General features: G+C 68.7%; 57 protein-coding genes (2 of these 57 cut by a window edge). 20 read left to right on the forward strand and 37 right to left on the reverse strand.

Annotated features, from left to right (window positions below; translation table 11 throughout):
• Together AC1RTO_RS16060 and AC1RTO_RS16065 are read left to right on the forward strand one after the other, a co-directional pair.
• Positions 1-249, forward strand: partial view of an aldose 1-epimerase family protein gene (locus tag AC1RTO_RS16060; protein ID WP_493161801.1) — the 3' portion only. Its footprint begins 627 nt before the window's first position; the window shows 249 of its 876 coding nt (coding positions 628-876); the start codon falls outside the window, past its left edge; its stop codon occupies positions 247-249.
• Positions 250-367: 118 nt separating this feature from the next.
• Entirely contained in the window at positions 368-1,894 is a 1,527-nt protein-coding gene (locus AC1RTO_RS16065) for a peptide chain release factor 3 (RefSeq protein WP_493161802.1), read from the forward strand.
• A gap of 129 nt (positions 1,895-2,023) precedes the next feature.
• On the opposite strand, the gene AC1RTO_RS16070 is transcribed toward AC1RTO_RS16065, so the two are convergent.
• Entirely contained in the window at positions 2,024-3,310 is a 1,287-nt protein-coding gene (locus tag AC1RTO_RS16070; RefSeq protein ID WP_493161803.1) for a spinster family MFS transporter, read from the reverse strand.
• A 54-nt stretch (positions 3,311-3,364) separates the two neighbouring features.
• Positions 3,365-5,770 carry a TonB-dependent receptor gene (locus AC1RTO_RS16075; RefSeq protein ID WP_493161804.1) on the reverse strand — a complete coding sequence of 802 codons (2,406 nt, stop codon included), beginning with the start codon at positions 5,768-5,770 and terminating at the stop codon, positions 3,365-3,367.
• Between the two features lie 113 nt (positions 5,771-5,883).
• On the opposite strand from AC1RTO_RS16075, the gene AC1RTO_RS16080 reads away from it, so the two are divergent.
• Complete coding sequence (locus AC1RTO_RS16080; RefSeq protein ID WP_493161805.1) at positions 5,884-6,531, forward strand: TetR/AcrR family transcriptional regulator; 648 nt, start codon at positions 5,884-5,886, stop codon at positions 6,529-6,531.
• A gap of 7 nt (positions 6,532-6,538) precedes the next feature.
• Here AC1RTO_RS16080 and AC1RTO_RS16085 read toward each other — a convergent pair whose 3' ends face one another.
• The 6 genes from AC1RTO_RS16085 to AC1RTO_RS16110 all read right to left on the reverse strand — a co-directional run bounded on the left by AC1RTO_RS16085 (position 6,539) and on the right by AC1RTO_RS16110 (position 10,406).
• A complete protein-coding gene (locus AC1RTO_RS16085) occupies positions 6,539-6,886 on the reverse strand; it encodes a MerR family transcriptional regulator (RefSeq protein WP_493161806.1) in 348 nt (115 codons plus the stop codon).
• Positions 6,887-6,891: 5 nt separating this feature from the next.
• On the reverse strand, positions 6,892-7,191 hold the full coding sequence (locus AC1RTO_RS16090; RefSeq protein WP_293873795.1) for an integration host factor subunit alpha: 300 nt from the start codon (positions 7,189-7,191) through the stop codon (positions 6,892-6,894).
• Between the two features lie 123 nt (positions 7,192-7,314).
• Positions 7,315-8,283: a beta-ketoacyl-ACP synthase III gene (locus tag AC1RTO_RS16095; RefSeq protein ID WP_493161807.1), complete on the reverse strand. Its 969-nt coding sequence runs from the start codon at positions 8,281-8,283 to the stop codon at positions 7,315-7,317.
• Positions 8,280-9,311, reverse strand: coding sequence for a phosphate acyltransferase PlsX (gene plsX, locus AC1RTO_RS16100; protein WP_493161808.1), 1,032 nt, complete (start codon positions 9,309-9,311; stop codon positions 8,280-8,282). Before plsX ends, AC1RTO_RS16095 begins: the two co-directional genes overlap by 4 nt.
• 33 nt (positions 9,312-9,344) lie before the next feature.
• Positions 9,345-9,524, reverse strand: coding sequence for a 50S ribosomal protein L32 (rpmF, locus tag AC1RTO_RS16105; protein WP_254289098.1), 180 nt, complete (start codon positions 9,522-9,524; stop codon positions 9,345-9,347).
• A 222-nt stretch (positions 9,525-9,746) separates the two neighbouring features.
• Complete coding sequence (locus AC1RTO_RS16110; RefSeq protein ID WP_493161809.1) at positions 9,747-10,406, reverse strand: MBL fold metallo-hydrolase; 660 nt, start codon at positions 10,404-10,406, stop codon at positions 9,747-9,749.
• Between the two features lie 56 nt (positions 10,407-10,462).
• Here AC1RTO_RS16110 and pabB point away from each other — a divergent pair, with 56 nt between their 5' ends.
• The 4 genes from pabB to msrA all read left to right on the forward strand — a co-directional run bounded on the left by pabB (position 10,463) and on the right by msrA (position 14,525).
• On the forward strand, positions 10,463-12,280 hold the full coding sequence (gene pabB / locus AC1RTO_RS16115) for an aminodeoxychorismate synthase component I (protein ID WP_493161810.1): 1,818 nt from the start codon (positions 10,463-10,465) through the stop codon (positions 12,278-12,280).
• A 35-nt stretch (positions 12,281-12,315) separates the two neighbouring features.
• On the forward strand, positions 12,316-13,515 hold the full coding sequence (locus tag AC1RTO_RS16120; RefSeq protein ID WP_493161811.1) for a pyridoxal phosphate-dependent aminotransferase: 1,200 nt from the start codon (positions 12,316-12,318) through the stop codon (positions 13,513-13,515).
• A 172-nt stretch (positions 13,516-13,687) separates the two neighbouring features.
• Positions 13,688-13,834 carry a hypothetical protein gene (locus tag AC1RTO_RS16125; RefSeq protein ID WP_493161812.1) on the forward strand — a complete coding sequence of 49 codons (147 nt, stop codon included), beginning with the start codon at positions 13,688-13,690 and terminating at the stop codon, positions 13,832-13,834.
• A 37-nt stretch (positions 13,835-13,871) separates the two neighbouring features.
• Positions 13,872-14,525: a peptide-methionine (S)-S-oxide reductase MsrA gene (gene msrA, locus AC1RTO_RS16130; protein ID WP_493161813.1), complete on the forward strand. Its 654-nt coding sequence runs from the start codon at positions 13,872-13,874 to the stop codon at positions 14,523-14,525.
• Between the two features lie 137 nt (positions 14,526-14,662).
• On the opposite strand, the gene pdeM is transcribed toward msrA, so the two are convergent.
• Positions 14,663-15,325, reverse strand: a complete 663-nt coding sequence (gene pdeM / locus AC1RTO_RS16135) for a ligase-associated DNA damage response endonuclease PdeM (RefSeq protein ID WP_493161814.1) — start codon at positions 15,323-15,325, stop codon at positions 14,663-14,665.
• A gap of 138 nt (positions 15,326-15,463) precedes the next feature.
• Here pdeM and AC1RTO_RS16140 point away from each other — a divergent pair, with 138 nt between their 5' ends.
• Positions 15,464-17,398 (forward strand): potassium transporter Kup, encoded by a 1,935-nt coding sequence (locus tag AC1RTO_RS16140; RefSeq protein WP_493161815.1) that lies wholly within the window; start codon positions 15,464-15,466, stop codon positions 17,396-17,398.
• A gap of 49 nt (positions 17,399-17,447) precedes the next feature.
• Here the strand turns inward: AC1RTO_RS16140 and AC1RTO_RS16145 are convergent, their stop codons facing one another.
• Complete coding sequence (locus AC1RTO_RS16145) at positions 17,448-19,856, reverse strand: ligase-associated DNA damage response DEXH box helicase (RefSeq protein ID WP_493161816.1); 2,409 nt, start codon at positions 19,854-19,856, stop codon at positions 17,448-17,450.
• 131 nt (positions 19,857-19,987) lie between these two features.
• On the opposite strand from AC1RTO_RS16145, the gene AC1RTO_RS16150 reads away from it, so the two are divergent.
• Entirely contained in the window at positions 19,988-20,986 is a 999-nt protein-coding gene (locus AC1RTO_RS16150; RefSeq protein WP_493161817.1) for a ligase-associated DNA damage response exonuclease, read from the forward strand.
• Between the two features lie 178 nt (positions 20,987-21,164).
• On the opposite strand, the gene AC1RTO_RS16155 is transcribed toward AC1RTO_RS16150, so the two are convergent.
• From AC1RTO_RS16155 to AC1RTO_RS16180, 6 genes are all read right to left on the reverse strand, one after another.
• The gene (locus AC1RTO_RS16155) at positions 21,165-21,998 is read right to left on the reverse strand and encodes an endonuclease/exonuclease/phosphatase family protein (RefSeq protein ID WP_493161818.1); all 834 of its coding nucleotides are present in this window, start codon (positions 21,996-21,998) and stop codon (positions 21,165-21,167) included.
• Positions 21,995-23,473 (reverse strand): RNA polymerase factor sigma-54, encoded by a 1,479-nt coding sequence (gene rpoN / locus AC1RTO_RS16160; protein WP_493161819.1) that lies wholly within the window; start codon positions 23,471-23,473, stop codon positions 21,995-21,997. Before rpoN ends, AC1RTO_RS16155 begins: the two co-directional genes overlap by 4 nt.
• Positions 23,474-23,673: 200 nt before the next feature.
• A complete protein-coding gene (lptB, locus tag AC1RTO_RS16165) occupies positions 23,674-24,453 on the reverse strand; it encodes an LPS export ABC transporter ATP-binding protein (RefSeq protein WP_293873681.1) in 780 nt (259 codons plus the stop codon).
• Between the two features lie 246 nt (positions 24,454-24,699).
• Positions 24,700-25,230: an LptA/OstA family protein gene (locus AC1RTO_RS16170; protein WP_493161820.1), complete on the reverse strand. Its 531-nt coding sequence runs from the start codon at positions 25,228-25,230 to the stop codon at positions 24,700-24,702.
• A gap of 6 nt (positions 25,231-25,236) precedes the next feature.
• Entirely contained in the window at positions 25,237-25,878 is a 642-nt protein-coding gene (gene lptC, locus AC1RTO_RS16175; RefSeq protein WP_493161821.1) for an LPS export ABC transporter periplasmic protein LptC, read from the reverse strand.
• Between the two features lie 9 nt (positions 25,879-25,887).
• The gene (locus AC1RTO_RS16180) at positions 25,888-26,508 is read right to left on the reverse strand and encodes a ribonuclease D (RefSeq protein ID WP_493161822.1); all 621 of its coding nucleotides are present in this window, start codon (positions 26,506-26,508) and stop codon (positions 25,888-25,890) included.
• Positions 26,509-26,778: 270 nt separating this feature from the next.
• Here AC1RTO_RS16180 and AC1RTO_RS16185 point away from each other — a divergent pair, with 270 nt between their 5' ends.
• A complete protein-coding gene (locus tag AC1RTO_RS16185; RefSeq protein ID WP_493161823.1) occupies positions 26,779-27,624 on the forward strand; it encodes a cold-shock protein in 846 nt (281 codons plus the stop codon).
• 452 nt (positions 27,625-28,076) lie between these two features.
• The gene (locus AC1RTO_RS16190) at positions 28,077-28,931 is read left to right on the forward strand and encodes a glutaminyl-peptide cyclotransferase (RefSeq protein ID WP_493161824.1); all 855 of its coding nucleotides are present in this window, start codon (positions 28,077-28,079) and stop codon (positions 28,929-28,931) included.
• Positions 28,932-28,981: 50 nt separating this feature from the next.
• Here AC1RTO_RS16190 and AC1RTO_RS16195 read toward each other — a convergent pair whose 3' ends face one another.
• Positions 28,982-30,598 (reverse strand): cisplatin damage response ATP-dependent DNA ligase, encoded by a 1,617-nt coding sequence (locus tag AC1RTO_RS16195; protein WP_493161825.1) that lies wholly within the window; start codon positions 30,596-30,598, stop codon positions 28,982-28,984.
• A gap of 68 nt (positions 30,599-30,666) precedes the next feature.
• Here AC1RTO_RS16195 and AC1RTO_RS16200 point away from each other — a divergent pair, with 68 nt between their 5' ends.
• Positions 30,667-31,467 (forward strand): metallophosphoesterase, encoded by an 801-nt coding sequence (locus tag AC1RTO_RS16200; RefSeq protein WP_493161826.1) that lies wholly within the window; start codon positions 30,667-30,669, stop codon positions 31,465-31,467.
• A gap of 22 nt (positions 31,468-31,489) precedes the next feature.
• Here AC1RTO_RS16200 and AC1RTO_RS16205 read toward each other — a convergent pair whose 3' ends face one another.
• The 4 genes from AC1RTO_RS16205 to AC1RTO_RS16220 all read right to left on the reverse strand — a co-directional run bounded on the left by AC1RTO_RS16205 (position 31,490) and on the right by AC1RTO_RS16220 (position 33,240).
• Positions 31,490-31,675, reverse strand: a complete 186-nt coding sequence (locus AC1RTO_RS16205) for a DUF1328 family protein (RefSeq protein WP_293873700.1) — start codon at positions 31,673-31,675, stop codon at positions 31,490-31,492.
• A 59-nt stretch (positions 31,676-31,734) separates the two neighbouring features.
• A complete protein-coding gene (locus AC1RTO_RS16210; RefSeq protein WP_493161827.1) occupies positions 31,735-32,226 on the reverse strand; it encodes a Dps family protein in 492 nt (163 codons plus the stop codon).
• A 110-nt stretch (positions 32,227-32,336) separates the two neighbouring features.
• Positions 32,337-32,903, reverse strand: coding sequence for a TMEM165/GDT1 family protein (locus AC1RTO_RS16215; RefSeq protein ID WP_493161828.1), 567 nt, complete (start codon positions 32,901-32,903; stop codon positions 32,337-32,339).
• A gap of 1 nt (position 32,904) precedes the next feature.
• Entirely contained in the window at positions 32,905-33,240 is a 336-nt protein-coding gene (locus AC1RTO_RS16220; protein WP_493161829.1) for a hypothetical protein, read from the reverse strand.
• A gap of 176 nt (positions 33,241-33,416) precedes the next feature.
• Between AC1RTO_RS16220 and rpmG the strand changes: the two genes are divergently transcribed.
• A complete protein-coding gene (rpmG, locus tag AC1RTO_RS16225) occupies positions 33,417-33,584 on the forward strand; it encodes a 50S ribosomal protein L33 (RefSeq protein WP_254289072.1) in 168 nt (55 codons plus the stop codon).
• Between the two features lie 304 nt (positions 33,585-33,888).
• On the opposite strand, the gene AC1RTO_RS16230 is transcribed toward rpmG, so the two are convergent.
• Positions 33,889-34,251 (reverse strand): response regulator, encoded by a 363-nt coding sequence (locus AC1RTO_RS16230; protein WP_493161830.1) that lies wholly within the window; start codon positions 34,249-34,251, stop codon positions 33,889-33,891.
• Positions 34,252-34,287: 36 nt separating this feature from the next.
• On the opposite strand from AC1RTO_RS16230, the gene AC1RTO_RS16235 reads away from it, so the two are divergent.
• The 4 genes from AC1RTO_RS16235 to AC1RTO_RS16250 all read left to right on the forward strand — a co-directional run bounded on the left by AC1RTO_RS16235 (position 34,288) and on the right by AC1RTO_RS16250 (position 36,925).
• Positions 34,288-34,563, forward strand: a complete 276-nt coding sequence (locus tag AC1RTO_RS16235; protein WP_493161831.1) for a DUF3572 domain-containing protein — start codon at positions 34,288-34,290, stop codon at positions 34,561-34,563.
• A complete protein-coding gene (locus AC1RTO_RS16240; protein ID WP_493161832.1) occupies positions 34,560-35,183 on the forward strand; it encodes an HAD family hydrolase in 624 nt (207 codons plus the stop codon). The genes AC1RTO_RS16235 and AC1RTO_RS16240 overlap by 4 nt, the downstream gene beginning before the upstream one ends.
• Before the next feature lie 67 nt (positions 35,184-35,250).
• Positions 35,251-35,715 carry a RidA family protein gene (locus AC1RTO_RS16245; protein WP_493161833.1) on the forward strand — a complete coding sequence of 155 codons (465 nt, stop codon included), beginning with the start codon at positions 35,251-35,253 and terminating at the stop codon, positions 35,713-35,715.
• Positions 35,716-35,782: 67 nt separating this feature from the next.
• The gene (locus tag AC1RTO_RS16250) at positions 35,783-36,925 is read left to right on the forward strand and encodes a GNAT family N-acetyltransferase (RefSeq protein WP_493161834.1); all 1,143 of its coding nucleotides are present in this window, start codon (positions 35,783-35,785) and stop codon (positions 36,923-36,925) included.
• Here the strand turns inward: AC1RTO_RS16250 and AC1RTO_RS16255 are convergent.
• From AC1RTO_RS16255 to AC1RTO_RS16265, 3 genes are read right to left on the reverse strand one after another with little or no spacing between them, the layout of a single operon-like run.
• Positions 36,906-38,537, reverse strand: a complete 1,632-nt coding sequence (locus tag AC1RTO_RS16255; protein WP_493161835.1) for a hypothetical protein — start codon at positions 38,535-38,537, stop codon at positions 36,906-36,908. The two genes, AC1RTO_RS16250 and AC1RTO_RS16255, sit on opposite strands and share 20 nt — an antisense overlap.
• A 9-nt stretch (positions 38,538-38,546) precedes the next feature.
• Entirely contained in the window at positions 38,547-38,912 is a 366-nt protein-coding gene (locus AC1RTO_RS16260; RefSeq protein ID WP_493161836.1) for a hypothetical protein, read from the reverse strand.
• 27 nt (positions 38,913-38,939) lie between these two features.
• Positions 38,940-40,157, reverse strand: coding sequence for an argininosuccinate synthase (locus AC1RTO_RS16265; RefSeq protein WP_493161837.1), 1,218 nt, complete (start codon positions 40,155-40,157; stop codon positions 38,940-38,942).
• A gap of 133 nt (positions 40,158-40,290) precedes the next feature.
• Between AC1RTO_RS16265 and AC1RTO_RS16270 the strand changes: the two genes are divergently transcribed.
• Positions 40,291-40,701, forward strand: a complete 411-nt coding sequence (locus AC1RTO_RS16270) for an EF-hand domain-containing protein (protein ID WP_493161838.1) — start codon at positions 40,291-40,293, stop codon at positions 40,699-40,701.
• 328 nt (positions 40,702-41,029) lie between these two features.
• Here AC1RTO_RS16270 and AC1RTO_RS16275 read toward each other — a convergent pair whose 3' ends face one another.
• The 9 genes from AC1RTO_RS16275 to AC1RTO_RS16315 all read right to left on the reverse strand — a co-directional run bounded on the left by AC1RTO_RS16275 (position 41,030) and on the right by AC1RTO_RS16315 (position 49,673).
• Positions 41,030-43,861, reverse strand: coding sequence for a M16 family metallopeptidase (locus tag AC1RTO_RS16275; protein WP_493161839.1), 2,832 nt, complete (start codon positions 43,859-43,861; stop codon positions 41,030-41,032).
• 336 nt (positions 43,862-44,197) lie between these two features.
• Positions 44,198-44,386, reverse strand: a complete 189-nt coding sequence (locus tag AC1RTO_RS16280; RefSeq protein ID WP_493161840.1) for a hypothetical protein — start codon at positions 44,384-44,386, stop codon at positions 44,198-44,200.
• 2 nt (positions 44,387-44,388) lie between these two features.
• Entirely contained in the window at positions 44,389-45,525 is a 1,137-nt protein-coding gene (gene tgt, locus AC1RTO_RS16285) for a tRNA guanosine(34) transglycosylase Tgt (RefSeq protein ID WP_493161841.1), read from the reverse strand.
• A 61-nt stretch (positions 45,526-45,586) separates the two neighbouring features.
• On the reverse strand, positions 45,587-46,042 hold the full coding sequence (locus AC1RTO_RS16290) for an EF-hand domain-containing protein (protein ID WP_493161842.1): 456 nt from the start codon (positions 46,040-46,042) through the stop codon (positions 45,587-45,589).
• A 2-nt stretch (positions 46,043-46,044) separates the two neighbouring features.
• A complete protein-coding gene (gene queA, locus AC1RTO_RS16295) occupies positions 46,045-47,076 on the reverse strand; it encodes a tRNA preQ1(34) S-adenosylmethionine ribosyltransferase-isomerase QueA (protein ID WP_493161843.1) in 1,032 nt (343 codons plus the stop codon).
• A complete protein-coding gene (locus tag AC1RTO_RS16300; RefSeq protein ID WP_493161844.1) occupies positions 47,073-47,798 on the reverse strand; it encodes a peptidylprolyl isomerase in 726 nt (241 codons plus the stop codon). Before AC1RTO_RS16300 ends, queA begins: the two co-directional genes overlap by 4 nt.
• A 211-nt stretch (positions 47,799-48,009) precedes the next feature.
• Positions 48,010-48,516: a pantetheine-phosphate adenylyltransferase gene (gene coaD / locus AC1RTO_RS16305; RefSeq protein ID WP_293873727.1), complete on the reverse strand. Its 507-nt coding sequence runs from the start codon at positions 48,514-48,516 to the stop codon at positions 48,010-48,012.
• Positions 48,517-48,526: 10 nt separating this feature from the next.
• Entirely contained in the window at positions 48,527-49,429 is a 903-nt protein-coding gene (locus AC1RTO_RS16310; protein WP_493161845.1) for a polyprenyl synthetase family protein, read from the reverse strand.
• 4 nt (positions 49,430-49,433) lie between these two features.
• Positions 49,434-49,673: an exodeoxyribonuclease VII small subunit gene (locus tag AC1RTO_RS16315; protein ID WP_293873731.1), complete on the reverse strand. Its 240-nt coding sequence runs from the start codon at positions 49,671-49,673 to the stop codon at positions 49,434-49,436.
• A 76-nt stretch (positions 49,674-49,749) separates the two neighbouring features.
• Here AC1RTO_RS16315 and AC1RTO_RS16320 point away from each other — a divergent pair, with 76 nt between their 5' ends.
• A complete protein-coding gene (locus AC1RTO_RS16320) occupies positions 49,750-51,108 on the forward strand; it encodes an NAD-dependent succinate-semialdehyde dehydrogenase (protein WP_493161875.1) in 1,359 nt (452 codons plus the stop codon).
• A gap of 248 nt (positions 51,109-51,356) precedes the next feature.
• Here the strand turns inward: AC1RTO_RS16320 and AC1RTO_RS16325 are convergent, their stop codons facing one another.
• On the reverse strand, positions 51,357-51,551 hold the full coding sequence (locus tag AC1RTO_RS16325) for a hypothetical protein (RefSeq protein WP_493161846.1): 195 nt from the start codon (positions 51,549-51,551) through the stop codon (positions 51,357-51,359).
• Between the two features lie 64 nt (positions 51,552-51,615).
• Entirely contained in the window at positions 51,616-53,286 is a 1,671-nt protein-coding gene (locus AC1RTO_RS16330) for a GGDEF domain-containing protein (protein ID WP_493161847.1), read from the reverse strand.
• 71 nt (positions 53,287-53,357) lie between these two features.
• On the opposite strand from AC1RTO_RS16330, the gene AC1RTO_RS16335 reads away from it, so the two are divergent.
• Positions 53,358-53,765 (forward strand): NUDIX domain-containing protein, encoded by a 408-nt coding sequence (locus AC1RTO_RS16335; protein ID WP_493161848.1) that lies wholly within the window; start codon positions 53,358-53,360, stop codon positions 53,763-53,765.
• Between the two features lie 169 nt (positions 53,766-53,934).
• Here the strand turns inward: AC1RTO_RS16335 and clpA are convergent, their stop codons facing one another.
• Positions 53,935-55,009 carry the 3' end of an ATP-dependent Clp protease ATP-binding subunit ClpA gene (gene clpA / locus AC1RTO_RS16340; protein WP_493161849.1) on the reverse strand. It continues 1,241 nt past the right edge of the window, so only the last 1,075 of its 2,316 coding nucleotides appear in the window; the start codon falls outside the window, past its right edge — the gene reads right to left on this strand; it ends in the stop codon at positions 53,935-53,937.

Here is a 55,009-nt window from a genome sequence, read left to right on the forward strand (position 1 = left end):
GACGCCATCCGCTCCGACGCCGTCGTCTATGGCGCCCCCGACGGCCCGCGGCTGCGTATCGCCTTTCCCGACACGCCGATGCTCGGCATCTGGACCAAGCCGGGCGCGGCCTATGTCTGCGTCGAGCCATGGCACGGCATCGCCGATCCCGAGGGCTATCGCGGCGCGTATCGCGACAAGCCCGGCGTGTTCGAGGTCCCCGCCGGCGGCGAGAAGCGCATCGGGATGCGCGTCACGCTGGAAGGGTAAGGCGCGGCGCGCGGCGCGCGCAACACGCCCCTGTCCTATCTGCCGCCAATCTGGCAAAGCGCCGCCATCCCTCATCGCGCCTGCCGTCGCAGGCCGCGCCATCCAGAGATCTGCCGCCGTGTCTTCCCCCCGCCGCACCTTCGCGATCATTTCCCACCCCGACGCCGGCAAGACCACGCTGACGGAAAAGCTGCTCTATTTCGGCGGCGCGATCCATCTCGCCGGCGAGGTGAAGGCGCGCGGGGCGAACCGGCGCGCGCGGTCGGACTGGATGAAGATCGAGCAGCAGCGCGGCATCTCGGTGACGTCGTCGGTGATGACGTTCGAACGCGACGGCATCACCTTCAACCTGCTCGACACGCCGGGCCACGAGGATTTCAGCGAGGACACCTATCGCACCCTCACCGCGGTCGATTCCGCGGTCATGGTGATCGACGCCGCAAAGGGCATCGAGCCGCAGACGCGCAAATTGTTCGAGGTGTGCCGCCTGCGCAGCGTGCCGATCATCACCTTCGTCAACAAGGTCGATCGCGAAGGCCGCCCGGTGTTCGAGTTGCTCGACGAGATCGCCGACATGCTCGCGCTCGACGTCTGTCCGATGAGCTGGCCGGTCGGCATGGGCGGCGAGTTCGAGGGTGTGCTTGACCTCGTCACCAACCGCATCAGCCGCCCCGAGGGCGACAGCCGCGCTTTCCTTGGCAAGACCGAGGAGGCGCCGGTGCTGTCGGAACGCTGGAGCGAGGAGATCGAGCTGGCGCAGGCCGGCTATGCCGCCTTTGATGCCGAGGCGTATCGCAACGGCGACCTGACCCCGGTCTATTTCGGCTCCGCGCTCAAGGATTTCGGTGTCGCCGAGCTGATCGGCGCGCTCGCCGAACATGCGCCGCCGCCGCGCGCACAGCCCGCCGAACCCGCCCCGGTCAGCCCCGACAACGACGAGGTCACCGGCTTCGTGTTCAAGGTGCAGGCGAACATGGACCCCAACCACCGCGACCGCATCGCCTTCATGCGGCTGTGCTCGGGCACGTTCAAGCGCGGCATGAAGCTGACCCCGTCGGGCAGCGGCAAGCCGATCGCGGTCCATTCGCCGATCCTGTTCTTCGCGCAGAACCGCGAAGTCGCCGACGAAGCCTTCCCGGGCGACATCATCGGCATCCCCAACCACGGCACGCTGCGCGTCGGCGACACGCTGTCGGAGCGTGCCGACGTCCGCTTCACCGGCCTGCCCAATTTCGCCCCCGAAATTCTGCGCCGCGTCCAGCTCAAGGACCCGACCAAGACCAAGCAGCTGCGCAAGGCATTGGACGACATGGCCGAGGAGGGGGTGACGCAGGTCTTCTATCCGGAAATCGGATCGAACTGGATCATCGGCGTCGTCGGCCAGCTCCAGCTCGAGGTGCTGCTGAGCCGGCTGGACGCGGAGTACAAGGTCGCCGCCGGCCTCGAACCCGCCCCCTTCGAAACCGCGCGCTGGGTTTCGGCGGAGGACCCCGCCGACCTCAAGCAGTTCATGGACCTCAACCGTGCGGCGATGGCGAAGGACCGCGACAACAATCCGGTCTTCCTCGCGAAGAGCGCATGGGAGGTGAACTACATCGCCGATCGCTACGCGAAGGTCCGCTTCGCCGCGACCCGCGAACGGTAAGAGTCCCAGGTATCGTCATCCCCGCGCAGGCGGGGATCCATGGACGCCGGCGTGTCGGCTCTGTCGGCGAGGCTGGCGTGCAGGGATTCGAAAGGACGGACGCGACGTTGGATCGCGTCCCGTATCGCGTCACCCCACCCAGTCCCGCCGCAATGGCCGGACCGCGAGCAGCATCAGCGCCGCGGCGACCAGATAGAAGCCGAGCGCATAGGTCGTGGCATAGCGCAACGCGTCCGCGCCGTGCACCGCGGTCATCGCGTCCGACAGCCGCCCCATGATGAGCGAACCCAATCCCAGCCCGATCAGATTGTTGATGAACAGGAAGCTTGCCGAGGCGGTGGCGCGCATCGGTGGCGGCACGAGGTGCTGGACCGCGGTCGTCACCGGCCCCAGCCACAGGATGTTGAGGCCGTGCGGGATGAGGAACAGGAACCACGACAACGTCGGCGAGCCGCTGGTCAGGCCCGCGGCGAACAACGGCACGGTTATCAGCCAGGCGATCGCGGGCAGCTTCGCGTAGATGCCGCGATCCGTCGCCCCCAATCGGTCGGCGAGCCAGCCGCCGCCGAACACGCCGATCGTCCCGCCGATCAGCAGCAGCGAACCGATATATTGCGACGCGGTCAGCAGCGAAAAGCCGAACGAGCGGATCAGCACCGACGGCACCCAGAAGGCGAGGCCATAGCCGCACAGCGAGCTGAACGACGCGCCGAACGCCATCAGCCAGAAACTCGGCTTGGCGGCGAGGATGCGGAACACCGCGCTTACCGATACCCGTTCGCGGCTGACCGCGGCGGGATCGAACATTCCGCGCGGCGGCTCCTTCACCACCAGCCGGAACAGCGGCGCGATCACCACGCCGGCGACGCCGACGGCGATGAACGCCCAGCGCCAGTTGACCGCGCTCGCCAGCATGCCGCCGAGCAGCGCCCCCGCTGCCAGCCCGACCGGGATGCCGAGCGAGTAGATCGACAGCGCCCGCGCCCGCTGCTCCGGCGGGAAATAGTCGCTGATCATCGCATAGCTCGGCGCGACGCCCCCCGCCTCGCCGACGCCGACGCCCAGCCGGAAGGCGAAGAACTGCCAGAAACCGGTGGCGAGGCCGCACAGCGCCGTGAACGCGCTCCATATCGTGAGGCTGATCGTGATGACCCAGCTGCGGCTCGTCCGGTCCGCGACCAGCGCCAGCGGGATGGCGAGCGTCGAATAGAGCAGCGCGAAGGCGATGCCGCCCAGCGCGCCCAATTGCGTATCGGAGAGCCGCAGCTCCGCCTTGATCGGCGCCACCAGGATGCCGAGGATCTGCCGGTCGAGGAAATTGAAGGTGTAGACCAGCAGCAGCATCGCCAGCACCAGCGCCCGGTAACGGGGGCTGGCGGCGGGGAGGGGCGGGGTCGTCGGCGATGGCCTCGTCATGCGCTTCCCTTGCGGACCGGTGCACCCCGGAACAAGCCCGGGGTGACGGGGAGATCAGAACTTCGCCGCGATGCTGGCGAACACCTGCCGCGGATTGCCGTAGAAGGCGGTGGCGATGCCTTCCCTGCCGAGCGTCGGGACATAGCCGCTACCGTTGGTGATCGGCTGGTTGGTCGCGGTCAACGGCGTGCCGGCGATATCGGACTTGATATATTGATAGCCCGACGTCTTGTAGCGCTTGTCGGTCAGGTTGCGGCCGTAGACGCCCACCGAATAGCGCCGGTCCTCGCCGAAGGCATAGGTGATGCCGGCATCGAGCAGGGCGTAGCGCTGCTGGTCGAGAAACGGGCTCGCCGTCTCGAACTGATGCGTCAGGCTGCGATAGGACAGCGTCGAGTTGGCGGTCAGCAACCCGCTCGCCACCGGCAGATTGCCGGTCAGCGTGCCCGACGCGGTCCAGTGCGGCGTGTTCTGGAAGACGCGGACGTCGGCGACGTCGGTGCCGGTCGGACCGATGAAGCGGCGATAGCGCGCGTCGATATAGCCGAGCGTCCCGCCGAGCGCGACCGACGAGCCGATACCGGCGAAGTCGCGGGCGAGGATCGCATTGCTTTCCAGCTCGACGCCCTTGATCCGCGCCTTGGCCGCATTGGTGGTGATCCCGCAGAAGCTCTGCACGCCGTTTTGCAGGCAGCCGACCGACCCCGGCACCTGCACGTCCTTGTAATCGGCGTAGAAGCCGGCGATCGCCCAGGTCAGCCGGCGATCGAACGCCGACCCCTTGTAGCCCGCTTCATAGCTGATGACCGTTTCCGGATCGAACGACAGATAGTTGTAGATGTCCTGATACGTCCGCCCCGCCGCCGGGTTGCTGATCGGTGCGACGCTGCCCGACCCGCGCGGATCGAAGCCGCCGCCCTTGAACCCTTCGGAATAGGACAGGTAGAGCAGGTGATCCGCCGTCGGCTTGAAGCTGACCGAGGCGCGCGGGGTGAAGCGCTTGTAGGTCGCCTTGCCGCGGAAATCGGTCGCCGGTGCGCCGACCGGGATCGGGGTGCCGCCGAATTCCGGGGTCAGGCCGAGATAGCTCGCCTTGAACACGTAGGACTTGCGCTCGTCCCACGTATAGCGCCCGCCCAGCGACAGGCTGAACTGCGGGGTGAAGTCGAAGGTGAAATCGCCATAGACCGACGACGTCTCGGTGCGGACGTCGCCGGCGGTATAGGCGTTGAACCCTGGCAGCGTCGTCGACAACAGGACGCCGAAGCCGGTCGAGGCCTTGGCGCCGAGATAATAATAACCGAGCAGGCCGTTGAGCCGGTCGGAGGCGTAGAGGAGCTGGAATTCCTGGCTGGTCTGTTCGTTGCGATAGATCGCCGGCACGTCGACATCGACCGCCGGAAGCGCGTCGAAGTCGATCGGGGTGAAGCTGTCGTCCTTGCGCCATGCGCTGATGCTGCGCAGCGTCAGGCTGTCGGTGAGCTGCGCATTGGCAGTCAACGACAGGCCGCCACCCTTGATGTCCTGCCGCGGGAAATTGAGGCCGGCGCGGGTGTCGAACACGTCGGCGAGCACCGGCGCGCCCGAGGCGAGGCCGGGGATCAGGCGATGGCCGTTGCGCGGATTGCTCCTGTCATGGGTATAGTCGCCGGTGAGGCGTACGAACAGGCGGGTGTCCGGGCTTTCGAATTCGATCGTGCCGCGCCCGGCCCAGATGTCCTTGTTGTAATTGTCGATGTTGAGGTTGGTGTTGCGACCGAACCCGCCCCGGCTCAACCGCGCGCCGGCGACGCCGACCTTAAACAGCTCGCCGATCGGCGCGGAGAGGGCGACGATGCCGTCGGCCTGGTCGTAGGACCCGTAATTGGCCTTGATCCGCACTTCGGGCGCATTGGGCAGGCGTTTGGTGACGTATTTCACCGCGCCGCCGATCGTGTTGCGGCCATAGAGCGTCCCCTGCGGCCCGCGCAGCACCTCGATCCGGTCGACGTCGTAGATGTCGAGCACCGCCGCCTGCGGCCGGTTGAGATAGACGTCGTCCAGATAGATGCCGATGCCCGCCTCGAACCCCGGCACCGGATCCTGCTGGCCGACGCCGCGGATGAAGGCGGCGAGCGTCGAGTTGCTGCCGCGCGCGGTCTTCAGCGTGGTGTTGGGGCTGACGTTCTGGAGGTCGGTGAGGTCGATCGCCCCCGACTTTTCGAGTCGATCGGCGCTGAAGGCGGTCACCGCGATCGGCACGCTGAGCAGCGATTCGGTGCGGCGGCGCGCGGTGACGAGGATGTCGCCGGTGTCCGCCTGGGGAGCGTCGCTGGTGTCGGGTGTCGTCTCGGCCGCTGCGGAGCCGGTCTGGCCGCTGGTGGCGGTGTCGGCGGGCGCGGTCTGCGCGATCGCCGGGCCGGCGAGCAATGCCGCGGCGGCTGCGCCGAGCATCAGGAACGTGGACGTACGCGCCTTCATGATAATCCCCTCCTCCATGGCGCCGCGTCCGGTAGTCCCGGGTTGTACGCCTGTGACGAAGCCTATACTGAAACCTGAACCAGGATTCAACTTGGGATGTGCCGGGGGAGGCGATGGACGTGAAGGGTGCTGACGGGGAGCTGTCCGGGGGCGGCAGCGGCGGGGGCGCGGACAAGACGCCACGCACCGCGCGCGGACGCCGGACGCTGCGCGCACTGCTGGATGCGGCGGCGCTGGAGTTCGGCGAGCGCGGGTTCCACGAGGCGTCGATCAGCGCGATCACCCGGCGGGCGGGCGTGGCGCTGGGCAGTTTCTACACCTATTTCGATTCGAAGGACGCGGTGTTCCGGGCGCTGGTCACCGACCTGTCGGCGCAGGTCCGCGACCATGTCGCCCCGGCGGTGCGGGCGGCCGGGGACGGCATCGCCGCCGAGCGGGCGGGACTGGCATCGTTCATCGGCTTCGTACGCGAACACAAGGAAATCTACCGGATCATCGACGAGGCGGAGTTCGTCGATGCCGACAGTTTCCGGCTGCATTATGCGACCACCGCCGAGCGGATCGAGCAACGGCTGCAGGCGGCGGCGACGCGCGGCGAGGTGCGCGGCGACGTATCCGACGTGCATGCCTGGGCGGTGATGGGGATGAACGTGTTCCTGGGGCTGCGCTTCGGCGTGTGGAGCGACGAGCGCGGCATCGAGGAGGTCGCGGATCAGGCGGCGCGGCTGCTCCGCGAGGGGCTGGCGCCGGGACGGGAGTGAGGCGGGATCAGGCCGCCTGTTCGTCCTGCCGCAGCGCGAGTGCCAGCGCGTCGCGGATCGCCTGAAGCGCGGGCAGCGGCGAGGGGATGGCAGCGGCCGGCCGGTCCCGCTCGGCGAGCAGTTGCTGGACACCGCGGATCGTATAGCCGTCGCGGTTGAGCAAGTCGTCGATGCGGCGGACGAGGACGATGTCCTCGGGCCGGTAGTAGCGACGGTTGCCGGCCCGGGTCACCGGGCGCAGTTGGGGAAAGCGCGTTTCCCAATAGCGCAATATATGCTGGGGGAGGCCGGTTTCGTCCGAAACCTCCCCGATCGTCCTGAACGCTCCGCTCGCCTTGGGCGTGCCGGAGGGCATGGAGGTCAGCTCGAGGTGACGATGCGTTCGCGCATCATCTGGCTGGCGCGGAAGGTGAGCACGCGCCGCGGTGCGATCGGCACTTCCACCCCCGTCTTCGGATTGCGGCCGATCCGCTCGCCCTTGTCACGCAGGACGAAGGTGCCGAAGCCGGAAATCTTGACGTTTTCGCCCCGCGACAGGGCCTCGCACATCTCGGTCAGAATCTGCTCGACGAGCTTCGCCGAATCTGTCCGGGATAAGCCGATCTGACGATGCAGGGCTTCCGAAAGGTCGGCCCGCGTCAAAGTGCCCGCGGTAGTCATCAACACGCTTGCCCCACTCCATCCATAAGAATGTCCCTGAGGCAGGTTACACCAGAGCAGACATGTCCGAAAGTGACTTTCTTTCGCCGATATGGAACAATATGCGCGTGGGCAGCAGACGAGTCAAAAACGGACGACGGCGGCACCCCAAGTGAATCCGCCGCCCATCGCCTCGAGCACGACGATCTGGCCCGGCAGGATGCGGCCGTCGCGGACCGCGGTGTCGAGCGCCAGCGGCACCGATGCGGCCGAGGTGTTGGCATGCCGGTCGACGGTCACGACGACCTTCTCCGCGGGCAGGCCGAGCTTGCGGCTGGTCGCATCTAGGATGCGGGCATTGGCCTGATGCGGCACGACCCAGTCGACGTCGTCCGGGGTTAGCCCGGCGATGACCAGCGTTTCCTGCATCACAGCGGCGAGATTGACGACGGCGTGGCGGAACACCTCGCGCCCCTTCATCCGCAACTTGCCGACGGTGCCGGTCGTCGAGGGACCGCCATCGACGTAGAGCAGGTCGTTGTGGCGGCCGTCGGCGTGAAGTTTCGTCGCGAGGATGCCGCGCCCGGTGGCCGCGTCGCTTTCCTGCCCTTCGAGCACGATCGCGCCGGCGCCGTCGCCGAACAGCACTGCGGTGGTGCGATCCTCCCAGTCGAGGATGCGACTGAACGTTTCCGCGCCGATCACCAGCGCGCGGCGGTGGATGCCGGTGCGCAGCATCGCATCGGCGACCTGCACCGCATAGAGAAAGCCCGAACAGACCGCGGCGACGTCGAAGGCGACGCAATCGTCGATGCCGAGCATCGCCTGCACCTTGGTGGCGGTCGCCGGAAAGGTCTGGTCGGGGGTGGCGGTGGCCAGCACGATCAGGTCGATGTCCTGCGCGACGAGGCCCGAGGACAGCAGCGCGCCGCGGCAGGCGTCGGCGGCGAGCGTCGCGGTCGTCTCGTGCGGCTGGGCGATGTGGCGGAAGCGGATGCCGGTGCGCTCGACGATCCATTCGTCGCTGGTGTCGAGCCGCTCGGCGAGATCGGCGTTCGAGACGCGGGTTTCCGGCAGCGCCGATCCGGTGCCGAGGACGACCGAGCGGATCATGCGGCTTTCTTTTCGAAATTGCCGAGGTCGTCGGCGATGCGGCGGGTGAGGTCGGCGCGCACCATCTTGGCGGCATTGCCGATCGCGGTCGCGACGCCGCGCTCGTTGGCGCTGCCGTGGCTCTTCACGACGATGCCGTTGAGGCCGAGAAAGACCGCGCCATTGTGGTTGTTGGGGTCGAGGTGATCGCGCAGCAATTCGGTCGCGGGGCGCGAGATCAGGAAACCGACCTTCGAACGGACCGACGAGCTGAACGCACGCTTCAGGAGGTCGGCGACGAAGCGCGCGGTGCCCTCGGCGGTTTTCAGCGCGATATTGCCGGCGAAGCCGTCGCAGACGATCACGTCATGGTTGCCGCGGGCGAGTTGATTGCCCTCGACGAAGCCGGTGAAGGTCAGCGGCAGATGCGTCTGCCCCTTGAGCACCGCGGCGGCGTCGCGGATCTCGTCCGTGCCCTTCTGGTCCTCGCTGCCGATGTTGAGCAGCGCGACGCGGGGCGATTCGAGGTCCATGATCGTGCGGGCATAGGCCGCGCCCATCACCGCGAACTGCACGAGGTTGCGGGCGTCGACCTCGGTATTCGCACCCAGGTCGAGCATCACGACGTCATTGTCGCCGAGCGTCGGCAGCGGTGCGGCCAGCGCGGGGCGATCGATGCCGGGGAGCGTGCGCAAGGCGAGCTTCGCCATCGCCATCAGCGCGCCGGTATTGCCCGACGACACGGCGGCGCCGGCGCGGCCCTGCTTCACCAGATCGATGGCGATGCCCATCGAGGTGGTCTTGGACCGGCGGATCGCCTGGCTCGGCTTGTCGCTCGACCCGACCGTTTCCGGTGCGTGGACGATCTCGCTGTGCTGGCTGAGGTTAGGGTGGGTCTTCAGCTCCGCCGCGACCCTGGCCTCGTCACCCACCAGGAAGAAGCGCATGCCTTCATAACGCCGACGGGCCGCAGCCACGCCGGCGAGCATGACCGCCAGCCCCTCGTCGCCGCCCATCGCATCGACGGCGATCCAGGAATTGTCGGGCATGTTCAGCGCTTATCCGGATGGGAGGGGAGGGGGTTAGCCCTCGACCGAGACGATCTCGCGGCCGTTATAATGGCCGCAAGCGGTGCACAGGTTGTGCGGACGCTTGAGCTCGCCACAATTCGGGCACTCCTGGAACGACGCGACGGTCAGCGAGTCGTGACCGCGACGCATGCCGCGCTTGGAGGGGGAGGTCTTTCGCTTGGGGACGGCCATTTCGGCACCTTGTTCTTAAAACGACATAAGGAATTCCGAGACGTCCGACGGAGCGTACGCGCAACCGACGGACACGCCGGCCGCTGCACGCCACCGACAACCGGACGCATCGCGAAGCGCGGGCCTATAGCGAATTTCGCGAACCGTGCAAGCTTTGCGCGCCCGAACCGCGGCGCCGATCGACATTCCGGCGCGTCGGCGTCGCCGGATGCCAATGCTGCGCTATGCCGCCAGCGCGGCGTCGCTGACGAACATGTTGTGGCGGCGTTCGTGGGCGAAGGTGCTGGGGTTGCCGTGGCCGGGGATGAAGGCGGTGTCGTCGCCGAGCGGCCACAGCTTGGTGACGATCGTCTCGATCAGCTGCTTGTGATTGCCGCCGGGCATGTCGCTGCGCCCGACCGACCCCTGGAACAGCACGTCGCCGACTTGCGCGAACTTCGAGGGCGCGTGGTGGAAGATGACGTGGCCGAGCGTGTGGCCGGGGGTTTCGTAGACGTCGAGGCTGAGGTTGCCGACGGTGACGGTGTCGCCCTCGACCAGCCAGCGGTCGGGTTCGAAGACGACGCCGGTCATGCCGCAATTGCGGCCGTCGTCGTCGAGTCGGGCGAGCCAGAAACGGTCCGCCTCATGCGGCCCTTCGATACCCACGCCCAGGTCGGTGGCGAGCGTCTTCGCCTCGCCGGCATGATCGATATGGCCGTGGGTGAGCAGGATCTTCTCGACCGTGACGCCGGCCTGCGCCACCGCGGCCTTGATCCGGGGCAGGTCGCCGCCGGGATCGACGATCGCCGCCCGCATCGTCTCGGTACACCAGATCAGGGTGCAATTCTGCTGGAAGGGCGTCACCTGGACGATGGCGGCGCGCAAGGCTGGCTCGGTCATGGCCATGAAGATAGGCGGACGGGCGGGAGACGACAATCGCCGCTTGCACGTTGCGCATGGCCCCGTGCATTTGGCGGGCGATGCTGACCGCGCCCTATGTGCTGCTCGACGATGCCCGTGCTGGTGGGGCGGGGGCGCGCCTGTATGCCGATCCGGTCGAGATCGTCGTCGCCGAGTGGCTGGACGACGTGGTGCCGGCGCTGGCGCGGCTGCGCGCCGCGGCGGGTCGCGGGCTGCATGCGGCGGGCTATCTGACCTATGAGGCGGGGGCGGCGCTGATGCCGCGCGGGTTGCCGGCGCGCGCGGTGGACGGGCCGTTACTGTGGTTCGGGCTGTTCGAACGCTATCGGGCGATGACCGCGGATGCGGTCGCGGCGCTGCTGCCCGATCCGGCGGGGGCGTGGGCGGCGCGGCCGTGCCCGCGGATCGATCGCGACGTCTATGACGCCGGCCTGACCACGGTGCTGGAGATGATCCGAGCGGGCGATATCTATCAAGCGAACCTGACATTGCGTGCGGACGTGGCGGTGGCCGGCGATCCGGCGGCGCTCTATGCGCGGCTGCGGCAGGGATCGGCCGCGGGCCATGGCGCATTGATGGCGACGGGGGACCGGCATGTGCTGTCGCTGTCGCCCGAACTGTTCTTCGCGCTGGACGAAGGGCGGCTGACCTGCCGCCCGATGAAGGGGACGGCGACGCGCGGCGACACTGCGGAGGAGGATGCGGCGCGGGTGATCGCGCTGGGCGCGGACGCCAAGCAGCGCGCCGAGAATTTGATGATCGTCGACCTGATGCGCAACGACCTGTCGCGGGTCGCCGTACCGGGCAGCGTCGCGGTGCCGGCGCTGTTCACGGTCGAGACCTATCCGACCGTCCATCAGATGACCTCCACCGTCACCGCGACGCTGGCCGAGGGGCGCGATGCGGTCGACGTGCTGACCGCGCTGTTCCCGTGCGGATCGATCACCGGCGCGCCCAAGCAGCGCAGCCTGGAGGTGATCGCCGGGGTCGAGAACGCCGGCCGTGGCGTCTATACCGGGGCGATCGGGCGGATTGATGCGGCGGGGGATGCGGCGTTCAACGTGGCGATCCGCACGCTTACGATAGAGGCGGGGACGATGGAGGCGAATGGGTCGGTCGCCGAACTCGGGCTGGGATCGGGGATCGTCGCGGACAGCCGTGCGGACGAGGAATGGGCGGAGGTGCTCGCCAAGGGAGCGTTCGTCACCGCGGGGCAGCGGCCGCTCGACCTGATCGAGACGATGGCGTTCGATCCCGAACAGGGGATGCCGCTGCTCGACCGGCATCTGGAGCGGATGCGGGCGAGCGCGCTGGCGCTTGGCTTTCGCTTCGACCGGCATCATGCGCGCAACGAATTGCAGGCGGCGACCTTTCGTCTGCGCGAGGCGGCGCGCATCCGGCTGCTGCTGGCGCAGAGCGGCGCGATCGCGATCGAGGTGGGGCCGGCGCCGGCGGCGTTCGACCGGCCGCTGCGGGTGGCGGTGGTGCCGTTGCCGGTCGACACCAGCGACTATCGGTTGCGGCACAAGACCAGCGACCGCGGCTTCTACGATGCGGCGCGGATCGCGGCGGGGACGGACGAGGTGGTGTTCGTGCGGCCCGACGGGCTGTTGACCGAGGGGAGCTTCACCTCGCTGTTCGTGCCGGGGAGCGATGACCGGCTGCTGACGCCGGCACTGACGGCCGGCCTGCTGCCGGGGGTGCTGCGCTCACAATTGATCGATTCGGGGCAAGCGGCAGAGGCTAATCTGTCGCAGCACGACCTTCCGGAGCAATTTTTCGTCGGAAATGCGCTGCGCGGGCTGATCCCGGCGGTTGTTGCGGTTGCGAAATCGGGTGCGCTGTCGCTATAGGCCCGCGCGTTCCCTTCGCCATAAGGCCCGTGTCCATGAAGCCCTCCGCCGCTCTCGGCCGTATCAGCCCGTCCCCGACGCTCGCCATCACCAGCCGCGTGCTGGACCTGAAGCGCGCCGGCGTCGACGTGATCGGGCTGGGCGCGGGCGAGCCGGACTTCGACACGCCCGACTTCGTCAAGGAGGCGGCGATCCAGGCGATCCGCGACGGCAAGACCAAATATACCAACGTCGACGGCACGATCGAGCTGAAGCAGGCGATCGTCGCGAAGTTCGCACGAGACAACCAGCTGACCTACACCACTGACCAGGTGACGGTGAACGTCGGCGGCAAGCACACGCTGTTCAACGCGATCGTCGCGACGGTGGACGCGGGCGACGAGGTGGTGATCCCCGCGCCATATTGGGTGAGCTATCCCGACGTGGTGCAGTTCGCGGGCGGTACGCCGGTGTTCGCGGTCGCCGGACCGGAGCAGGATTACAAGCTGTCGCCGGACGCGCTGGAGGCGGCGATCACGCCGCGGACCAAATGGGTGATCCTCAATTCGCCCTCTAACCCGACCGGCGCGGCCTATACGGTCGACGAGCTGAAGGCGCTGGGCGCGGTGCTGGCGCGGCATCCGCACGTCTGGATTTTCGCCGACGATATGTACGAGCATATCGTCTACGACGGCTTCCGCTTCGCGACGATCGCCGAGGTCTGCCCGGACCTGTACGAGCGGACGCTGACCGTGAACGGCTGCTCCAAGGCCTATGCGATGACGGGCTGGCGGATCGGTTTCGCCGCAGGCGCGCCGTGGCTCATCAAGGCGATGGCGAAGCTGCAGTCGCAGTCGACCAGCAACCCCTGTTCGATCGCGCAGGCGGCGGCGGTGGCGGCGCTCAACGGGCCGCAGGATTTCCTGAAGGAGCGCGCCGCGGCGTTCCAAGGGCGGCGCGACCTGGTGGTCGGCATGCTCAATGCGATTCCCGGCATGCACTGTCCGACGCCGGAGGGCGCCTTCTACGTCTATCCGTCGTTCGCCGAGCTGATCGGCAAGAGCACGCCGTCGGGGCGGGTGATCGATACCGACGAGGCGTTCGTCGGCTATCTGCTCGACGATGCCAAGGTGGCGGCGGTGCAGGGCGCGGCGTTCGGCCTCTCGCCGGCGATGCGGATCAGCTATGCGACGTCGGACGCGCTGCTGCGCACGGCGTGCGAGCGTATCCAGCAGGCGTGTGCGGACCTGAAATAGACCGCGAGACCGGCCGGATCGGCCGAACATTACGCCCGATGAACGGCGCGGCCACGGCGCGTTAATGCAGCGTTTCTATAAACGGCATTGAGCCTGGAGGCGGGAGAGACGATCTCGCTTTCGAACGGGGCGCGGTGCCATCGCTGCGCTCGAACCAACTTACAGGTGCGTCATGCGCAAGGTCATCAAGAGCGGCTTCTTCTGGCAATTCGTCGGTGGCTTCGCCATCGGCGCGGTCGGTGTCGTCACGCTCCAGCCGGCGAGCGCGCAGCATCTCCAGCCGATCCAGGCCGCCTCGCCGATCGTCTCGGCGCGCTGACCTTTCCATGCGGGCGGCGGCTCCCCATCTCGGGTCGATGCTGAAGATCCTCCTGCCCGTCGCCGGTGCCGCGGCCGCCGTGCTCGCCTCCACCGGTTTCGCCGAAGCCGAGCGCGCGGTGCCGATCCCGGCCGCGAAGACCGACGTGCCCGCCGCCGCGGGAACGCAGACCGCGGTGTTCGCAGGCGGCTGCTTCTGGGGGATGGAGGCGGTGTTCGAGCATGTGAAGGGCGTGCGCTCGGTCACGGCGGGTTATGCCGGCGGCACGCGCGATACCGCCAATTACGATGCCGTCTCGACCGAGCGGACCGGCCATGCGGAGGCGGTGAAGGTCGTCTTCGATCCGCGGCAGGTGAGCTATGCGACGCTGCTGCGGGTGTATTTCTCGATCGCGCACGATCCGACGCAGCTCAACCGGCAGGGGCCGGACAACGGGCCGAGCTATCGCTCTGCGCTGTTCCCGCAGGATGCGCGGCAGGCGGCGGTGGCGCGCGCCTATATCGCGCAGCTAGGAGCGGCGAAGAGCTTTCCGCGGCCGATCGTGACGCGGATCGAGCAGGGCGGCTTCTTCCCGGCCGAGGCCTATCACCAGAATTTCTACGACCGGAACCCGACGCACCCGTATATCGTCCATTGGGACAAGCCCAAGGTCGCGGCGTTCAGGGCGGGGTTTCCGACGCTGTACCGATAGGGTGTACCGCGCCACGAGCGGTCGCACCGGCGCACCGTCGTCGGCCAGGTGAACACCGGCGCCATCCTTGAGGGGGCAGGCCCTTTTACCGTCATCCCGGCAAACGCCGGACGACCGACGTTACCGCCCCCGTTACCTCAAGCTGCGATGGGGAAGCGGAGCAGGCGTTGTTCCACCGCGATCAGCGCCTCCGCGCCCTTGCCGACCGCCTTCGTCAGCGCGGGGTGATCGACGTCGAGCCCGCCGGTCAGCGCACCGAAGGCGGGCAGGACGATCTTGGTCGCGGTCGCGACGAAGCAGCGGCGAGCGACCTTCTTGCCGCGGACCGCGACGCGCAACTTGGGATGGAAATGGCCGGACAGCTCGGGGCGCGTCTCGCGCGGGTCGGCTTCGTGGCGCAGGATCAGGCCGTCCACCTCCACCTCGCGCGCGACCTCGCCGCCGCAGCGGTCCTTGATGTCGGGATCGTGGTTGCCGGTGATCCACGTCCAGCGCAGCCCCCCGGTCAGCGCGCGCAGGCGGATCCGCGCCTCCTGCGGCAGGCGGTCGCAGCCGTCGCTGTCGTGGAAGCTGTCGCCGAGGCACCACAGCTCCTGCGCACCCGTCCTGGCGACCAATGCGGCGAGGTCGGCGAGCGTCGCCAGCGAATCATAGGGCGGCAGCATCTGGCCGCGCGCGGCGTACCAGCTCGCCTTTTCGAAATGCAGGTCGGCGACGAGCAACGCGCGCCGCGCCGGCCACAGCAAGGCGCCCTCGGGAAGGGCCTGAAGCATGTGGCCGCCGAACGAAAAGGGAACCATGCCGGGGCCTTGCCTGCAAAGATCGGGCGGATCAAGCGGTTGTGCAGCGCAATGCAAATCCGCTTGCCTGGCGCCGCAATAGGCGTAAAGCGCGCCGTCCTTCCGTCCGGACGGTCTTTTCAGGGGTAAGTGCGCGCCATGTCGCCCGCCGTCGAAGCACCCGTCTCGCCCACCCGTCCGCACCCCGCCCTGATCGGCCTCACCATTGGCGCGATCGGCGTGGTGTTCGGCGATATCGGCACCAGCCCGCTCTACGCCTTCCGCGACGCGCTGGGCCAGTCCGCGGCGGACGGCATCGATCCGTCGGAGATCCTCGGGGTGCTCAGCCTTGCGCTGTGGACGTTGACGTTGATCGTGACGTTCAAATACGTCTTCTTCCTGATGCGCGCCGACAATCACGGCGAAGGCGGCGTGCTGGCGCTGGCGGCGCTGGCGCGGCGCTCGATCGGCGTGCGCAGCCGGATCGCGCTGGTGCTCGGCGCAGCGGGCGCGGCCTTGTTCTATGGCGATGCGATCATCACGCCGTCGCTGTCGGTGCTGTCGGCGATGGAGGGGCTGCAGACGATCCCCTCCGCCGCCAAATTGTTCGACGAGGGGACGATCCGCGCGCTGACGATCGGCATCCTGATCGCGCTGTTCCTGATCCAGAAGCGCGGCACCGCGATGGTCGCCAAGCTGTTCGGGCCGGTGTGCATCCTTTGGTTCGTGACGATCGGCGGGCTGGGCCTGTGGCATATCGCCGACGAACTCTCGATCTTTCGCGTGCTGCTGCCGGGCTATGGCATCCGCTTCCTCGCGACGCACGGCACGACCGGGCTGTTCGTGCTCGGCGCGGTGTTCCTGACCGTCACCGGCGCGGAGGCGCTGACCGCGGACATGGGGCATTTCGGCAAGCGGCCGATCCGGATCGCGTGGCTGTTCCTCGTCTTTCCGGCGCTGATGCTCAACTATCTGGGGCAGGGGGCGTTCGCGCTGTCGCATCTGGAGGCGGCGGCGGCGGCGGGGCGGCCGTTCGCCAACCAGAACTGGTTCTTCCTGATGGCGCCCGAATCGTTCCGCGGGCCGCTGATCGTGCTTGCCGGGTTCGCCACCGTCATCGCCAGCCAGGCAGTCATCACCGGCGCGTTCTCGCTGACGCAGCAGGCGGTGCAGCTGGGGCTGCTGCCGCGGATGAAGCTGCGCCAGACCTCGGCGGACTTCGCCGGGCAGATCTACCTGCCCGCAATCAACTGGCTGCTGCTGGTCGGCGTGCTGGTGCTGATCGTGCAGTTCAAGACCTCGTCGGCGATGGCCGCGGCCTATGGCATCGCGGTGACCGGCACGATGGTGGTGACGACCCTGCTCGGCTATCTCGTCGCGCGGCACGTCTGGCATTGGGGGCGGCCGCTGGCGCTGGCGGCGATCCTGCCGTTCCTGTGCCTCGACCTCATCTTTTTCGGCGCCAACATCCTGCGCGTCGTCGAGGGCGGCTGGGTGCCGCTGGTCATCGCCGCGGCGATCGGCCTGCTGATCTACACCTGGGTGCGCGGCAAGGGCATCGTACGCGCGTTCGAGGCGCGGCAGAGCATCCCGCTCGCCGACCTTGCCGTGGCGCTGGCGAAGCGCCCGCCCGAGCGGGTGCCAGGGACCGCGGTGTTCCTGACCGCCAATCCGCGATCGGCGCCGGGGGCGCTGCTCCACAACCTCAAGCACAACAAGGTGCTGCACGAGCGCAATCTTGTGGTGAGCATCCGCACCACCGACCGGCCGGTGGTCGACGCCGAACACCGCCGCACGGTCGAGCGGCTCGACGACAATTTCGAAAGCGTGGTGCTCAACTACGGCTTCATGGAATCGCCCGACGTGCCGGCCGATCTGGGCGTCGGCGGCAAGACCGAGATGCGCAGCCTCGATGCGATGAAGACCAGTTTCTTCATCGGTCGCAACACGCTGAAGCCGGAGGCGGATGTGGGGATGCCGCTATGGCAGGACCGCATCTTCATGTTCATGCAGCGCAATGCGAGCGATCCGACCGATTTCCTGAAGATCCCGCCGGGCAAGGTGCTGGAGCTCGGCGAGCAGGTTACGGTGTGAGGCCGTAGGAGTTTCGTCATTGCTTCGCTGCGCTCGCAATGACGGTTGCTCAGTCGAGGGTCATCGCTTCGGCGGCCAGCGCTTCCGCTTCGATCAGCAGGTGATCGTCGGCGCTGCCGGTGGAGACCTTTTCGCGGCCGATGAGGGTCAGGACGGGGACGGCGAGGGGCGTCACGCGGTCCAGATCGACGTGGAGCATCGTCTCGGCGGCGCGGTCGAGCAGGCCGGCGAGGCGGCCGACGTCGGTCATGCGGGCGCGGGCGTCGTCCCATGCGGCTTGCAGCAGCAGGTGGGAGGGTTCGTATTTGCGCAGCACGTCGTAGATCAGGTCGGTGGAGAAGGTGACCTGTCGCCCGGTCTTGCGCTTGCCGGGGTGCTGGCGTTCGACGAGGCCGCCGATCACCGCGACCTCACGGAAGGCGCGCTTGAGCAGGTGCGACTGCTGCACCCAGTCGACGAATTCATGTTCGAGGATGTCGGGGCTGAACAGCGCCGCGGGGTCGGTGATCCTGTCGATGCCGTAGACCGCGAGTGCATAATCGTTGGCGACGAAGCCTAGCGGCTTCAGCCCCTCCGCCTCCATGCGGCGGGTGATGAGCATGCCGAGCGACTGGTGCGCGTTCCACCCTTCGAAGCTGTAGGCGACCATGTAATGGCGGCCCTCGCGCGGGAAGGTTTCGACCAGCAGCTGGCCGGGGCGAGGGAGGGCGGAACGCTTCGCCTGGAATTCGAGCCATTCGCGCACGTCGTCGGGGAAGCGCCGCCATTGCGCCGGGTCGGCGAGGAAGCCGCGGACCCGGGTGGCGAGGTTGGTCGACAGCGGCATGCGCGATCCGCCGTAGGTGGGGATGCGCGCAGGCTTCGACGAGGCGCGGACGATCAGGTCCTCGGTGTCGATCTTCTGGACCTCGCAACTCAGGCCGGCGAAGAAGAAGGTGTCGCCGGGAGACAGCTGCGCGGCAAAGCCTTCCTCGACCTTGCCCAAGGCGCGGCCGTTGCGGAAGCGGACGTTGAGCATCGTCGATTCGACGATGATGCCGGCGTTGAGGCGGTGCTGCGTCACGAATTTCGGATGGCTGACCCGCCACAGGCCGTCCGCCTCCTGCGTCAGCCGCTTGAACCGGTCATAGGCCTTGAGGCTGTAGCCGCCGTCGCGGATAAAGCCGAGGACGCGGTCAAACGTCTCGGCGGTGAGCGCCGAATAGGGCAGGGCGGAGCGCACCTCGTCGAGCAGCGCGGCCTGATCGAAGGGCGCGGCGCAGGCCATCGCCATGACATGCTGCGCGAGCACGTCGAGCGCGCCGGGGCGAAACAGGTCGGGATCCAATTCGCCCGCTTCGACCGCGTCCAAGGCGGCGCGCGCCTCGAGATATTCGAAGCGGTTGCCGGGGACGAGGATCGCCTCCGACGCCTCGTCGAGCCGGTGATTGGCGCGGCCGATCCGCTGGAGCAGGCGCGAGGACCCCTTGGGCGCGCCCATCTGGATGACGCAATCGACGTCGCCCCAGTCGACGCCGAGGTCGAGGCTGGCGGTGGCGACGAGCGCGCGCAGCCGGCCGGATGCCATCGCGCCCTCGACCTTGCGGCGCGCCTCCAGCGCGAGGCTGCCGTGGTGGACGCCGATCGGAAGCGACTGGTTGTTCACTTTCCACAGGTCCTGGAAGATCAGCTCGGCGAGGCTGCGGGTGTTGCAGAAGATGATCGAGGTCTTGTGCGTTTCGATCTCCGCCATCACCTGTTCCGCGGCGTAACGGCCGGAATGGCCCGACCAGGGGATGCGGCCCTCGGGCAGCAGGATCGCGATGTTCGGGTCGGCACCGGCCTCGCCCTGCACCATCGCGACCTGATCGATGTCGCCGTCGGGGGCGAGCCAGGCGCGATAGCCGTCGCTGTCGGCGACCGTGGCGGACAGCGCAACGCGGCGCAGGCCGGGGCTGATCCGCTGAAGCCGCGCCATGCACAGCGACAGCAGGTCGCCGCGCTTGCCGGTGGCGAAGGCGTGGACCTCGTCGACGACGATCGTCCGCAACCCTTCGAACATGGTGACGCTGTCGGGATAGCTGAGCAGCAGCGACAGCGATTCGGGCGTGGTCAGCAGGATCTGCGGTGGCCGGACGCGCTGGCGTGCCTTGCGGTCCGACGGCGTGTCGCCGGTGCGGGTTTCGACGCGCAGCGTGAGGCCCATCTCGTCGATGGGGGTGACGAGGTTGCGCTGGATATCGACCGCCAGCGCCTTCAGCGGCGAGACGTAGAGCGTGTGGAGGCCCTCGGTCGGCGCCTCGATCAATTCGGTCAGCGTCGGCAGGAAGCCGGCGAGCGTCTTGCCCGCGCCGGTGGTGGCCACGAGCAATGCGTGCCGGCCGGCACGGCCTTCGCGGAGCATGTCGAGCTGGTGGCGGCGCGGTCGCCAGCCGCGGGCGGCGAACCAGTCGGCGAGGGGTGGGGGGAGATCGGTCATGTGTCGTCACCCTCACCCCGCGGCGGCGATGCCGCCTTGCCCCTCTCCCGATCGGAGAGGGGACGAGCGCCGGAGGCGCGAAGGGGTGAGGGTGAACGGGAACCGACCAGCATCCCAACCATATAGGTAGCATGGCACGATTGGGCGACTGGCTGGAACCGCATCCGCACGGCATCTACGTGAAGCCCGCCGACGCGTGGATCGATCCGTCGGAGCCCGAGGCGCGCGCGCTGGTTACGCATGGCCATGCCGATCACGCCCGCGGCGGTCATGGCGCCGTGTGGGCGACCCCCGAGACGCTGGCGATCATGGATGCGCGCTATGGCGAGCAGGCGGGCCATCCGGTCGGCTATGGCGAGACGATGCGGATGGGCGACGTGACAGTCGGCTTCGTACCGGCGGGGCATGTGCTGGGATCGGCGCAAATCGTGCTCGACTATCGCGGCGAGCGCGTGGTGGTGTCGGGCGACTACAAGCGGCGGCCGGACCCGACCTGCGCGCCGTTCGAGCCGGTGTCCTGCGACGTGTTCGTCACCGAGGCGACCTTTGCGCTGCCGGTGTTCCGGCATCCCGACACCGGCGACGAGATCGACAAGCTGATCGCGCGGCTGCACGCCAATCCCGATCGCTGCGTGCTGGTCGGCGCCTATGCCCTGGGCAAGGCGCAGCGGGTGATCGCGGAACTGCGCGCGCGGGGACATGAGGCGCCGATCTATATCCATGGCGCGTTGCAGCGCCTGTGCGACCTCTATGCCGAGCATGGCGTGCGGCTGGGTGAGCTGTTGCCGGTGGCGGAGGCGAAGAAGGCCGACATGGCGGGGCATGTCGTGATGTGTCCCCCCGGAGCGCTCAACGACCGCTGGTCGCGACGGCTGCCCGATCCGATCACCGCGATGGCAAGCGGGTGGATGCGGGTGCGGCAACGGGCGCGGCAAAAGAACGTCGAGCTGCCGCTGATCCTGTCCGATCATGCCGACTGGGACGAGCTCACCGAGACGCTGTCCGAGATCGCGCCCAAGGAGGTGTGGGTGACGCACGGGCGCGAGGAGGCGTTGGTCCATTGGTGCATGACACGCCAGATCAAGGCGCGCGCGCTGGCGCTGGTGGGGTTCGAGGATGAGGACGACTGAGGGGGCGTAGGAGAATGGGTTCACGCGGAGACGCGGAGACGCGGAGAATTGTGTACGGCGCCACAGGCTTTCCCTCCTCCGCCGCATCGCAAGATCTGACGCCTGTGGGAAGGATTGGCTGCGCCGCAATTGCACATTCTCCGCGTCTCCGCGTGAACCCCCTTCTTGCCGTCAAACGTCAGGGAAAGCGGAGCTTGGCCACTACCGGGAAATGGTCGGAAGGATAGCGCGCGCCATCGTGGCGGGTGATCGTTTCCACGGCCAGCGGGCGGAAGCCGCGGGTGAGGATCCAGTCGATGCGGCGGTCGGGTGTGCCGGTGAAGTCGTGGAAGGTGAGGGCCGGGCCTCGCGGCGTGGCGACCGCCTGCCACACGTCCTGCAACGATGCCGTCAGCGTGGCGTGGGTCGGGGTGTCGGGGGTGGTGTTGAAGTCGCCGGTCAGCACGACCGGGTCCTTGCCGGCGATGGCGGGCAGGCGCGCGACGATCAGGCGGGCGGCCTTTTCCCGGGCGGGTTCGTCCTCGGCGCGATAGGGGAAATGGGTGTTGAGCAGGACGAAGCGGCGGCCGTCGCGCGTCCGGAAACGGCCCCAGGTGACCATGCGTGGCAGCGGGTGGCCCCAACTGATGCTGCCGGGCACGCCGGGCGTGTCGGACAGCCAGAAATCGCCCTGTGCGAGCAGGTTCAGCCGGTCGGGGCGATAGAAGATGCCCATATGCTCGTCGCCATGGCCGCCGCGCCGGTCGCGGCCGAACCAGCGATAGCGGGGCAGCGCGCGGACGATGTCGTCGCCCTGCCTCCGGAACAGCTCCTGCGTCCCGAACAGGTCGGGATCGGCGGCGGCGACGGTTCGCGCGAACACCGCGCGGCGGTTGGGCCAGACGTTGGCGCCGTCGTCCGGATTGGGCAGGCGGACGTTGAAGGTCATGACGGCCAGCGTCGGGGCGGGCTTCGCCGCCCCGGTCAGCGCCAGCGCGGCGAGGGCGGCAAGCGTGGTGCGGCGGGAAATCATGCGCCCTCCAGAGTGCGCGCGCGGCGGCGCTGGACCGAACTGCCGATCCCCATCGCCTCGCGATATTTGGCGACGGTGCGGCGGGCGATGTCGAAGCCCTTGGCCTGCAGCAGCTCGACCAGGGTGTCGTCGGACAGGATCTTGGCGCCCTCGGCGGCGATCAGCGCGCGGATCGCGCTCTTGACCGCTTCGGCCGAGACGGCGTCGCCACCGTCGGCGGCCTGGATCGCACTGGTGAAGAAGTATTTCAGCTCGAACACGCCGCGCGCGCAGCTGAGATATTTGTTGCTGGTGACGCGGCTGACGGTCGATTCGTGCATCTCGATCGCGTCGGCGACGCGGGCGAGCGTCATCGGCTTGAGGTGGGCGACGCCCTTCAGGAAGAACGCCTCCTGCTGCTTCACGATCTCGGCGGCGACCTTGATGATCGTACGCTGGCGCTGGTCCAGCGCCTTGATGAGCCAATTGGCCGACGCGAGCGCATCGGACAGCCATGCCTTGCTCGCCTTGTCCTGCGGGCCGTGGCTGAGCTCGTGATAATAGCGGCGGTTGACGAGGACGCGGGGCAAGGTGGCGGCGTTGAGCTCGATGCCCCAGCCGGCCTTGGTCTTTGCGACGAACAGGTCGGGCGTCACCGCCAGCGCAGGTTCGCCGCCGTAGCGGCAGCCGGGCTTGGGATCGTAGCCGCGCAGTTCGCGGATCATGTCCGCCATATCTTCGTCGTCGACGCCGCACATCCGCTTCAGCCGCGTCAGTTCGCCGCGCGCCAGCAGGTCGAGATTGTCGATCAGCCGCGCCATGCAGGGATCGTAGCGGTCTGCCTCCTTCGCCTGCAACGCGATGCATTCGGCAAGGTCGCGTGCGCCGACGCCGGTCGGATCGAGCGTCTGGATGCGCGACAGAACCTGCTCCACCCGCGACAGCGACGTGCCGAGCCGGTTGGCGATGTCGAGCAGCGGCACGGTCAGATAGCCCGCCTCGTCGATCTGGTCGATCAGATGCTGGGCGATGAACCAGTCCGCGCCATCCACCACCGCACCGGCCTGGACCAGCAGATGGTCGGCGAGCGTACCGTCGGCCTGCGCGAACGAATCGAAATCCAGATCCTCGCCGCCCGACCCGCTGCCGCTATTGCCGCCGGTCATCGACAAGGCACCGTCGAAGCCGCCGCCGCCATCGGCGACGCTGTCCTGCTGGTGGCTTTCGGTCGCATAATCGACGTCGATCGGGTCGGCGGTGGCGGTGCCGCCGATCAGGTCGTCGCACCCCGCCGGCTCCTCGCGCTCGACGCGTTCGGGGCGGATCACCTCGTCGGTCTGCGCCGCCTCGAGCAGCGGGTTCTTCTCGACCTCTTCGGCGATGAAGCCCTCGATCTCAAGGTTGGACAGCGCGAGCAGCTTGATCGCCTGCTGCAATTGCGGCGTCATCACCAGCGATTGCGACTGGCGGATGTCGAGGCGCGGGGCGAGGCTCAAATGTCGCTCTCCCGACGGGAGAGGGAGAGAGTCGCGGCACGCGGCGGATGGGTGAGGGCGGGCGCCGAAGCGGTTGCGCGCCTGCCCTCACCCCGCGCCGGTTCAGGGTCCCATGAAAGCAATACCTTCATGGCGGCCCTTCTGCGGCTCGTCCCTCTCCTGGAGGGAAAGGGGAGGAAGGCCAGGTCCCCCTCCATATTCTACAGCGAGAAGCCCTCGCCGAGGTACAGGCGGCGGACGTTGGCGTCGGCGACCAGTTCCTCAGGGCTGCCGGCGAACAGAACGCGGCCGTCGTAGATGATGTAGGCGCGGTCGACGATGTCGAGCGTTTCGCGGACGTTGTGGTCGGTGATGAGTACGCCGATATCGCGGCGTTTGAGGTCCTTCACCAGATCGCGGATGTCGGCGATCGAGATCGGGTCGATGCCGGCAAAGGGTTCGTCGAGCAGCATGATCGACGGATCCGCGGCGAGCGCCCGGGCGATCTCGGCGCGGCGGCGCTCGCCGCCCGACAGCGCCATCGCCGGCGAGGCGCGCAGCCGGGTGAGGCCGAATTCGTCGAGCAACTTGTCGAGCTTGGCGGGACGCGCCGCGGCATCGGGCTCGGACAGTTCGAGCACAGAAGCGATGTTCTTCTCGATCGACAGGCCGCGGAAGATGCTGGTTTCCTGCGGCAGGTAGCCGAGGCCGAGGATCGCGCGGCGATACATCGGCAGCTTGGTGATATCCTCGCCGTCGAGCATGATCCGGCCGGAATCGGGCTTCACCAGCCCCATCACCGAATAGAAGCAGGTCGTCTTGCCGGCACCGTTGGGGCCGAGCAGGCCGACGACCTCGCCGCGGTCGACCGAGACCGAAACGTCGGTGAGGACGACGCGCTTGTCGTATGATTTGGCGATCGAGATCGCCTGCAACCCGCGGCTGACCGGCGCTTCGTGGATCGCCTCGGCGGTCTGCAGGTCGGAAACGGCGGCGTCCATAGGCTCCATGCCTTCGCATCAAAGGGTTGCCGAAACCTTGGCAGGCTTCGTGCATGCCCGTGCGTCATGGCGTGGGGGAGGGCGCGAGGGAAGCCCTGTTTCGGTGGATCGTGGCTCCCGTCCGCCACAAAGGCATGTCATCCCAGCGCAGGCAGGGACTCGCAAACGCCGACGTCACGGCTCAAGCGATGTGCGCGCGTCCGGATCCCCGCCTGCGCGGGACGAGTAAGGGAGCCGGTAAAAGGATCAGTCGCGCTTCGGAACGGAGAAGGTGCCGGTGACGCGGCCGCCCGGTGCCGCCGTGGTGGTGCCGCCGGCCGCGCCGCTCGACCCGCGCACCGACGATCCGTCGATCACGGCGCGGCCGGTATCGAGGTTGATCGTCAGCCGGCCGCCGTTGACGGTGTTGCCGCCCTGCGTCAGTGTCACCGCGCCGAGCATGGTGATGACGCGGCGGTTGAGATCGTAGATCGCGAACTGGCTCTTGGCGGTCTGGTCCGGCCGGCGGACGGTGACGCCGCCGCTGGCGTCGAGTCGCGACACCTGCGGATTGCCGCCGACGACCTGTCCGGTATAGCTGACGGTCATCCGCGCGGCGTTGAGCGTCATCTCGGCCTGCTTGACCGACACGCTGCCCGACAGCACCGCGCGGTTCGCCTTGTCCTGCAATTCGATGTTGTCGGCGCCGAAATCGATCGGCGCGTTCGAATTGTGCGCGGTCTGCGCCGTCAGTGGCGTGGCGGTGAACAGCAGGGCGAGGATAAGGGGCAAGCGCATGATGCGCTATTTCGTCCCTCGCGGCACGAACCGCAAGCGGGCATTGCCGCTGAGCCGCACGGTCCGCCCCTCGAGGTCGGCGCTGAGCGTGTTCGCGCTGAAATTGCCCTGCGGCACGGTGCCGGTGACCTTGCCCTGGCTGTTCATCGTCTTGGACTTGAGGTCGATCGTCGCATCGCTGGTGTCGAGGCGATAGCCGTTGGCGGCGCGGAAGGCGATCGGGCCGTCGACCTTCATCTGTTCGGTGTTGAGGTCGTAGCGCCCCTGATTCGCGCGTAGCGTCGCCGGGCCGTCCTGCAACGCGAGATCGGCCGCCATGCCGTTGATCTGCACGACCGGCACGCTGCTGCTCTGCTGCACCGCCGATCCGGCGTTGAGCGCGAACGCCTGCCCCTTGTCGTCCTGGCCGCGATAGGTGGCGGCCTGCAGCTTCATCCGCTCCTTCGCCACCTCGACCTTGTTCTTGTCGAGGACGAAGGACACCTCGTTGCCCGCGGTCAGCGGCGCCATCACCAGAAAGGCGGCGAGCACGCCGATGCCCACCGGCAGGCCGGTGTTGAGCAGCGCGACGAACCGGTCGTGCCGGCCGCCGGGCGCGGCCCAGCGCTGGCGTGCCGAGCGCACGCGGTCCGCGACGGCGGAATTCACCGGCGCGACTCAGGCATGGGCGAAGATGTCGATCTCTGGCCAGCCGGCAAGGTCGAGCGCGGCACGGGTCGGCAGGAAGTCGAAGCACGCCTGCGCGATCGCGGTGCGGCCCTCGCGCGCCAGCCGCCGGTCGAGCTCCGCCTGCAGGCGATGCAGGAAGCGGACGTCGCTGGCGGCATAATCCTTCTGCGCGTCCGACAGCTCGGGCGCGCCCCAGTCCGACGATTGCTGCTGTTTGCTGAGTTCCTGCCCGAGCAGTTCGCGGACCAGCTCCTTCAACCCGTGCCGGTCGGTGTAAGTGCGGATCAGCCGCGAGGCGATCTTGGTGTCATAGGCCGGCGCGGCGACGATGCCGAGATAATGCTGGAGCGCGGCGATGTCGAAGCGGCCGTAATGGTACAGCTTCACCCGCGTCGGATCGCCCAGCAGCGCCTTGAGGTTGGGCGCGGCATAGTCGCTGCCGGCGCCGAAGCGGACGAGATGTTCGTCGGGGCCGCCATCGGACAGCTGGACGACGCAGAGCCGGTCGCGCGGGGTGATGAGGCCCATCGTCTCGGTATCGACGGCGATCGAGGCGCCGGGAGCGAAGACGTCGGCGGGGAGGTCTTCCTCGTGGAAGTGTACGGTCATGTGGCCGCCCTACGCGCCAACGCCGCCGCGCTCAATGGTTAAGCGTTCCGACGATCGCGGCGATTCGATGGCATACGGGCCACATGGCGGCAAGTATCGGTATGAGATGGGCAATAGCCGCGACGAATTTGTTCGCGACGACTTGTTTTCTGCGCTATGACGAGTCCCAAGGCGCAATAGGTTTGGCGCCCGAGGGCTCGCGTTCGTCGTCCGGCGCACGAGTATCTCGTACGGATAGGTTGCGGGCGAACCGGGAAGACGAACAGGGTTATGGGTTACGACAAAGGTGGCCGCGGCAATCGTGGCGGACGTGGTCGCGACAAGCGCGATGATTTCGGCGGCGGCAGCAGCGACTTCGGCGGTGGCAGCAGCTTCGGCGGCGGCGGTTTCGGTGGCGGCGGCTTCGGCGGCGGTGACCGTGGCGGCTTCGGCGGTGGCAGCAGCTTCGGCGGCGGCGATCGCGGCGGCTTCGGTGGCGGCGGCGGTGGCGGCGGCTTCCGTGGTGGCGGCGGCGGCGGTTTCGGCGGCGGCGGTGGTGGCGGCTTCAGCGGCGGTGGCCGCGGCATGCCCCCGCAGGTCGTCGGCGAGGGCACCGGCGTGGTCAAGTTCTTCAATGCGCAGAAGGGCTTCGGCTTCGTCGTTCGCGATGACGGCGGCGAAGACGTGTTCGTCCACATCTCGGCGGTCGAACAGGCCGGCATGAGCGCACTGGCCGAGGGCCAGCCGCTCGGCTTCACGCTCGTCGATCGCGGCGGCCGCATCTCGGCGACCGAACTGAAGATCGACGGCGAGCCGATGGCCGTCACCGAGCGCGCCCCCCGCGAGCCGCGCGAAGGTGGCTTCGGCGACCGTGGTCCCCGTCCCGCCGCTGGCGGCGCCGGTGGCCCGCAGCGTCAGCTGACCGGCGAGAAGGCGACCGGCACGGTCAAGTTCTTCAACGCGATGAAGGGCTTCGGCTTCATTCAGCGCGACGACGGACAGCCCGATGCGTTCGTGCACATCTCGGCCGTCGAGCGCGCCGGCATGTCGACCCTGAACGAGGGCGACAAGCTGCAGTTCGAACTCGAGGTCGATCGTCGCGGTAAGTACGCCGCGGTGAACCTGTCGGCCGCGTAAGCTTCCCGATTCGCTAGTAAGAGGCCCGGCCCGCACATGCGGTGCCGGGCCTTTTGCGTTTTGGGGCTGGGCCCGCGGATGCGTGGACTCGGTCGGGTGATGCTCGGGCCGATCGACGTTCAGCCCTGACGGTCTGCAAACGACGGCTTCGCGCGCTTCCGGGGCTTAGTTACCGGACGGACGCGGCACTCCAAGTCACGCAAAGCCAACGCTTTCGGCGCGTCATCGTCTGAATGTCGATCGGCGCTAGGTGTCTTTCCTCCTTCGTCATTGCGAGCGTCGCGAAGCAATCCAGTGCGTTCTGGTCCGGCTCTGGATTGCTTCGCTGCGCTCGCAATGACGAGGGGGGGGCGGGGTGGCTTCCAAAACGGTCTCGCTTCGTCGCCGAATCGGCAAGCTGAAGCGGACAAGTCGTGCTGGTCGCGCTATCGGACGTACGGATGGAGGATCGCGTGAAGACATTGCTGACGCTGGCCGTGGTCGGTGCGCTCGGTGCCGGCGGATGGCAGGTCGCGCATCCGGCGGGCGCAACCGTGACGCAGACCGCGCCGCAGGCAGCGCCGCCCGCCGCGCCTGCCACACCCGCGGCCGGCGTTCCGGTCTATGCCGCCGACGTGGTCGCGCGCTTTCCGCACGACAGTGGCGCGTTCACCGAGGGGCTGCTGTTCTGCGGCGGTGCGCTGTACGAGAGCACGGGCAAGGAAGGCGCGTCCGACGTCCGGCGGGTGAACCTGGCGGACGGCAAGGTCGTCGCGCGCGGCCGGATCGCGCCCGACCTGTTCGGTGAGGGCATCGCCTGCTGGCAGAATGCGCTGCTCAGCGTGACGTGGAAGACCGGGCTGGGTTTCCGCTGGTCGCTGCCGGCGCTGAAGCAGACCGGCAAGCCGTTCCGTTACGCCGGCGAAGGCTGGGGCATGACCAGCGATGCGACCGGGATCCTGCTGTCCGACGGCACGGCGACGCTGCGGCGGATCGACCCGGTGCGCTTCGCCGAACGCGGCCGGATCGCGGTGACGCTGAACGGCCGGCCGCTCCAGAAGCTCAACGAGCTGGAGGCGTATCGTGGGCACTTCCTCGCCAACGTCTGGATGACGGGCTTCGTCGCGCGCATCGACCTGGCGAGCGGCAAGGTCGACGGACTGATCGACCTGCGGCCGCTGGTGGCGGAGATCGCCAGCGCCGATCCCGACGCGGTCGCGAACGGCATCGCCTATGACGCAGCGACCGACCGCCTGTTCGTGACGGGCAAATACTGGCCGACGCTGTACGAGATCAAGATCGGCGAAGAGGTCGGCCGCGCCGGCTGATCGGTCGGGTGTGCCCCGGCGGGGGCGGGCTCCGCAGCAATGGCCTGCGCTCAGGTCACCAGCCGCTTGAGCGTCTCGACCCGATCCGCCTCGGCGGCGGGCTTGTCGGTCCTGATCCGGGCAATGCGCGGGAAGCGCATGGCGATGCCGGACTTGTGCCGGGTCGAGCTGTGGACCGAATCGAACGCGATCTCGAGCACCATCGTCTTTTCCACCTCGCGCACCGGGCCGAAGCGGTTGAGCGTGTGGCGGCGGACGAAGCCGTCGAGCATGCGCAATTCCTCGTCGGTGATGCCCGAATAGGCCTTGCCGACCGGCAGCAATTCGCCCTCCTCGGTCCAGCAGCCGAAGGTATAGTCGCTGTAATAGGACGAGCGGCGGCCGCTGCCACGCTGTGCGTACATCATGACGCAATCGGCGGTCAGCGGATCGCGCTTCCATTTGTACCACAGGCCGGCGCGGCGGCCGCCGACATAGGGCGAATCGCGGCGCTTGAGCATCACGCCCTCGATCGCGGCGTCGCGCGCACCGGCGCGGATCGCCTCGAGTTCGGTGAAGCTCGCCGCCGCGATCACCTGGCTGAGGTCGAACCGGTCGGGGTCGAGGCGGGGGACGAACGCCTCCAGCCGGGCGCGGCGTTCGGTCCAGGGCAGCGCGCGCAAATCCTCGCCGCCATCCAGCAGGATGTCGTAGAGGCGGACGAAGGCGGGATAGTCGGCGAGCATCTTCGCCGACACGGTCTTGCGGCCGAGCCGCTGCTGGAGCGCGTTGAAGCTGGCGGCGCCGCCACCGCCGAATCGCTCGGCGTCGAGCGAGCCGCCCTGTACCGCCCCCTTGACCAGCAGTTCGCCGTCGACGGTGCCGGGGGTGGTGAAAGCGGCGGCGACATCGGGGAAGCTGCCGGTGACGTCGTCGCCGGTGCGGCTGTAGAGCCGCGTCTGGCCGGCGACATGGACGATCTGGACGCGGATACCGTCCCATTTCCATTCGGCAGCATAATCGGCGAGGTCGACCTGCGCATCTTCCAGCCCGTGCGCGAGCATGAACGGGCGAAAGACGGGGACGTCGGCGGGCGTCGGCTGGTCGCCGGTTCCCTGCGCCCAGGCGAACAGCGACGCATAGGGCGGCGACAGGCCGTGCCACACCTCCTCGACCGCCTCGACGTCGAGGCCGAACGCCTGCGCCAGCGCGGTCTTGGCGAGGCGCGCGGAGACGCCGATGCGCAGGCCCCCGGTCGCCATCTTCAGGAGCGCGAACCGTTCCTCGGCATCGAGCCGGTCGAGCATCGCGGCGAGGACCGCGGGCGCATCGGCGCGCGACAGGTGGCGCAGCGCATCGACCGCGGCGCTGATCGACAGCGGTGCGGCGGCGGGCGTGGGGATTGGCGCGGCGGTGGGCGGGGGCCACAGCAGCGCCACCGTCTCGGCCGTGTCGCCGACATAGTCGCGGCTCATCCGGAACAGCACGGGATCGACCCGCGCCTCGATCAGCGCGCGAATCTGTGCCGGCTTGACGCCGGGCAGGTCGAGATCGCCGGTCAGCGCCGCCATCGCCCAGCCGCGATCGGGATCGGGCGTCGCGTGCAGGTAATCGACGATCAGCCTCAGCTTCGCGTTCCGCCCGCGGGTGTAGATGAGCGAATCGAGAAGCGCGGCGAAGGCGTGCATGGAGGGGGGAACGCATGGCGCGTTCGATCCGCTCCCGTTACGGATGCCTCATGCGCACGATCGGGTGGATGTCTACGGGGCTGGTCCTGATCGCGCTGGCGGTGGCGGGATGGTGGTATCGCAACGCGCTGGCCGATCCGGTCCAGCGGCGCGCGACGATCGTGTTGCCCGACTGGCCGCGTGGCGCGCAACCGGTTACGATCGCGGCGCTCAGCGATATCCATATCGGCAATGCGACGATGGACGCAGCGCGGTTGACCCGCATCGTCGCGCAGATCAACGCCGCCGGCCCCGATCTGGTGCTGATCGCGGGCGACTATGTCGCGGGCCATGCGGTCGCGGTGGCGCGGGCCGGAGCGCGGGATCTGGTGGGGCCATTGTCGCGCCTGCGTGCACCGCTCGGCGTCGTGGCGGTGCTCGGCAATCACGACCAGTCGGTGCCGCAGGCGATCCGGGAGGGGCTGGAACGGGCAGGGGCCACCGTGCTGGACAACGCGGCCGTACAGCGCGGGCCGCTGGCGATTGGTGGCGTCGGCGATGCGTTCAGCCATCACGACGATCTGCCCGCGACGCTACAGGCAATGGCGCCGCTGCCGGGCGCAAAGGTGATCCTGACGCATTCACCCGACCTGTCGCTGAACGTGCCACCGGGGATCGGTGTACTGTTTGCGGGGCATACGCATTGCGGACAGGGCGTGCTGCCGATCATCGGGGCGCCCCGCGTGTTCTGGCAACCGGGACTGATGTGCGGGCTCGTCCGCCGCGGTGACCTGACGTCGGTAATCGGCGGCGGGCTGGGGACGAGCGGCGTGCCCTTGCGCGTCAACGCACCGCCCGACTTCTGGTTGGTGACGGTCAGGGGGCGGTGAGACCGCCCCTTGCCGTGCCGCGTCAGTCGACCGCGTTTTTGACCGCCTTGCCGGCCACCAGGCTGATGACGAGGAACAGCAGGAACAGCGCGATCGCGATGAAAAACAGGATCTTGGCGATGCCGACGAAGGCGCCGCCGATGCCGCCGAAACCGAGCAGCCCCAGCACGAGGCCGATGACGAGAAAGGTGAGGGCGAGCTTCAGCATGACGAGGGGTCCTTCGTTCGAGTCCAACCTGAACCGAACGAAGGACGCATCGGGTTCCCTCAGCCCTTGCGGCTGGCCTCGAACAGGAACGAGGCGCGTTCCTCGGCCTGGTCGGTCCATTCGTCGACGATGCCGCTGGTGGCATTGTCCTTCGCTTCGTCTGCCGCGTCCTTCACGACGCGGAAGGATTCGACCAGCTTCAGATTGTCCTCGCGCAGTTCCGCCAGCATCGACGCGGCATCGACGAAATCCTTGTCGTTGTCGGCGATCGTCTGGCGGCGGCTGATGTCGCCGATCGAACGCAGCGTGGTGTTCCCGGTCTTGCGGACGCGTTCGGCGATGGCGTCGGTGACTCCGAGGATCTGCGCGGCCTGGTCGTCGAGCATCAGGTGATAGTCGCGGAAATGCGGGCCGGACACGTGCCAGTGGAAGTTCTTGGTCTTGAGATACAGCGCATAGCAATCGGCGAGCGAGGCGTTGAGTGCGTCCGCCACGGTGCGCGTGTTGCTGAGGTCGGTCGGCGTGTTCAGCGCCGGGTTGATGTCTGCCATGGAAAACTCCTGGAAAGGGATCGTTGCGGCAACGATCCGATAGCCGAAATGCTCCACCGCGCACCCGGCATTTTGCCCGACAGTCTGATCGAGCGGCTGGATCAGGCGCCTCAGACCAGCCGGAGCGCGCCGAGGCCGAGCCAGAGCGCGGCGACGACGAACAGGATCGCGATGCCGCGGCGCAGCGCGACGAGCGGCAGTGCGGTCCAGCCCGCCTCCCCCAGGATCGCGGCGGGACCGATCGCCGCCAGCGAACCGAGCGTCGCACCGATCGCGGCGAGCCATGGCAGCTCCGCCCGCGCGGCGAGCGCCAGCACGACGAACTGCACGCCGTCGCCGAAGGCGAGGATGAACAGCCCGGCGAAGCTGGTCGCGGCCGCCCCGATCCGCCAGCGTGCCAGCCGGTCGGGCGCCCTGACCGGGAACAGCGAGCCGCCGCCCTGGAACAGCAGCGCGAGCGCGAGGAACAGCTGTTTCGCCTCCGGCGTCAGCCGCGGGGCGAGCAGCGCGCCCGCGGCGGCGGCGAGCAGCCCGGCGCCGAGCAGGGCGAGCGCGGCCATCGCAATGACGAGGCCGGGCGCACGATAGCGGTCGCTCAGGATCGCGGCGAGCCAGGCGGGCCGGTCGCCCACCTGCGCCAGAGCGGCGGCGACCAGCGCCGCCATCAATGCATCCATGTCAGCCCGCCAGCCGCACCGAACAGGCGGCGGCGAAGGTGTCGCAGGCGCGCACGTCCTGCCGCTCGCACGCCACGGCATCGCCGAGCACCGACAGCCAGCCGTGGACGAGTGCGCCATGTTCGCCGCGCGACAGCGCCGAATCGACGAAATGCGCGACGGTGACGGCGGGGTTGAGCCCGTTGCGGTGCGCGATCAGGCGAATCTGGTTGATGTCGGGCTTCAGGTCGCGGGCGGCGCTATAGGGTGCCTTGATGTCGATGGCGGCGATTCGCGCGGCGAGGTCCGCCCGCACCGATTCCATCAGCGTCATTTCGCGATCGATCACCCGCCCCATCGTCCCGCTCCATCGTTTTCAGGCGCGAACCTGCGCCTACAATGGTAAGAGGGGGGTTAAGAGGCGGTTTGCGGGGGGTGCGCGGTTGACTTGGCGGCGGGTTTCCGCCATGCGCCGCGGCTGATCGAGCGGCGGCGTTGGTGCTGCCGCTCTCCTTGTTTTCAGGATTAGGGCTCATGGCCAAGCCGACTACCGTCAAGATCAAGCTCGTCAGCACTGCCGACACCGGCTTCTTCTACGTCACCAAGAAGAACCCGCGCACCAAGACCGAGAAGCTGAGCTTCAGCAAGTACGATCCGGTCGTGCGCAAGCATGTCGAGTTCAAGGAAACCAAGATCAAGTAAGCCTTCGACGGCGGCACGACCGCCGTCGCTGCTTGCGCGATCGCCGGAAAGCCGCCTGTGCAGGATGCGCCGGCGGCTTTCGCCATGTGGTGTCACGGCCGCTGCTGATGCCGTGTTCGGGCCCGGCTTCGGACACATTGCGTTCATCTTCGGACGTCATAGCGGCGGCTGGCGACCGGACATTCCGGCCGCCCTGTATCGCGTCACTACGGGCCAAGGGCGGTATTCTCGTTCGGAGGATGCCGCCCTTGGTTTGTCCGGCCCGCATCGACCGGCGCGGGGGCCGGATCGCGCCCCCTGCGAATCACACCAGCGCGTTCACCGCATCCATGAACCGCGCAAGGCTGATCGGCTTCGACACATAGGATCGCGCGCCCGCCGCGCGGATGCGCTCCTCATCGTCGCGCCCGGCATAAGCGGTGACCGCCATCACCGGGATGGTGCGCAGCTGTTCGTCCGCCATCAGCTCCAGGATCAGCTCATAGCCGGTGACGTGCGGCATCTGGATGTCCATGATGATGAGGTCGGGAGCGAATTCGCGCGCGAGCGCCACCGCCTCGCGCCCGTCGCGCACCGGCTCGGCAACGAAGCCGTGCGCGCGCAGCAGATCGCAGAACAGCTTCAGATTGAGTTCGTTGTCCTCGACAACGAGCACCCGTTTCGCCACGTGCGTCACCAACCTTTCCAAACCGGAACGATAGCAATGCGCACGCGCGATACAAACCTTCCCGATGCGGACGTGCTCGGATTGCAGGCCCTGGTCTGGACGATCGGAGATCCCGACCGCGCCAGCCGGCTGATCGCGGTCACCGGGCTCGACCCCGACGACCTGCGCGCCCGCGCCGGCGAACCGGCGGTGCTCGCCGCGGTGATCGGCTATCTCGAATCGTACGAGCCCGATCTCGTCGCCTGCACGTCCGCGCTGAACGTTTCCCCGGAGGCGCTGGTCGCCGCCCATGCTGCCCTGGAGGCCCGATGAAGCCGCTGCTGATTTCCGATTGCGATGAAGTGCTGGTCCATATGGTCCGGCACTTCGGTGTCTGGCTGGGCGAGGCGCACGATATCGACTTCACCCCCGACGGGGCCGATTTCGCCAACAGCATGCGCCACCGGACGACCGGGGCGGTGCCGAGCCGCGAGGAGATGTGGGGAATGCTGGGCGGGTTCTTTCCAGAGCAGATGCACCGGCAGACCCTCGTGCCGCACGCTGCCGAAGCGCTGGCGCGGCTCGCCGAGCGGGCGGACATCGTCATCCTCACCAACATCACCGACGCCTGCAAGACCGCGCGGATCGAGCAACTGGCGGCGTTCGGCATCGAACACCGGGTCGAATGCAACCAGGGCGGCAAGGGCGATCCGGTCGCACGGCTGGTCGCGGAGCACGGCGATCCGGTGACGGTGTTCGTCGACGATCTGGCGGTCCATCACGAATCGGTGTCGCGCCACGCCCCCGGCGTCCATCGGCTGCACATGGTGTCCGAACCGACGCTGGCGCCCAATGTCGCACCGGCGGCGCATGCACATGCGCGGATCGACGACTGGCGCGAGGCGGCGGACTGGATCTCGGCGCGCTTCGACGCGGGTCGGCCGGCGGACTGAGCGGCGGCTTTGCGTGTCCGCGCCGATCCGGTAGAGCGCCCGCCATCTCCATAGCCAAGGACAGGCCATGACCACGCATCTCGATCGCCGCCTCGAAGAGCTCGGCCTCACGCTTCCCGAAGCCGCCGCGCCCGTCGCCGCCTACGTGCCGGTGGTCGAGGCCGGGGGCATGCTCCACCTGTCGGGGCAGCTGCCGTTCCGCGACGGCCAGCTCGTCACCGGCCGGCTGGGCGACGGCGTGTCCTTGGAGGACGGGCAGGAGGCCGCCAAGCTGTGCGGGCTGATGATCGTCGCTCAGGTGAAGAAGCACCTCGGCGGCGACCTGTCGCGGGTGAAGCGGATCGTGAAGCTGGGCGTGTTCGTCAATTCGCACGGCGACTTCACCGACCAGCCCAAGGTCGCCAACGGCGCGTCGGAGCTGATGGTCGCGCTGTTCGGCGATGCCGGCAAGCATGCACGCAGCGCGGTCGGCGTGCCGGTGCTGCCGCTGGGTGCGGCGGTCGAGGTCGACGCGATCATCGAACTCGCCTGAACGATCGGCGGAGGGGGACGCATCCGCCCCCTCCGCAACCGGCATCGCAGCGCCTATATCGGCGGTGATGACCTCTCCGACCGTTGCCGCCCGCCTCGTCGATGGCGTCCGCGCCGTTCCCGCCGACCAGTGGGACGCCTGCGCGGGCACCGCCAATCCGTTCGTCAGCCATGCCTTTCTCTCCGCGCTCGAGGAGTCCGGCAGCACCGGTGGCCGGTCGGGGTGGCAGCCGATCCCGATCGTGGTCGACGATGCGGACGGCGTCCCGATCGGCATCGCGCCGGCCTATGCCAAGAGCCACAGCCAGGGCGAATATGTCTTCGACCATGCCTGGGCGGATGCGTGGGAGCGGGCGGGCGGCGCATATTATCCCAAGCTGCAGGTCGCCGCGCCGTTCAGCCCCGTGCCCGGCCCGCGGCTGCTGTTGCGCGATCCCGACGCCGCACCGGCGCTGATCGCGGCGCTGGAGGCGGTGACCGACCGCCACGGCCTGTCGTCGGCGCATGCGACCTTCGTCGCGCCCGATCAGGTCGCGCTGTTCGAACAGGCGAGCTGGCTGGTGCGCGAGGGGACGCAATTTCACTGGGCGAACGACGGTTACGCGGGGTTCGACGATTTCCTGGCGGCGCTCGCCAGCCGCAAGCGCAAGGCGATCCGCAAGGAGCGCGAGGCGGCGGTCGCGGGGCTGACGATCCGCCACCTGACCGGGGCGGAGATCCGGTCGGAGCATTGGGACGCGTTCTGGACCTTTTATCAGGACACCGGCAGCCGCAAATGGGGGCAGCCCTATCTGACGCGCGCCTTCTTCCCGCTGCTGGGCGAGCGGATGGGGGATCGCGTGCTGCTGATCCTGGCGGAGCGGGACGGCCATCCGATCGCGGGCGCGCTCAACCTGATCGGCGCGGAGACGCTGTACGGTCGCTATTGGGGCTGCACCGAGGAGGTGCCGTTCCTCCATTTCGAACTCTGTTATTATCAGGCGATCGACGCCGCGATCGCGCGCGGGCTGAAGACTGTGGAGGCCGGCGCGCAGGGCGAGCACAAGCTGGCGCGCGGCTATGTGCCGGTGCCGACCTGGTCAGCGCATTACATCCCCGATGCGGGGTTTCGGCGTGCGGTCGGCGACTTCCTGATCCGCGAGCGCGCCGCGGTCGAGCACGAGCACGCCTGCCTCAGCGAACTCGCGCCGTTCAGGAAGGGCGGGGCATGACCGGGCGCCGGCGCGGCGGCAGCAGCGCCGGGTCGAGCACCACCGCAGCGGGCGTGCGGTCGTCGATCCGGTAGAGGACGTCGCGGCCGCTGCGCCAGATCGGCGTCAGGCCGGTGAGGAACTCCGGCTCGACCGGGGCGGGATTGATGAGCCAGACATAGTCGAACGCCTGCCGCGGCAGGAAGGCAAGCGAGACCTTGAGCGGGCGCCACCATTCGCCGCGGCAGCGCCGGTCGGTGACCAGCTGCGACGGATCGTGCGCGAAGCGGCCGGCGGGCGTGTAGCGCACCGTCAGCAGCTGCCCGCCCGCCATCGACCATTGATCGTTGGCATAAGCGAGGCGGCGATCGAGCGCGATGCCCGCGGCATGCTCCAGCCGGGTCGAGCCCCAGTCGTCGCGGCACGACCGGCCGACCATCGTCAGCAATCGCGCGCCCTGCGGCACATGGTCGAGCGCGGCGAGCGTCCGGTCGTAATTCTTCGCGTAGAGCCAGTAGCTTACCGTCGTGCCCGCCAGCCGCACCCCGAAGAAGGCGAGGCCGAGCGCCGCCAGCGTCGCCGCGCCGCGGAACGACAGGCCGCGGCGCGGCCGCAGCGCGATCAGCGCGATGGCGAGCGCGAACGGCGCCAGCCGCATGTCGGCATAGGCCGATCCGAAGACGATGCGCGGCAGCAGCACGAAGATCGCGCTGAGGAACAGCGCCGACAGCAGCAGGTTGCGCGAATATTCGATCCGCTCGTCGCGCACGCCCTTCAGCAGGATGACGAACAACACCGTCACCGAGGCAAGGTCGAACGCCATCCAGCGATCGCGCAGGACCATGATGACCCAGCCGACCTTGGCGCGCCAGTTGAACCAGTCCATCGTCTTGCCGGTGACATGGTCGCCCGAGCGCCACAGCACCATCATCGCGAACGGCAGCGCCAGCGGCAGGCAGCCGATCCCGGCCCGCACCCAGCTCTCCAGCCAGTGGCCGCCCCAACCCGTCTTGTCCGGCTGATCCTTGCGCAGGTCGTGCTGGCGGATCATCTCGGCCGAGAAGGCGAGGATGCCGAGCACGCCCCAGCCGAAGGTGTGGCAGACCCACAAGGCGCAGGACAGCGGCACGAACAGGATTGCACGCAGCCGCACCGCGCCGAGCCGCCCCATCCGCAGCCAGAGCGCGAACAGGTTGAGCGCCAGCGCCATCGACAGCGCGAAATTGACGAAGCCGAACTGAAAGGGATAGCCATAGGCCAGCGGCAGCGCGAACAGGGCGGTGGCGGGGATGCGGCCATGCACCTCGCGCGCGATCCACAGCAGCCCCGACACGGTCAGCGCGGGGATCGCCATGACGATCAGCTTGACCGCCAGCTCCAGCCCGAAGATCGGCGCGAGCGGTTCGACCAGCAGGTCGATGCCGAGGTTGCCGATCATCGACCAGCGGAAATCATACCATTCCGCCAGCCACGGATAGGCCGGGCCGTCGATCTGGACGCGGTAGCGCCCGATATGGCCGGGCAGGTCGACCAGCGGCGGGATCGCCGGATACAGCAACGGGATCACCGTGGCGATCACCACCGCCACGACGAACCACCGCGTTTGCCACCAGTGCAGCTTATGCCCCTGCATCCGACCGCCTTAAGGCGTGGGGACCGCCCCCGACAAGCGTTGTCGCGCAAAGATCGTCGTTCCGTCCGTCGCAACGCTCCGCCGCGCAAAGCCGGGCAGGCCGCGACCGCGGGTCAGCGCCGCCGCGGCGCTGGCCGGATCGGCGGCTCCGGGCAGGCCGGTGCAGGCCATGACATAGTCGACGTGGAACGCCGCGGCGATCCGCACCGCCTGCGCCGGCGGGACGGCATAGAAGCGATAGGCGGCGAGGGTGCCGGCGGTGTTGCGGTGATAGGGCGCGGCGAGCACGCGGTGGCGGGTCGCGGCGAGCGCCCATGCACCGGCGTCGACCGGCGCCATCACTGTGCCGGGCGGCAGCGTCGCGAGCGCGGCCATCGCCGAGCTTCCACCTCCCCCAAGGGATCAGGCGTCGCGGCGGCCGAGCAGGCGCAGGCGCAGCGCGTTGAGCTTGATGAATCCGGCGGCGTCGCGCTGGTCGTAGGCGCCCTGGTCGTCCTCGAACGTCACCACCTTCTCGGCATAGAGCGAATTCGGGGACTTGCGGCCGACGATATAGACGCCGCCCTTGTACAGCTTCAGCCGGACGGTGCCGCTGACCTTCGCCTGGCTGTGGTCGATCGCGGCCTGCAGCATCTCGCGTTCGGGCGAGAACCAGAAGCCGTTGTAGATCAGCTCGGCATAGCGCGGCGCGAGTTCGTCCTTGAGGTGCGCGGCGCCGCGGTCGAGCGTGATCTGCTCGATGCCGCGATGCGCGAGGTGATAGATGGTGCCGCCCGGCGTTTCGTACATGCCGCGGCTCTTCATGCCGACGAAGCGATTCTCGACGAGGTCGAGGCGGCCGATGCCGTGGCGGCGGCCGAGGTCGTTGAGTTTGGTCAGCAGCGTCGCCGGGCTGGTCGCCTCGCCGTTCAGCGCGACGCCGTCGCCGCGTTCGAAATCGATCGTGATATATTCGGGCGTATCGGGCGCGTCCTCCGGATTGACGGTGCGCGAATAGACATAGTCCGGCACCTCATCCCACGGATTTTCGAGCACCTTGCCCTCGGACGAGGTGTGCAGCAGGTTCGCGTCGGTCGAGAAGGGCGATTCGCCGCGCTTGTCCTTGGCGACCGGGATCTGGTGCTGTTCGGCGAATTCGATCAGCCGGGTGCGGCTGGTCAGGTCCCATTCGCGCCACGGCGCGATCACCTTGATGTCGGGCGCCAGCGCGTAATAGCCGAGTTCGAAGCGGACCTGGTCGTTGCCCTTGCCGGTCGCGCCGTGGCTGACCGCGTCGGCATTGACCATGCGTGCGATCTCGATCTGGCGCTTGGCGATCAGCGGGCGCGCGATCGACGTGCCGAGCAGGTACAGCCCCTCGTACAGCGCGTTCGAGCGCATCATCGGGAAGACGTAGTCGCGCACGAATTCCTCGCGCAGGTCGTCGATGAAGATGTGCTCGGGTTTGACGCCGGCCATCTGCGCCTTCTGGCGGGCGGGCTCCAGCTCCTCGCCCTGGCCGAGATCGGCGGTGAAGGTGACGACCTCGCACTGGTAGGTCTGTTGCAGCCATTTCAGGATCACGCTCGTATCCAGCCCACCCGAATAGGCGAGAACGACACGGTTGATCTGATCGGTCACGGCAGCATCCTTGATCGTGAGGAGATGGCCGCGCCCCTAGGCGCCTGCGTCCGCCGGCGCAACGTCTGCGTTCACCGGGGGTTTAGCGCCGACCGGCTAGGCCGGCCCGAATCCCCTTTCTTCCGGAGACGTCATGTTCCGTCCGCTGTTCGCCGCTCTGCCCCTGATGCCCGTCCTGATGCTGGCTGCCGCCCCGGTGTCGGCGGCGGACAAGGTCGATCCCAAGATCCGGGCGGAGTTCGACAAGACCGATGCCAACAAGGACGGCGTGCTGACCCGGGCCGAGATCGACGCGCGCGTCGCGCGGATGGATGTCGGCAAGGCCAAGATGCCGCCGGGCAAGGCCAAGGCGATCAGCGGCGCCTGGTTCAACACCGCCGACGCGAACCACGACGGCAAGGTGACGCCGATCGAGATGCAGGGCCTCTTCCGCGCGCTCGCTTCGCGCTACGACACCAACCATGACGGCGTCGTCAGCCTCGACGAACGCGCCGCCGCGCGCGCCGCGGTCGTCGGCCCGGCGGCGGGACCGACGGGGCGCTGACGCGTCCGCATTCGCGGCGAAGGCCGGGGTACAGTCGCGGAGCGATCATGACGGCGGGCATCGTTTCGTTACCGTGCGTTCCGTAACTGGGCTCCGGCTTTCGCCGGGAAACAGGCTGCGCTGCTATTGGAACGTCGCACTGTCGAGGCCGAGCGGGCCCTTAGCCGGCGTTTCCATCCCTAGGCGCGGGGCCTTTAACGACGCGAACCATCTCGTTCCCCGGCGTAGGCGGGGCCCAGTTGCGGAACGGTCATGACGACGGGCATCGCTCCGTTATCAAGCCTTTCGCAACTGGGCCCGGCCTTCGCCGGGGAATGGGCGTGCGTGGTTACTTCAACGTCGGGCTGTCGAGGTTGAGCTGGCTTTCGGTCAGCGTTTCCGTGCCCGGGCGGGCGGCCTTCAGCGGGGCGATGAACTGCTTCGCGTCGCCGACCACCGCGACGCTCGCCGCCTGCGGATCGAGCAGCGCCGCCGCCGCTGACTGTACCGATGCCGGGGTGACGCCCTCGACCTTCGCGGTGTAGCGTTGCAGCTCGTCCAGCGTCACGCCGTCGAGGACGTATTCGCCGAGGATGCCGGCGATGCCGCCGGTGGTCTCCACCGTCCGCCCGAAGCTGCCGACCAGCACCGCCTTGCGCGTGGCAAGTTCCGCCTCCGGCACCGGCGCGGTGCCGAGTCGCGCCATTTCGGCGGTCATCAGCGTCACCACCTCTGCCGCGGTCTGGTTCTTGGTCTGCGTCCGCGCGGCGATGCTGCCGATCTCGCGGGCCGCATCGACGCCGCTCGACGCGCCATAAGCGAGGCCGCGCTTGATGCGGATTTCCTGGTTGAGCCGCGACGAGAAGCCGCCGCCGAGCACGGTATTGGCGACCGAGAACGGATAGTAACGCGCATCCGACCGTGCGATCGCCGGCCGTTCGACGACCACGCCTGCCTGGCCTGCGCCGGGCATGTCGACGACGATCGTGCGCGGGGCGGGCAACGCGGTGGCGGTCGCCGCCGCCATGGGCGCGGCACCGGCGGCGCGCCAGCCGCCCAGCTGCGCCTCGGCGAGCGTCTTCGCCTGCGCCGGCGTGACGTCGCCGACCAGGATCAGCGCGGCCTGATCCGGACGCCATGTGCGCGCATAGGCGGCGGTAACGTCGGCACGGGTGATCGCCTTGAGCGAGGCGGGCGTGCCGCTGCCCGGCGCGCCGAACGCGGCGCCGCCGAACGCCGCGCGATCGGCGACCATCGCGGCGAGCTGCGCCGGGTTCTTCAGCGCGACCGTCACCGAATCGACCTGCTGCGCCCGCGCGCGGTCCAGTTCGTCCGCGGCGAAGGCGGGGTGCGTCGCGACGTCGGCGAGGATCGTCATCGCCGGCGCCAGCTGGTCCGACTTCACCGTCACCTCGACCGAACCGCCGCCATAGGCCGCGCCGCTGCCGATCGATCCGCCGAGGCTTTCGATCTCGCGCGCGATCTGCGTGGCGGAGCGCGTGGCGGTCCCCTTGGTCATCAGCGTCGCGGCGAGGCTGCTGACGCCCGAGCGGTTCGCCGGGTCGAGCGCCTGCCCGCCTGTCGACACCAGATAGGCGGTGGCGATCGGCAGGTCGTGGCGCTCGACGGTGATGACGCGCAGGCCATTGGCGAGGCGCGTCTCCACCGGCTGCGGCAGGTTCGCCTTGATCGGTGCGGCCGGCGCGGGGGGCTGGATACGCTGGCCCTCGGGCGCGGGCGTGACGATCGCGATGGTCGCGGGCGCGCGCAGCGGCGTGGTCTGCACGGTGGTCGCGACTGCGATCGTGTCGCCGGTCTTGCCGGCCGGTTTGGCGGTGTCGGGCAAATAGCGGATCGTCGCCGACTGGTTCTCGCCCAGATACCGGCGGGCGACGCGCTGCACGTCGGCGGCGGTCACCTGTGCGATCGCCGCAAGCTGGCGGTCGGCGGCGCGGGGATCGCCGTCGATGATGACCGAGCTGGCGAGGATGCGCGCCTTGCCCTCGGCCGTCTCGCGGCTCTTGATCGCGGCGGTCAGGATCTCGTTCTTCGCCTCCGCCAGCTCGGCGGCGGTCACCGGCGCATCGCGGAAACGGGCGATCTCGCGCTTCAGCGCCGCCTCGCCCTGGTCGACGGTCTTGCCGCCGGCAAGGATCGCATAGGCGATCAGATTGCCCGTCCCCTGCTTGCTGTCGAGGAACGACGAGGCGTCCTGCGCCAGCTGGTCGCGATAGACGAGGCTTTCGTACAGCCGGCTGCTCTCGCCGGTCGACAGAATCGTCTGGAGCACGTTGAGCGCGGGAATGTCCGCCTCGCGGTCGGCGGGGACGTGCCAGCTCATCAGCACCGCGGGGAGCGGCGTGTTGGGTTCGTAGACGGTGTAGCTCACCTTTTTGGTACGCGGCGGCTCCTTGACGGTGACGCGCGGGATCGCGGTGGCCGGCCGCGCGATCCGGGAGAAATACTGGTCGATCCAGGCATCGAGCTGCCCGGCGTCGAAATTGCCCGACACGACGAGGATCGCATTGTCCGGCCGGTAATAGGTCGCGTGGAAGCCGCGGACGTCGTCGATCGAGGCCGCCTCGAGATTCTCGATGCTGCCGATCGTCGAGCGCGCATAGGGGTGCGTGGTATAGGCGGCGGCGGACAGATAGGTGGAGAACAGCTTGCCATAGGGCTGGGCGAGCGTGCTCTGGCGCAATTCCTCCTTCACCACGTCGCGCTCGGAGGCGAAGCTCTTCGGCTCGACGACCAGGCTCGCCATCCGGTCCGCCTCGGCGAACAGCAGCCGTTGCAGGTGGTTGGCGGGAACGACCTCGAAATAATTGGTGTAATCGTCGTTGGTCGAGGCGTTGTTATAGCCGCCGACGTCCTCGGTCAGGCGATCCATCTGTTCGCTGACGAGGTTGCGCGTCGCCTTGAACATCAGATGTTCGAACATGTGCGCGAAGCCCGACCGGCCCTGCGGATCGTCCTTCGACCCGACGTCGTACCAGACCTGCACCGCGACGTTCGGCGTCGTCGTGTCGCGCAGCGCATAGACGCGCAGGCCGTTCGCCAGCGTGCGTTCGGTATAGGCGATCGGCTTGACCGCGGCTGCCGTGGGCGTGGTCGTCTGCGCGACGGCGGGCAGGGGCAGCAGCGCGGCCCCGAGCAACAGGGCGGCACGAACGAGGCGCATGGATCGAAGGCTCCGGCTCAGCGGGAAGGATGCCCGTAGTTGAACCGGAGTGGCGCGGTGGTGTCAATGCGGGGGCGTGGGGGGCTGGGTTCGTAAGGGTGGAGCGGGGTTCACGCGAAGCCGCGACGCCGCGAAGAGAAGGAGGGGCGCGCGCGGAGACGCGGAGACGCGGAGGTGTGGCGTTCGCCGCCGCAGGCTCGATCCATTCTCGGGCCCTCCGCGGGGACTACGGTAGCGACGAGATGGCGGCTGCGCCGCACGCCTGACCCCCTCCGCGTCTCCGCGTCTCCGCGTGAACCCGCCTTCTTCGCGCCTTCGCGCCGAACCCCGCGCCCGTCAGTCCTTCTTCTTGCCCGAATTGGCGAACAGCACCGCCGCCGCCACCGCGGCCGATCCGATGCCGACGCCGATGATGCGCATCGGCCAGTGATTTCGGTTCACCTTGCTGCGCGCCTTGGCGGCGGCGTCCTGCTGCGCCTTGGCGGCGGCGGCGGCTTCGAGGATTTCGTTGGGCTGGTCTGACATGCTCACTCTCCCTTGCCCCGGTGATAGCGTGCGCGGAACGCATCGGCGAACGGGGTCAACTCTCCCGCTGCAATGGCCCCGCGCAGGTCAGCCATCAAGGCTTCGTAGAACCGGATATTGTGTTCTGTCATCAGCATCGCGCCGAGGATCTCGCCGGCGCGGACGAGGTGGTGGATATAGGCGCGGCTCCACGTCGCGCACACCGGACAGTCGCAGGCGGGGTCGAGCGGCCCCTGGTCCTCGCCGAACTTCGCGTTGCGCAGGTTGATCGGGCCGCTGCGCGTGAACGCCTGCCCGGTACGCCCCGACCGCGTCGGCATGACGCAGTCGAACATGTCGATGCCGCGCTCGACCGCGCCGACGATGTCGTCGGGCTTGCCGACGCCCATCAGATAGCGGGGCTTGTCGGCAGGCAGCTGCGCGGGCGCGAAGTCGAGGCAGCCGAACATCGCCTCCTGCCCCTCGCCGACCGCGAGGCCGCCGACCGCATAGCCGTCGAAGCCGATGTGGATCAGCGCATCCGCCGACGCCTTGCGGAACCCTTCGTCGAGCGCACCCTGCTGGATGCCGAAGATCGCGTTGTTGGCGCCATGCGCGCCGCCGGCGTCGAAGGCGTCGCGCGACCGCTTCGCCCAGCGCATCGACCGTTCCATCGCCGCCGCCTGCACCTCGCGGGTCGAGGTGGTCGGCACCAGCTCGTCGAACGCCATCACGATGTTGGAGCCGAGCAGCCGCTGGATCTCGATCGAGCGTTCCGGGCTGAGCAGGTGGCGGGTGCCGTCGAGGTGCGACTTGAACGACACGCCCTCTTCCGATCGCTTGGTCAGGTCGGCGAGGCTCATCACCTGATAGCCGCCCGAATCGGTCAGGATCGGCCGGTCCCAGCCCATGAAGGCGTGCAGCCCGCCGAGCCGTGCGACGCGCTCGGCACCGGGGCGCAGCATCAGGTGATAGGTGTTGCCGAGGATGATGTCCGCGCCGCTCGCCGCGACGTCGGCGGGCTTCATCGCCTTGACCGTGGCGGCGGTGCCGACCGGCATGAAGGCGGGGGTGCGAATCGTGCCGCGCTGCATCTGGATGGTGCCGGTGCGGGCGCGGCCGTCGGTGGCGGCGATGGTGAAGGCGAAACGGGGGGGCATGATCCCGAGCGCTTTGGCGAAGCCGGCGCGCGGTGTCGAGCGTCGGCTGACGCCGCGGGCGTCAGCGCTTGCCGCGCGGCCCCATCTGCCGGCCGGCCATCGCGCGGATGGTCAACAGCTCCTTGCGGCTGAGGCTGCCGTCCCTGTCCACGTCGAGCCGCGCGAAGATGCGCGCGAACGCGGCCTGCAGTTCGGGCAGCGTGATGCGGTTGTCGCCGTCGGCGTCGACCTCGAACGGACTCGGCAGTGCATTGCGGTCGCCCAGCCAGCGCTCCGCCCAGTCGGCGAAGGCGATATAGCCGATCGACCCGCCGTTGCCGGCGTCGATCGCGGCGAAGCTGCGGCGCAGGCCCGCCTCCATCTCGGCGCGGCTGGTCCGTCCGTCGCCATCCGCATCGAAGCCCGCGATCGCCATGCCGACCGGCTCGACGACGAAGGTCGCGGGCGGCTGGCCCGGCCCGACCGGCAGCGCGGGCGCGGCCGGCACGGCGGCTTGCAGGAGGAGGGCGAGCAACATGCTCACGACGATGGCAGCAACAGCGAGGCATCGCCATAGCTGTAGAAGCGATAGCCGTCGGCGATCGCATGCGCATAGGCGGCCTGCATCCGTTCTCTTCCCATCAGCGCCGATACCAGCATGAACAGCGTCGATTTGGGCAGGTGGAAGTTGGTCAGCAGCCCGTCGATGCCGTGGAAGGCGTAGCCCGGCGTGATGAAGATCGCGGTGTCGCCCGCGAACGGGCGGATGATGCGGTCGGCGCCGGTGGCGCTCTCGATCAGGCGGAGCGAGGTGGTGCCGACCGCGATCACGCGGCCGCCATTGGCGCGCACCGCGTTGAGGCGGTCGGCGGTGGCGGCGTCGATGCGGCCCCATTCGGCGTGCATGCGATGATCGGCGGTGTCCTCCGCCTTGACCGGCAGGAAGGTGCCGGCGCCGACGTGCAGCGTCAGCGTCTCGTGCGCGATGCCCTGCGCCGCCAGCGCGGCGATCAGTTCGGGGGTGAAATGCAGCGCCGCGGTGGGCGCGGCGACGGCGCCGGGCTCGGCGGCGAACATCGTCTGGTAATCTGCCGCATCCTGCGCGTCGGTCGGGCGCCTCGCGGCGATATAGGGCGGCAGCGGCATGCGCCCGGCGCGATCGAGCAGCAGCTCGACCGGCTCGTCGCCGGCGAAGTCGAGCGCGAAGCTGCCGTCTTCCGCCCGGTCGGAGGCGGTGGCGGCGACGTCCCGGCCGAAATCGATCCGGTCGCCGTCGCGCAGCCGCTTGGCGTTGCGGATGAAGGCGCGCCAGCGGCGCGGCCCCTCGCGCTTGTGCAGCGTCGCGCCGATCGTCGCCTCGCCCCGACGGCCCTCGAGCTGCGCGGGGATGACGCGGGTGTCGTTGAAGACGAGGCAGTCGCCGGCGCGCAGCTGGCCGGGCAGGTCGCGCACGATCGCGTCGTGCGTCGCCGCCCCGTCGAGGACGAGCAGGCGCGCGGCGTCGCGCGGCACCGCCGGCCGCAGCGCGATACGCTCCGGCGGCAGGACGAAATCGAAGAGGTCGACCTTCACTTGGGCTGGGCGGGCGCCTTGGCGGCCGGCGCGCGCTTGGGCACGGCCTTGCCCGCCGGACGGTTGCTGCCCGGCAGCGTCACCGGCGCACCGAGCGTCACCGGCGCGGGCGCGACGGCGGGGGTGTAGGGCGGGGGATTGTCGGCGGCGATATAGGCGCGGATCACCTTGGTCGGGTCGACCGGCGGCTCGCCACGCTGGATCGCGTCGACATATTGCATGCCGTCGATCACCCGGCCGAACACCGTATATTTCTTGTCGAGGCTGAGCCGCGGCTGGAAGACGATGAAGAACTGGCTGTTGGCGCTGTTCTCGTCGTCGGCGCGCGCCGCGGACACCGCACCGCGGACGTGCGGCAGGTAATTGAACTCGGCGTTGACGTTGGGCATCGTCGAACCGCCGGTGCCGTCGCCCTTGGGGTCGCCGCCCTGCGCCATGAAGCCGTCGATGACGCGGTGGAAGGGCAGGCCGTTATAGAAACCCTGACGGGTCAGCGTCTTGATCCGCTCGACCATCTTGGGCGCGACGTCGGGGCGCAGCCAGATCGTCACCCGGCCACCGTCCGACAGGTCGAGCAGCCACAGGTTCTCCTTGTCGGTGGTCAGCGGCGGCGTCGCCCGGTTCGCATAGCCGCCCTCGGTCTGGGCCGATGCGGACGCGGCCAGCGCAGGGACGGTGAACAGGCACAGCAGGAGCGCGAACAAACGGGCGAACGGACGCATGGAATTCCCAACCTAGGTGATGCCGGGCGGCTTAGAGCAAATCGCAGGTTGCACCAAACTGAACATCGTGGCGGCAATGCGGCGGGATCGCCGGGGAGCGTGCGGTAAGGCACGAAAGCGCCCCGCACGCGTCCCGTAACGCCGGACCCGTTCCGGGGTGACGGGGGTATTCGGGGGGGCGACGTGAGCCGTACGCAGCGCGATCCCGCGTTCAGCTGCCCTTGCGACCGATCACCGCGACCCGGGCGACGACCTCCTCGCACACGGCGGGCGTCACGAACTTGCCGATCGGCCCGCCGAACAGCGCGATTTCCTTGACCAGCCGGCTGGCGATCGGTTGCAGCGCGACGTCGGCCATCAGGAACACCGTCTCGACGCGCGGGTTGATCTGCTGGTTCATGCCGGCCATCTGATATTCGTATTCGAAGTCGGCGACCGCGCGCAGGCCGCGGATGATGACCTTCGCGCCCTCGCGCTCGGCGAAGTCCATCAGCAGCGAATCGAACGCCACGACCTCGATCCGGCCCGGCACGTCCGCCACCTCGCGGCGGACGATCGCCATCCGCTCCTCGATCGTGAACATCGGCGATTTGGACGGATTGGTCGTCACCCCGATCACCAGCCGGTCGACCAGTTTGGCGCCGCGGCGGATGATGTCCATGTGCCCCAGCGTCACGGGGTCGAAGGTGCCGGGATAGACGCCGATCCGCTCGCTCATGTCGTTCCCCTCAATGGTCCCGTTCGACCACGTAGCGCGCGACGGCGCGCAACACGTCCGCCTCCGGCCCGTAGGCATGGAGATGCTGCACCGCCTGGTCGACGAGCATGCGGCATTGTTCGCGGGCGCGCTCGATGCCGAGCAGCGACAGGAACGTCTCCTTGCCCGCGCCCTCGTCCTTGCGCAGCTTCTTGCCCGCCACCGCCTCGTCGCCTTCGGCGTCGAGCAGGTCGTCGGCGATCTGGAAGGCGAGGCCGAGGTCGTGCGCATAGCCGCGCAGCCCCGTCCGCCCCTCCGGCGGGATGCGGCCGAGGATCGCGCCCATCTCGACCGACACCGAGATCAGCGCGCCGGTCTTCATCTGCTGCAACCGGGTGACGGTGGCGAGGTCGAACGTCATGCGCTCGGCGACGAGGTCCATCATCTGCCCGCCCGCCATGCCACCGGGGCCCGAGGCGCGGGCGAGTTCCATCACCAGCTCGGCACGGACGAAGGGATCGGGATGCGTATCGGGATCGGCGAGCACCTCGAACGCCAGCGCGTGCAGGCAGTCGCCCGCCAGGATCGCGGTCGCCTCGTCATAGGCCTTGTGCACCGTCGGCTTGCCGCGGCGCAGGTCGTCGTCGTCCATCGCCGGCAGGTCGTCGTGGATCAGCGAATAGACGTGGATCGCCTCCACCGCGGTCGCGACCTCGCCCGAGCAGTCGCGCGCCACGCCGAACAAATCGGCGGTGGCGCACAGCAGCAGCGGACGCAGCCGCTTGCCGCCGCCGATCGCGGCATGGCGCATCGCGCGGTACAGATCGGCGCGGGGATCGTCGGGAACGTGCAGCAGGCGGTCGAACCGCGCATCGATGTCTGCCGACACCGCCGCCATCGCATCGCCCAGCCCGGCGTATGGCCCTGCCTGCATCGAATCAGGCCGCGGCAAAGGGGCGGGTGCCGGCGGCCTTGCCCTCGGCATCGAGGCGGATCGCCTCGATCCGGGCCTGCGCGGCGTCGAGCCGCTCGGCGCACCGCTGGCGCAGGCGGTCGCCGCGCTCGTACAGCTGGATCGATTCGTCCAGCGTCGCCTCGCCGCTTTCCAGCCGGCCGACGATGCGTTCCAGTTCCTTCAGGGCGTCCTCGAACGACAGGCTCTCGATGGGATTATCCATGGTGCGTGCTATGCGGCAGGGGCGGGGCGGGTGCAAGAACCGGGATCGCCCCGGTTTCCTCGCGCGTTGGGCCGATATGTTCACCAGCATCAATCCCGCGACCGGTGCCGCCGGCGCCGGCATCCCCGAACTCACCGCCGCCGAACTGGAGGAGAAGGTCGCGCGTGCCGCTTCCGCCTATGCCGCCTGGCGCACGACCTCCCTGGCAGAACGCACCGCGCTGCTCGAACGGATCGCCGAACGGTTCGAGGCGAACGCCCGCGAACTGGCGGAAATCGCGACGCGCGAGATGGGCAAGACGCTGGCCTCCGCGATCGCGGAGGTGCAGAAATGTGCCGCCGCCTTCCGTCACTATGCGCAGGAAGGCCCGGCGATGCTGGCCCCGGCGACGTTCGAGACGCCGTCGGGCACCGCCACCGCGCGCTGGCATCCGCTGGGGCCGGTGCTGGCGGTGATGCCGTGGAACTTCCCCTTCTGGCAGGTCGTGCGCTTCGCCGCGCCGACGATCCTCGCCGGCAACGTCGGGCTGCTCAAGCACGCCTCGCTGACGCAGGGGTGCGGGGACGCGATCGAGCGGATGATCGTCGCCGCCGGTGCGCCGGCGGGGCTGTTCCAGAACCTCGCGATCAGGAGCGACAAGGTCGATGCGCTGATCGCCGACCTGCGCATCGTCGCGGTGACGCTGACCGGCAGCGAGGGCGCGGGGATCAAGGTCGCCGAAGCCGCCGGCCGCAACCTCAAGAAGGTGGTGCTGGAGCTTGGCGGGTCGGACCCGTTCATCGTCATGCCCTCCGCCGATCTCGACGCGGCCGTGAAACAGGCGGTTACCGCGCGGGTGCAGAACACCGGCCAGTCGTGCATCTGCGCCAAGCGGATGATCGTCCATGCCGATATCTACGACGCCTTCCTCGACCGATTCTCTGCGGCGATGCGCGCGGTCACGGCGGGCGACCCGATGGACGCCGCCACCGACATGGGGCCGCTGTCGAGCGAGGAACAGCGCCGCACCACGCTCGACCAGCTCGACGCGATCCAGCGCGCCGGCGGCCGGCTGCTGTTCGGCGGCGAGGCGCTGCCGGGAAAGGGCGCCTATATGTCGGCGGGCGTGTTGGTCGACGTGCCGATCGACCATCCCGCCGCGCAGGAAGAGTTGTTCGGCCCGGTCGCGATGGTGTTCCGCGCCGCCGATATCGACGCCGCGATCGCGCTGGCCAACGACGTGCCCTTCGGGCTGGGATCGTCGGTCTGGACCAACGATCCGGACGAGCGCGCCCGGTTCGAGCGCGATATCGAGGCGGGGATGATTGCGGTGAACGCGATGCTCGCGTCCAGCCCCGGCGCGCCCTTCGGCGGCATCAAGCGCTCGGGCCACGGCCGCGAACTCGGGCCGTACGGCCTGCACGAATTCATGAACCTCAAGACGGTGTTCGGCTGACGGGGCGATGTCTCTCCGATGCAGGCGCGGCGTCGGACGGATGAGGTCGCGCAGAGGCGCGGAGAACGCAGAGGGGACACGATCGCCGCACCGCCGATCCCCCATCACATCGGGGCGATGAAATGGCGACGCCGCCCTACGCGCAACATCTCTGCGTCCTCCGCGCCTCTGCGCGAAATCCCCTTTTCCTGCCTGACCCGAAGGGAGAGCGTCCGTCCGAACACCGAGTATCCGTCGCCCTCGACCGGTCAGGTGCGGCGCGCGGTCCAGGTGTAGAGTATTGAGATCCCGACCAGCCCCAGGTCGATCGCCGCCTGTACGCGGTGCGGTCGCGGGTCGCCGATATCGTGGGTCAGCAGGCTGATGTTCGGCGTGGGATGGCGCGCGGCGACGATGGCCAGTCCGGCCAGCGCGGCGATTGCCAGTTTCCGACGCTGCATCATTGCCTTGTCCCCTCCCGAGGCCCCGCCGATAGCAGATCGCCGGCGCCGCCGCCAGCCGCCCGCGTCAGGCCGCCATCGCGACGCCGTTGCGGACCCGGTCGCGCCCCGCCGCCTTCGCCTCGAACAGCGCGCGGTCGGCGCAGCGGTACATCGCCTTCCAGTCGACTTCGCGCGTCATCGGGCCGATGCAGGTGCCGATGCTGGCGGTGACGGTCAGGTCGAACGGCATCCGCTCGTGGCGCAGCCGGTCGAGCACCGCATGGGCGTCGAGCGGCCGGTCGGCGGGGACGAGGATCGCGAACTCCTCGCCGCCGACGCGGGCGACCAGCGCCTCGGGCGGCGCACCGGCGCGCAGCGCGCGGGCGATGACGCGCAGCACCTCGTCGCCGCCGTCATGGCCGATGGTTTCGTTGATCGTCTTGAAATGGTCGATGTCGATCAGGATCAGCTGGTGATCCTCGATCCGGCCGATCGCATCGTCCAGAAAGGCGCGGCGGTTGAGCAGGCCGGTCAGCGGATCGGTCGCGGCGAGCAGGCGCGCGGCGATCTCCTGTTCGCGTGCCGCGTCGCGCTCGAGGCTGAGCAGCCGGATGCGATAGGCGACGCCGAGCGACGAAAAGGCCGCCTCCAGCGCCATCGCGAGCAGCGTCGAATTGTCGATCCACAATTGCCAGCCGATGACGTTGAGCGCGGCGAGCACGCGGATTCCCGCCAGCAGCACCGGCGCGCCCCAGGCGAGCGCGAACACCCACAGGTAGTTGCTTCGCCGCCGCCACGCGCGGACCAGCACCGGCACCAGACAGCTCAGCAACAGCACATAGCCGGTCGTGCTCAGCGGATCGGTGATGTCCGAATAGCGCGGCGACAGCACCGCATAGCTGCCGGTGGCGAGCAGCAGGAACACGGTGACGACGGTGGTGTACGGCCGCAGCCAGCCGTCGAACACGCGCCGCTCCAGAAACGCGCGCGCGAACACCATCGCCGCCGCCGCCGACCAGCCGAGCAGCGCATAGCCCAGCCGCTGCCGGTCGTTGTTGTCGATATCGGTGATCTGCCCGATCAGTCCGGACGAGCAGGTCGCATAGCCGAGCAGGCACAGCACCATCAGGCAATAGGCCGGCTGGAACGCCCGCCGCAGCGCCCCCCACAGCGCCAGATTGTAGATCAGCAGCGACAGGCACATGCCCGCGAACGCCGCATAGAGCGCCGCCATCTCGACTTCGGTCCGGGCGGCGGTGCGCGAATCGACGATCGTCGGGCTGACGAGGATGCCGCGCCGGTTGAGCGAGCCCTCGATATGCCACAGCAACCGTTCCGGGCGGGCATGGTGCGGCGGCAGGACGAGCTGGACGATCGCGCCGAGCATCAGGTGCCGGCCGGTGGTCGCGCTGGTGAAGCCGACATGGCGGATCGCCCCGTCGGCGTAGCGGACGTAGAGCGTCACCCGGTCCTGCCACAGGCTCGCCTGGCGCACCCGCGCATCCGGCGGCGTCGCGGCCGGGAGCGGCTGCGACAGCGCCCAATAGTCGCCGCGGCCGTGGTCGGTCTGCCGGCTCGTGCAGTCGAACCGGTCGGCGTGCGCGAACATCGCCGCCGCGTCCTGGCCGGGTAGCGCTTGCCGGATGCAGACGCGCAGCGGCGCGCCCGTCGCGGCATGCGCCGGCGCGACCGCGACGCTCGCCAGCATCAGCAGCAGGAGGGCGACGACGCGCCGGATCGAAAGCCCTATCGGCATGGCGTCGCCATAGCGCGTGTTGGCAACGATTTGGTAAACGATCCGGCAGCTATCGGGGAGGGGAGGGACGCATGACGGGACAGGGGGAGCCGCGGGCCGGCTGCGGCGCGGCGATCGTGATGGAGGGGCGCCTGCTGCTGCTGCGCCGGCTGACCCCGCCGGAGGCGGGATGCTGGGGCCTGCCGGGCGGCAAGATCGACCTGTTCGAAACCGCCGAGGCGGCGATGCGCCGCGAGGTCGCGGAGGAACTGGGCATCACGGTCGGCGCGGCCGAGCTATTGTGCTTCGTCGACCAGATCGACCGTGCCGGCGGCACGCACTGGGTCGCGCCGGTCTATCGCGTGCACGACTTCACCGGCACGCCCCACAACCGGGAACCCGCGAAGCACAACGGCCCCGCCTGGTTCGCCCTCGACGCGCTCCCCGCGGACCTGACCACGCCGACCCGCATCGCCCTGGCGGCGCTGCGGACGAAATAGGTTGGGCCAGCTCCGCCCCTCCCTCTCCCGCCGGGAGAGGGAAGAGACGCCGCAGGCGGCGACAAGGTGAGGGCAGGGACGACCGGCCGGCGATGCCATAGGCCCACCGCGCCGAGCCCGAAACGAAACCGGGCCAGACCGTCGCCGGTCCGGCCCGTTGCGACACCGCTTACTTGGCGTCGACCGGTTCGGCCTTGCCCTTCTTCTTGGGCTTCTTCGGCGCCGCCGCCTCGATCGCGAAGGACAGCGTGCCGTCCTTCATCCGTACCGTCACCTCGCCGCCATGGACCAGCTTGCCGAACAGCAGTTCCTCGGCGAGCGGCTGCTTGATCTTCTCCTGGATCAGGCGGCCCATCGGGCGGGCACCGTACAATTTGTCATAGCCCTTCTCGGTCAGCCACGCCTTGGCGGCATCGTCCAGGTTGATGTGGACGTTGCGGTCGGCGAGCTGGAGTTCGAGCTGGAGGATGAACTTGTCCACCACCCGCGCGACCACCTCGGTCGGCAGGTAACCGAACGGCACGATCGCATCGAGCCGGTTGCGGAATTCCGGCGTGAACATCTTCTGCACCGCCTGCTCATCCTCGCCCTCGCGGGTGAGGTTGCCGAAGCCGACCGTCTCGCGCGCCATGTCCGACGCACCGGCATTGGTCGTCATGATGAGGATGACGTTGCGGAAATCCACCGACTTGCCGTGCTGGTCGGTCAGGCGCCCGTTGTCCATCACCTGCAACAGGATGTTGAACAGGTCGGGATGCGCCTTCTCGATCTCGTCGAGCAGCAGCACGCAATGCGGATTCTGGTCGACCGCATCGGTCAGCAGGCCGCCCTGGTCGAATCCGACATAGCCCGGGGGCGCACCGATCAGCCGGCTGACCGAATGCCGCTCCATATATTCGCTCATGTCGAACCGCTGGAGCGGAATGCCGAGGATCGAGGCCAGCTGCTTGGCGACCTCGGTCTTGCCGACGCCGGTCGGACCGGTGAACAGGTAATTGCCGATCGGCTTTTCCGGTTCGCGCAGGCCCGCACGCGCCAGCTTGATCGCGCTGGCGAGCTTCTCGATCGCGCTGTTCTGCCCGAACACGACGCGCTTGAGGTCGGTCTCGAGGCTTTCCAGCGCCGCCTTGTCGTCGGTCGAGACGGACTTCGGCGGGATGCGCGCCATCGTCGCGATCACCTGTTCAATCTCCTTGGCGGTGATCGTCTTCTTGCGCTTGTTCGCCGGCACCAGCATCTGCATC

The sequence above is a fragment of the Sphingomonas sp. GW821-FHT10F09 genome, assembly GCF_058809195.1.

Bases quoted from the DNA above. Each gene is read 5' to 3' on its own strand.
- AC1RTO_RS16070 (WP_493161803.1), bottom strand. From the start codon at position 3,310: ATGACGAGGCCATCGCCGACGACCCCGCCCCTCCCCGCCGCCAGCCCC.
- AC1RTO_RS16075 (WP_493161804.1), bottom strand. From the start codon at position 5,770: ATGAAGGCGCGTACGTCCACGTTCCTGATGCTCGGCGCAGCCGCCGCG.
- AC1RTO_RS16080 (WP_493161805.1), top strand. From the start codon at position 5,884: ATGGACGTGAAGGGTGCTGACGGGGAGCTGTCCGGGGGCGGCAGCGGC.
- AC1RTO_RS16085 (WP_493161806.1), bottom strand. From the start codon at position 6,886: ATGCCCTCCGGCACGCCCAAGGCGAGCGGAGCGTTCAGGACGATCGGG.
- AC1RTO_RS16090 (WP_293873795.1), bottom strand. From the start codon at position 7,191: ATGACTACCGCGGGCACTTTGACGCGGGCCGACCTTTCGGAAGCCCTG.
- AC1RTO_RS16095 (WP_493161807.1), bottom strand. From the start codon at position 8,283: ATGATCCGCTCGGTCGTCCTCGGCACCGGATCGGCGCTGCCGGAAACC.
- plsX (WP_493161808.1), bottom strand. From the start codon at position 9,311: ATGCCCGACAATTCCTGGATCGCCGTCGATGCGATGGGCGGCGACGAG.
- rpmF (WP_254289098.1), bottom strand. From the start codon at position 9,524: ATGGCCGTCCCCAAGCGAAAGACCTCCCCCTCCAAGCGCGGCATGCGT.
- AC1RTO_RS16110 (WP_493161809.1), bottom strand. From the start codon at position 10,406: ATGACCGAGCCAGCCTTGCGCGCCGCCATCGTCCAGGTGACGCCCTTC.
- pabB (WP_493161810.1), top strand. From the start codon at position 10,463: ATGGCCCCGTGCATTTGGCGGGCGATGCTGACCGCGCCCTATGTGCTG.
- AC1RTO_RS16120 (WP_493161811.1), top strand. From the start codon at position 12,316: ATGAAGCCCTCCGCCGCTCTCGGCCGTATCAGCCCGTCCCCGACGCTC.
- AC1RTO_RS16125 (WP_493161812.1), top strand. From the start codon at position 13,688: ATGCGCAAGGTCATCAAGAGCGGCTTCTTCTGGCAATTCGTCGGTGGC.
- msrA (WP_493161813.1), top strand. From the start codon at position 13,872: ATGCTGAAGATCCTCCTGCCCGTCGCCGGTGCCGCGGCCGCCGTGCTC.
- pdeM (WP_493161814.1), bottom strand. From the start codon at position 15,325: ATGGTTCCCTTTTCGTTCGGCGGCCACATGCTTCAGGCCCTTCCCGAG.
- AC1RTO_RS16140 (WP_493161815.1), top strand. From the start codon at position 15,464: ATGTCGCCCGCCGTCGAAGCACCCGTCTCGCCCACCCGTCCGCACCCC.
- AC1RTO_RS16145 (WP_493161816.1), bottom strand. From the start codon at position 19,856: ATGACCGATCTCCCCCCACCCCTCGCCGACTGGTTCGCCGCCCGCGGC.
- AC1RTO_RS16150 (WP_493161817.1), top strand. From the start codon at position 19,988: ATGGCACGATTGGGCGACTGGCTGGAACCGCATCCGCACGGCATCTAC.
- AC1RTO_RS16155 (WP_493161818.1), bottom strand. From the start codon at position 21,998: ATGATTTCCCGCCGCACCACGCTTGCCGCCCTCGCCGCGCTGGCGCTG.
- lptB (WP_293873681.1), bottom strand. From the start codon at position 24,453: ATGGACGCCGCCGTTTCCGACCTGCAGACCGCCGAGGCGATCCACGAA.
- AC1RTO_RS16170 (WP_493161820.1), bottom strand. From the start codon at position 25,230: ATGCGCTTGCCCCTTATCCTCGCCCTGCTGTTCACCGCCACGCCACTG.
- AC1RTO_RS16180 (WP_493161822.1), bottom strand. From the start codon at position 26,508: ATGACCGTACACTTCCACGAGGAAGACCTCCCCGCCGACGTCTTCGCT.
- AC1RTO_RS16185 (WP_493161823.1), top strand. From the start codon at position 26,779: ATGGGTTACGACAAAGGTGGCCGCGGCAATCGTGGCGGACGTGGTCGC.
- AC1RTO_RS16195 (WP_493161825.1), bottom strand. From the start codon at position 30,598: ATGCACGCCTTCGCCGCGCTTCTCGATTCGCTCATCTACACCCGCGGG.
- AC1RTO_RS16200 (WP_493161826.1), top strand. From the start codon at position 30,667: ATGTCTACGGGGCTGGTCCTGATCGCGCTGGCGGTGGCGGGATGGTGG.
- AC1RTO_RS16205 (WP_293873700.1), bottom strand. From the start codon at position 31,675: ATGCTGAAGCTCGCCCTCACCTTTCTCGTCATCGGCCTCGTGCTGGGG.
- AC1RTO_RS16210 (WP_493161827.1), bottom strand. From the start codon at position 32,226: ATGGCAGACATCAACCCGGCGCTGAACACGCCGACCGACCTCAGCAAC.
- AC1RTO_RS16215 (WP_493161828.1), bottom strand. From the start codon at position 32,903: ATGGATGCATTGATGGCGGCGCTGGTCGCCGCCGCTCTGGCGCAGGTG.
- AC1RTO_RS16220 (WP_493161829.1), bottom strand. From the start codon at position 33,240: ATGGGGCGGGTGATCGATCGCGAAATGACGCTGATGGAATCGGTGCGG.
- rpmG (WP_254289072.1), top strand. From the start codon at position 33,417: ATGGCCAAGCCGACTACCGTCAAGATCAAGCTCGTCAGCACTGCCGAC.
- AC1RTO_RS16235 (WP_493161831.1), top strand. From the start codon at position 34,288: ATGCGCACGCGCGATACAAACCTTCCCGATGCGGACGTGCTCGGATTG.
- AC1RTO_RS16240 (WP_493161832.1), top strand. From the start codon at position 34,560: ATGAAGCCGCTGCTGATTTCCGATTGCGATGAAGTGCTGGTCCATATG.
- AC1RTO_RS16245 (WP_493161833.1), top strand. From the start codon at position 35,251: ATGACCACGCATCTCGATCGCCGCCTCGAAGAGCTCGGCCTCACGCTT.
- AC1RTO_RS16250 (WP_493161834.1), top strand. From the start codon at position 35,783: ATGACCTCTCCGACCGTTGCCGCCCGCCTCGTCGATGGCGTCCGCGCC.
- AC1RTO_RS16255 (WP_493161835.1), bottom strand. From the start codon at position 38,537: ATGCAGGGGCATAAGCTGCACTGGTGGCAAACGCGGTGGTTCGTCGTG.
- AC1RTO_RS16260 (WP_493161836.1), bottom strand. From the start codon at position 38,912: ATGGCCGCGCTCGCGACGCTGCCGCCCGGCACAGTGATGGCGCCGGTC.
- AC1RTO_RS16270 (WP_493161838.1), top strand. From the start codon at position 40,291: ATGTTCCGTCCGCTGTTCGCCGCTCTGCCCCTGATGCCCGTCCTGATG.
- AC1RTO_RS16275 (WP_493161839.1), bottom strand. From the start codon at position 43,861: ATGCGCCTCGTTCGTGCCGCCCTGTTGCTCGGGGCCGCGCTGCTGCCC.
- AC1RTO_RS16280 (WP_493161840.1), bottom strand. From the start codon at position 44,386: ATGTCAGACCAGCCCAACGAAATCCTCGAAGCCGCCGCCGCCGCCAAG.
- tgt (WP_493161841.1), bottom strand. From the start codon at position 45,525: ATGCCCCCCCGTTTCGCCTTCACCATCGCCGCCACCGACGGCCGCGCC.
- AC1RTO_RS16290 (WP_493161842.1), bottom strand. From the start codon at position 46,042: ATGTTGCTCGCCCTCCTCCTGCAAGCCGCCGTGCCGGCCGCGCCCGCG.
- AC1RTO_RS16300 (WP_493161844.1), bottom strand. From the start codon at position 47,798: ATGCGTCCGTTCGCCCGTTTGTTCGCGCTCCTGCTGTGCCTGTTCACC.
- coaD (WP_293873727.1), bottom strand. From the start codon at position 48,516: ATGAGCGAGCGGATCGGCGTCTATCCCGGCACCTTCGACCCCGTGACG.
- AC1RTO_RS16310 (WP_493161845.1), bottom strand. From the start codon at position 49,429: ATGCAGGCAGGGCCATACGCCGGGCTGGGCGATGCGATGGCGGCGGTG.
- AC1RTO_RS16315 (WP_293873731.1), bottom strand. From the start codon at position 49,673: ATGGATAATCCCATCGAGAGCCTGTCGTTCGAGGACGCCCTGAAGGAA.
- AC1RTO_RS16320 (WP_493161875.1), top strand. From the start codon at position 49,750: ATGTTCACCAGCATCAATCCCGCGACCGGTGCCGCCGGCGCCGGCATC.
- AC1RTO_RS16325 (WP_493161846.1), bottom strand. From the start codon at position 51,551: ATGATGCAGCGTCGGAAACTGGCAATCGCCGCGCTGGCCGGACTGGCC.
- AC1RTO_RS16330 (WP_493161847.1), bottom strand. From the start codon at position 53,286: ATGCCGATAGGGCTTTCGATCCGGCGCGTCGTCGCCCTCCTGCTGCTG.
- AC1RTO_RS16335 (WP_493161848.1), top strand. From the start codon at position 53,358: ATGACGGGACAGGGGGAGCCGCGGGCCGGCTGCGGCGCGGCGATCGTG.